Origin of the sequence: Streptomyces flaveolus (genome assembly GCF_000716535.1) — a bacterium.
In the GTDB taxonomy this organism is placed as follows: domain Bacteria; phylum Actinomycetota; class Actinomycetes; order Streptomycetales; family Streptomycetaceae; genus Streptomyces; species Streptomyces flaveolus_A.
In genome coordinates, this window is record NZ_JNWV01000069.1 from 1 (window position 1) to 43,231 (window position 43,231).

Sequence of the window (43,231 nt, forward strand, 5' to 3'; positions counted from 1 at the left end):
CCCTCGATCAGGCCGATGCGCCAGCGGTAGTTGTAGAGGACGATGGCGGCGTAGTCGGGGTTGTGGAAGGCCTGGGCGGTGCGGTCGAAGGTGGCGTCGTCGAACTTCCAGTTGGGGGAGACGACGGTCCACACGTAACGGCACAGCGCTATGCGGTCGTCGAGGTTCTCCATGGCCTTCTTGCCGCGGGGGGTGGCGAAGTACCACTGGTACCACCAGAGGTGTTCGACGGCCGGGGCGGCGGGCGCCAGCTGTGCCTTGACGTTGGTGATGAGGTAACCGCTGGTGGAGACCAGGGCCTTGACGCGCTCGGGCCACAGGGCGGCCAGCCGTGCAGCAGGATGACCACCGGGCCGTGCGCCGGGCCGGCCTCGGCGTAGCCGATGTCGAGGACGCCCGCCTTGACCTGCTTCAGCGCGGGGAAGGTGGTGTGCGTGCCGGGAGTGACGGGAGGCACGGTGGGAGCGGGCCCACCTCTCGTCTGGTGCGAGGCGGCAGTGGCGGACGCCTGGTTCCGCAGGCCGGACAGCGAGACCGCCGCCGCGCCGGTGCCCAGGCCGACAGCCTTGCTGAAAGTACGCCTCTTGATCATCTGAAATCCTCCGTGGTGCGTTTCTCCGGTGACCGGTCCGCGCCCGGGAACGCCCGGGAACTCGCGAAGGGAGTCCCCTGTGCCGGGCAGTGGTGCACAGGCCGCTCCTCCCGTGGCTGGGCCGGCGGTACACACGTTCGTCCGCGACAAAAACGGACACATCCGTCACTCGACGGTACGACGCGCACGGCGACACCGCCGTCCCGCGCGCCTCATGTACGACCGACCCCGGAAGCGAAACCGCAGGTGGCGGGCCGTACGGCGCCCCGCCCGCCCAAGCCGGATCCCCCTGTCGTCGGGACCGGCGGCGGCGAGACCCGCGATCCGGCGCACGTCCGCAGCACCGCCGGGGACATTGTCATGGGCCTGAATAAAAGAAGGAAGGATGAAGTAAGCAAATCGGACATAGATGACTATTGCTTGATATAAAGATCACGTGAAGGCGTGACCGGTCCAGGGGTGGGCGGTACGGCCGCGCCGGTTGTCTGAGATTGGAGCTTCTAAGGAGAGGCATGCGGCCCTTCAGAATCACGGCAACCCGACAGGCGCCGGTTCCCGTGTCGCGTCGGCCGACCCATCCGGAAGGCACCCAGGCACGCTGGTACGGCCCCCTGTCCGTCTGTGTGGATCTGGCCGGCGCGGCACTGCCGGTCACGGCGGCGATCGTAGAGGTCCACGAACCCCACCCCCTGCGCCTGGCGGCCGTCGCCGCCCTGGTGTGGCCGCTGATCAGGGTGGTCGGCAAGCGGTACACACCCTCCGCCTGGGGCGACGGCGGCGGTCTGGCAGCCGTTCTCAGGGACTGGCTGCTGCTGGTCGGCGCGCTGGCGACGCTGCGTGTGCTGTGCGGGCTGGAGAGCGTGCCGGCCGAAGCCTTCACGGCGCTGATCCCCGCGCTGGTCCTCACCGCGGCCTGCCACAAGGTGATCCACCGTCATCTGCTGGCCGCCCGCCGCAACGGCCGCGCGCTGCGCCACGTCGTGGTGGTCGGCGAGGGCGCGACGATCGACGCGGTGGTCGGTCAGCTGGCCCAGCGCACCGACCACGAGTACGTCATCGTGGGCTGCTGCCCGGTCGGGGAGGACGAGGTGCTCTCCGGTGTTCCCGTGTACGCGCGGCTGCCCCGAGAGGAGCCCGGCACCCCCGACGAGGACGCCGCCACGGTGCTCGGGGCGGCCGACGAACTCTCCGCCGACCTGGTCTTCGTGGCGCCGGACCGCCACCTGTCGGGCGAGCGGCTGCGCCGGCTGTCCTGGTCGATGCACGACCGGGGCTGCCCCATGGTCGTGCTGCCCGGCATCGTCGAGGTCGCCCGCCGGCGGGTCCGGCTCACCTCGGCGTCCGGACTCACCCTGCTGCACATCTCACCGCCGCTGCGCCGTGGCATGCCGGCCCTGCTGAAGACCGCCGTGGACCGCGTGGGGGCGCTGCTGCTGATCGTGCTGCTCTCCCCGCTGCTGTTCCTGCTGGCGCTGGCCGTGCGGCTCGGCTCACCCGGTCCCGCCTTCTACCGACAGATCCGGGTCGGGCAGTACAACAGGCCGTTCCCGATGTGGAAGTTCCGCACGATGGTGGTCGACGCGGACCGGCTGAAGGACGAGCTGGAGGCGGCGAACGAGAACGACGGCCACATGTTCAAGATGCGCCGCGATCCCCGGGTCACGCCCCTGGGGCGCGTGCTGCGCCGCTACTCGCTGGACGAGCTGCCCCAGCTGTTCAACGTCCTCCTCGGCCACATGTCCCTGGTCGGCCCGCGCCCCCCGGTGCCGGAGGAGGTCGTCAAGTACAACCCGGTGGAGATGCGCCGGCTGCACGTCAAGCCGGGCCTGACCGGGCTGTGGCAGGTGAGCGGGCGGTCGGACCTGTCCTGGCACGAGACGGTCTCGCTCGACCTGCGCTATGTCGACAACTGGTCCCCGTCCATGGACATGAACGTGATGGCCCGCACCGTACGCGCGGTGCTGAACGGCCAGGGCGCCTACTGAAGTTCCTCCATCCGGGCAAGCCTGCCGTCAACACGCGTCGATCGCGGCGGGTTCGCCTCCCGGGGCGTGAAGGATCACGCGAAGGATCACCGAGCTGAACGCCTCGGCCCTCGGGAAGGAACCCGGAAGGAACACCGTCATGGCGCAGACCGCAGCCGCTCCGCACCGGCCCGTCGTGGAGCGATCCCTGCGCGGCTTCACCGGGGCCGGGTACGACAAGGGGCGCCCCCTGCTCGTACAGGCCGCCTGGTTCGCCGTCCTCCACCTGGTCTTCGTCAAGTGGTGGTGCCCGGACCGCTGGCGCCCGGTGCTGCTGCGCGCCTTCGGCGCCCGGGTCGGACGGCGCGTGCTGATCCGGCACGGGGTGCGGGTGCACTGGCCGTGGAAGCTGGAGGTCGGCGACGACGTGTGGATCGGCGAGGAGGCCTGGATCCTCAACCTCGAACCCGTCACGATCGGCAGCGACTGCTGTGTCTCCCAGGGCGCGTTGCTGTGCACGGGCAGCCATCGCGCCCGTTCCGCCACGTTCGAGTTCGACAACGGCCCCATCCGGCTGGAGCCGGGAAGCTGGGTCGCGGCCCGTGCCGTCGTCCTGCGCGGTGTCACGGTCGGCCGGGGCGCCGTGGTGGGCGCCGGCGCCGTCGCCCACCGGGACCTCGCGCCCGGCGCGGTCCTGACGACGAAGGGACGTACGGCATGAGACTGCTCCACGTGGTCACGCTCATCAGCGACGACGGTGCCTTCGGCGGTCCGCCGAGCGTCGCGGTCGCCCAGGCGCGGGAGCTGGCCGCACGCGGTCACGACGTCGCGCTGATGTCGCTGTGGCGGGGCAGCGGCCGGGCACCGGAGCGCATCGGCACCGTCCGGCTGCGCTCCCGTCCGGCCCGTACACTGCTGCCGGGGCGGGGCTTCATCGGCCTGCTGCACCCCCTCCTCGTACGCGATCTGTGGCGGGCCATGGGCGGCACCGAGGTCGTGCACGTGCACGCGGGGCGCGACCTGGTATCCCTGTCCGCCCTCGCCGTCGCCGCCCTGCGCCGCGTGACCTGTGTGGCGCAGACGCACGGCATGGTGGAGCCGCGCACCGCGCTCCCCGTCCGGCTGTTCGACCTGCTGTACCTGCCGTTGCTGCGCCGGGCGCGCGCCTGCTGCGTGCTGACCGAGCAGGAACGCGGGCTGGTGGCGCGGGTGCTGGGGCCGGACGGCCCGCCGCTGCGGATCCTGCCCAACGGCATCGAGCCGGGCCCGCCCGAACCGGCGCCGCGGCAGCCGCGCGCACCGCACGTGCTGTTCCTGGCCCGGCTGCATCCCCGTAAGCGTCCCGAGGCCTTCGTGGAGATGGCCGCGCTGGTCCACAAGGAGATGCCCGAGGCCCGCTTCACGCTGTACGGCCCGGACGACGGATCGCTGCCCGCCGTGCGCCGGCTCATCGAGGAGGGGCCCGCGGGTGTGGTCCGCTACGGCGGTGCGCTCGACCCCGGCAAGGCGCGCGAGGCGTACCGGACGGCGGCCGTCCATGTACTGGCGAGCGTGAACGAGCCGTTCGGCATGACGGTCATCGAGGCGCTGGCCGCCGGCACGCCCGTGGTCTGCACCGACACCTGCGGCATCGCCGACGAGCTGGCCCGCCGCGGCGCCGCACTCGTCACCGACGGCAGTCCCGAGTCCATGGCGGCAGCGGTCCGCCGGCTGCTCGGCGACCCGGAGCTGTGCGCCCGGATGGCGGAAGCCGGCCGCCGCGTGGTCGAGGACGTCTACTCCATCGGCGCGGTGGCGGACCGGCTGGAGGAGATCTACCGGGGCAGCCGCCGGGACGAGCCCGTCGGCCCGGGCGGTACGGATGACGGCGTACGTCCACCCGACGGCCACCCCCGGCAGGAGCCGGCCGCGACGACCCCGACCGGCTGACCGCACGAGCCCGGCGGCGGATCATTCGGCGGGCATCCCGCGGGCGGCGGCCGCGTTCGACGTCCGTCGTGGTCACCCGGCCCTCCGAGCCCGCCGCCCGGTCGACGCCGAGGACCGAGCCACACGGCAGCGGTACGCCACCTGACTCCGAGCGGCTTCGGCACACGTTCCGGGGCTGTGCCGGTCCATGTTGTCAGTGACGGCGCTCACGGACAGGCCCCCCTGCACCGGTCCGCGAACTCGCCCGCGCCGCTCCCCACCGCACACCGAGATCGTGCCGATCCGCGAGGCCGTCAGGGCGCTTTCGTGTGCGACCCCTCCCGGCACAGGTCCGCGATCGTGTCGGTGTCGGTCTCCGGCGGGGTCGTGGCCGGTGGCGTGGGCCGGGCGGCCACCGGGAGGTGCCCGGTCACCGTCGGCGGCGGTTTCCGGCGGCGCCGCTCACGCCGCGGAGGATGTTCTCGAAGCGGGAGGCGCAGCCCTCCAGGGCGAACTCCCGTCCCCCGCACTCGACAAGCGCGCCCATCCACGAGACCGTCAGGGCGCGTTCGTGTGCGACCCCTCCCGGCACAGGCCCGCGATCGTGTCGGTGTCGGTCTCCGGCGGGGTCGTGGCCGGTGGCGTGGGCCGGGCGGTCACGCGGGGTGCCCGGTCACCGTCGGCGGCGGTTTCCGGCGGCGCCGCTCACGCCGCGGAGGATGTTCTCGAAGCGGGAGGCGCAGCCCTCCAGGGCGAACTCCCGGCTCCTCCGGCGGGAAGACCGCCGACCCCGCCTGCCGGAGCAGCCGCGCGGCGAGGTTGTCGGCGGGCATCAGGCCGAGCACCGGCCGCCCGGCGCACAGATAGGACAGCGTCTTGGACGGGACCGAGAACTGCCCTGCCTCCGGGTCCAGCAGGACGACGAGGACGTCGCCCGTGCCGAGCACCTCGGGCAGCCGTTCGTACGGCTGGAAGGGCAGCAGGGTCAGGGCGACGCCCCGCGCCGCGGCGGCGTCCCTGAGGACGGGTACGGCGGGGCCGTCGTTGACGACGACGAGACGTACCGGAGTTCCCTGCTCGCGCAGTCGCTCGGCCAGCCGCACCAGCAGCGCCGGGTTGTGTTTCAGCCCGAGCGTGCCGGAGTACAGCATCGTCCGCACGTCGTCGAGACCGTGCTCCGCCGACCAGCCGTTGGCCCGTGCCACCGGGACGATCTCGTCCAGCGGCGCCCAGTTGGGGATGACGGTGACCTTGTCGGCGGTGCCCCACTGCTCGTGGACCCGTACGAACGAGTCGGCGATCACCACGATCGCCGCGGCCTGCCGCGCCGACCACTTCTCGCCCGCCTCGAACACCTTGGCCGCGAGCCCCATCGACTTGGCGACGTCGGCGGCGGCGAAGCTCTTGAGCGCGACCGCGGTCACGTCCTGGTGCCACAGCACCCAGGGGATGCGCAGCCTCTTGAGGACGGCCGCGGTCACGGCCAGGACCGGGATCGGCAGGTTGGACAGCAGCGCCACGTCGGGTTTCTCGCGGCGGACCTGCCGGGCCAGTTCGAGACCCAGCCGGGTCTCCTGGCCGAGCCTGCGGAAGTAGTCCTCCTTGCGCAGCGTGACGCCGTCCCCGATGGTGGCGAAGCGCAGGCCCGCGGTGGGTGCGGCGAGGTCGCCCTTGCCGGAGACGTAGGCCGTGCACGTCGAGTGGACGACCTTGTGACCGCGGCGCGCCAGCTCCCGGCTGAGCTGGGCCTGGAACGGGTGGCCGCTGTAGTCGTGGACGAGGATCCTCATCGTCTCGTGTCCTCGCAACGCGTCGGGCGTCACTGGTGGGAGCGCTTGACCTGGTCGTAGACCCATGCGTAGGTCTGTTCCAGTCCGTCGGCCAGGGAGACCGACGGTTCCCAGCCGTGGATCTCGCGGATCAGGGTGTTGTCGGAGTTGCGGCCGCGCACGCCCTGGGGGGCGTCCAGCCGGTAGCTGCGCTCGCAGCGGATGCCCGCGATCTTCTCGACGATGTCGACGAGTTGGTTGATGGTCACCAGCTCCGAGGAGCCGAGGTTGACCGGTTCGCCGCTGTCTCCCTTCATGATCATCTGGGTGCCGTGCAGGCAGTCGTCGATGTACATGAAGGAACGCGTCTGCCGGCCGTCGCCCCAGATCTCGATCCGGTGGTCGCCGGAGAGCACCGCCTCGGCCACCTTCCGGCACACCGCGGCGGGGGCCTTCTCCCGGCCGCCGGCCCATGTGCCGTGCGGTCCGTAGACGTTGTGGTAGCGGGCGACGCGGGTGGTGAACCCGTAGTCCTCCGCGTAGTGGCGGCACATGCGCTCGGAGAAGAGCTTCTCCCAGCCGTAGCCGTCCTCGGGCTGCGCCGGGTAGGCGTCCTCCTCGCGGAGCGCGGTGACGTTCGGGTCGGTCTGCTTGCCGGCGGCGTAGACGCAGGCGGAGGAGGAGTAGAAGTAGCGCTCCACCCCGGCCTCGTGCGCGGCCTGCAGCATGTGGGTGCTGGTCAGGACGGACATCATGCAGGCGGCCTTGTTGTTCTCGATGAAGCCCATGCCGCCCATGTCGGCGGCCAGCATGTACACCTGCCGCGCGCCCCGGACGCCCGCGCGCGCGTTCTCCAGGAGCGACAGGTCGGCGATCACGTTCTCCGCGGCGTCGTGGACCTGGTACCACTCGTGCCGGGGCTTGATGTCGATGGAGCGGACGGTCAGCCCCTGGGCCAGGAGGGTGCCCACGAGATGGCCTCCGATGAATCCCCCGCCACCGGCAACGACGACGTCGACCTGCTTGCCCATGGGCAACTCCTTTGTCCGAAGATCGGATGGCCTGGTGCGATAAAGCAATGCACATTTGTCCCGATTTTCGGCAAATGGCACGCCGACCGGCCTCCCGGCGTCACCCGTTGACGGCGCTGTACGGACGGCCTCGCGCGAGCCTCGGATTCGCGCGCGCCTGTACGGCTTCATGAGGTACGGGCGCTATAACCCTGTTGATGAGCTTTCAGGCGAAATGCCCGACTGGTGAACACCTTCGGTGGCGAAAGGCTCCCGTCCGCAGTGTGGCCGCGGTCTCCCTCTGGGCCGTGGCCCTGCTGGTCCTGCTGCCGGGGCTGATCCTCCAGTCGGGCGGCGCGCACCTGTCGGTCGCGCTCGCCGTGCAGACCGTGGTGCTGGGACACACCGGTGTGGCCCTCATCCGTGTGCTCACCGCGACGACGGTGCGGCTCGTCGCCCTCGGCTTCTGGGTCTTCGCCTACATCTGGCTGGGCCTCGCGCCCCTGGCGCAGCTCGCCACCGACACCTACCCGTGGGCCTACCGGACCGGTCAGGGGACCGCCCTCACGGCCGTGGCCGTCGTCGAACTCGGGCTCCTCGCCCACAGTGCGGGAACCGCAGTCGCCGCGCGCCGGGAGCGCACCCGCGCGGCCGGGTCCGCCGCCCACTCGCCGGGCCCGGTGGAACGGCTGCTGTCCCGCCGCCTCGCGCCCTGGCGCCTGCTGTCGCTGTGCGCTCTCGCCCTCGCCCTTGCGGTGCTGCTCGTCCCCGGCCAACCGGGCGGCGTCGGCGCCTACTTCACGAGCCGCCAGGCGCTGCGCGAGGCGGGCGTCACCGACGGCTCGGACGGCGCGTTCCTGTCGGCCCTGCGCAGTTGGTCCCTGTCCGTGCCCGCGTTCTGGGCGCTGCTGGGCCTGCTGCACGTACCGCGCGCGCCCGGCGGCGACCGTCTGCTGCGCGGCATCCGCCGGCTGCTGCTGCCGCTGCTCCTCGCCCTGAACGTCGTCGTCAACAACCCGGTCAGCAAACCCCGGTTCTGGTTCGGCACGGTCGTGCTGACCCTGCTGTTCGCCGTCCCCCGGCTGAGCCGGCCCCGTGCCTTCCGCGTCATCGCGGCCACGCTCATGGCGACCGTGCTGCTGCTCTTCCCGTACAGCGACTACTTCCGCTACAGCGACCGGGAGCAGTTCACCGTCGTCTCCCTGTCCGCGCAGTTCACCACCAACGGCGACTACGACGCCTTCCAACAGGTGCAGACCGGCATCGACCTCGCGCGGGACCAGGGCTTCTCACCGCGGGACGTGCTGGGTCCCGTGCTGTTCCCGGTCCCGCGCTCGGTGTGGCCGGACAAGCCGGGGGACACCGGCATCACCCTGGCCCAGTACGCCGGCTACGACTTCCTCAACCTCTCCGCCCCGCTGTGGATCGAGAGTTACCTGTGGGCCGGCCCGCCCGCCGTGGCCGCCGTGTTCTTCCTGCTCGGCGCGGCCGGACGGCGCATGGACGACGTACGCCACCGGCTCCGCGACCGTGCGGGCATCCTCGCGACGTTCCTGGTCCCGGCCTTCGCCTTCTACCAGATCGTCTTCCTGCGCGGCAGCCTGCTGGGGATCGTCGGCCCACTGACGCTGCTGGTGACCGTTCCGCTGCTCGTCACCACCCCCTCCGCCCGCGCACCCCGGCTCGTCCTGTCGGCACCGCCGACCGCACCCACCCGCCCCGCACAGCTCCCCGGAACAGGAGGGCACCCGTGACCGGCCCCATCCATCTCTACGACCGGTACGACGAGCCGGACCAGCTACGCGACCAACTGCGCCGGCTCCTGCGCCACCGCGTCGTCATCGCCCTCGGGATCGTCCTGGGACTGCTCGGCGGCGCCGCCCTGGCCGTCTCCCGCGCCCACACCTACACCTCCACCAGTGAAGTCCTCGTACGCTCCACCGCCGACCCCTTCGGCACGGTCAGCGTGGCCGCCGACAACCAGGTCAGCATGGGCACCGAGCAGCAGATCGCCGCCAGCACCGCGGTCGCCGTCCGCGCGGCACGCCTCATGGGCCAGGCCGCCGGCAGGGCGGCCGCGCTGGAGGACGATCTGCGGATCACCAACCAGGCGAAGTCCCAGGTGCTGCGCTTCGAGTTCACCGCCCGCACCCCGGGTCGCGCGGCGCGTGGCGCCAACGCCTTCGCCGAGGCTTATCTGGCCGACCGCAAGGCCCGTAACGAAGCCGCCGTCCAGCGGGCCACCCGCAGCGTGCAGCAGCAGATCAAGACGGTGGAGGCGGCTCAGCGGAAGGACACGGAGGACGACACCGCCAAGGCCCTGCAGAGCCAGCTGGACACCCTGCACAAGCGCATCGTCGACATCAACTCCCGCGACATCGAGGGGGGTGACATCGTCCGCCGCGGTGAGGCGCCCCGCCGGCCCTCGGTGCCCGGCTGGCCGACCCTGCTCGCGCTCGGACTGGCCGGCGGACTGGCGCTCGGCATCCTGCTGGCCTGGCTGCGCTCCGCCCTCGACACCCGGGTCCGGTCGGCCGACGACGTCCGGGCCGCGCTGCGCACGCCGGTGCTCGGCCTGCTGCCCGGACGCGACGAGGACGACGACCTGCTGACGGTCGGCCGCCAGGGCGGTGACCGGGCCGAGACCCTCCGCGCCCTCGCCTACCGCCTGCGCCGGACCGGTCTGCCCGCCGGCGCGGGCCGGCTCCTCGTCGTGGCCCCCCGGCACGGCGCCGCCACCGAGGAGGTCTCGGTGAACCTGGCCGCGGCCCTCGCGGAGTGCGGCGACGAGGTGCTGTTGGTGGACGCCGACCCCGGCACGCCCGCCCTCACCGAGAGGCTGCCGCTGCTGCCGGACGACGCCCGCACCCCCGAGGACGCCTCCGCCCTGCCCGACGGGAGCCGTCTCGTCGACGCGGGGACCGCCGGGCGGTTCGCCTGCCGCGCCGGCGGCGGCACCGGCTCGCCCGGCCGGCCGGGCGGGTCCGCCGCCGTCCACCGGTTGCCGGCCGGGTCCGACTCCCGCACCACGGTCGTCGTCGCCCGGCCGCTCCTGGAACACGCCGACGCGCTGGCCCTCGCCCAGCGCGTCGACGGCATCCTGCTGGTCGCCGGCCTCGGCACCACCCGGCGGGACGACCTCAGGCGGGTGCACGAGCTGATCGAATGTTCCGGCGGAACCCTCCTCGGCGCCGTGCTCGACTCCGGCCGCCGGCGCGGACGTCTGCGTGCCGTCCTGCGCCGCCGCCCCGCACGCCGCCCGGAGGCGGAGACCGCCACACCGGTCGTGGAGCTTCCGGCACAGGACGACACGCTCTCGGTCTCCCGCGGATGACCGCCCCGGAAGCGACCGCCCCCGCCCCCGCCGCCCCGAACAGCGTCACCGCCGCCGCGCGGGGCGGGTGGTGGGGGGTGGCGGGTTCCGCGACGAACGCCGTCTTCGCCTTCGTCTTCGTCGGTCTGATCACCCGCGCCCTCGGGGCGCAGGGAGCGGGCGCGGTCTTCACGGGCGTGGCCCTGTTCACCATCCTCGGCAACACCTGCAAGCTCGGCGCCGACACCGGGCTCGTCCGTTTCGTCTCGCGCGACATCGCGGTGGGCGGCGGCCGCTCGGTGGGCGGTCTGCTGCGCGTGGCCCTCGTACCCGCGGTCGTGGCCAGTACGGCGGCTGCCCTGCCCCTGCTGCTGTGCCCCGCGCTGGCCACCATGCTCCTGCCGCATCTGCCGCCGGCCGACGCGGTCACCCTGGTCCGCCTCTTCGGGCTGTTCCTGCCCGTCGCCACCGTCGGACTGGTCCTGCTCGGCGCCAACCAGGGCCACGGCACCGTGGTGCCGTTCGTCGGCGTGGAGCAGATCGGCAAACCCGTGCTGCGCGTGCTGATCGCCGTACCGGTGGCGGTCTGCGCGCCCGGCCTGCTCCCCCTGGCCGCGGCGTGGCTGCTGCCCGCGCTGGCCGGCACCGCGGCCGCCTGGCTGGCCCTGCGCCGCTGCCGGGCCGTCCGCGGCACGGCGCACCCTGCCGTGCGCGCGGCCGTACCCTGGCGGGCCTTCTGGAGCTTCGCGGCACCTCGCGCGATCTCGTCCGTCTTCGACATCAGCGCGGTGTGGGTCGGCGTCATCCTGCTGTCCGCGCTGGCCACCGGAGCCGAGGCGGGCGTCTACACCGCCATCGGCCGCGTCGTCACCGCGGGCACCCTGCTGCAACTGGCCGTCCGGCTCGCCGTGGCACCCCAGATCAGCCGGCTGCTCGCCGTCGAGCAGGTCGCCGAGGCACGCCATCTGCACCGCGTGTCGACCTGCTGGATCGTGCTGTTCTCCTGGCCGCTGTTCGTCCTCGTCGCCGCCTTCCCGCGGACCGTGCTGTCGGTCTTCGGCCCGGAGTTCGTCCGCGGAGCGCCCGCCCTGGTCGTGCTGTGCCTGGCCTCGATGGTCAACGTCGCGGTCGGCAACGCCCAGACCGTGCTGCTGATGTCGGGCAGGAGTTCCTGGCATCTGGCCGTCACCGCGGCGGCGTTCACGGTGCAGCTGACGGTCGGCCTGCTCGCCGTGCCGCGGTGGGGCGTCGTCGGGGCCGCCGTGTCCTGGGGCGCGGCCATCGTCGTGGAGAACCTCTCGGCCGCCCTCCTCATCCGGTCGCGCCTCGGCTTCACGACCGTGGACCGCGGCTACACCACGGCCCTCGGCACCGGACTCGCCGTCTCGGTGGTGCTGACCGCCGTCCGTTCACTGCAAGGTGACACGACGTCAGGACTCGCCGCCGGGATGACCTTGGGAATGTGTGTATTTGGTACTACTTTGTGGTGGTATCGCAGGCCGCTGGGAGTGAGCGAGCTGGTCGGAGTTCTACGCCGTCGCGCTGCGTGAGCCCGGGCAGGGGCGTACGGCCGGGCTCAGCAGGCCTCGTGTCGTTCCCGGCGTGTCGCCCGAACCACTGCCATCCGGGGTGTCCATTGCGCCTGAGAAATCTCCCGTCGAGGGCGGCCACCAGTGCGGTCGCCGCCACGCTCCTGTGCTCCGCCGCCCTGCTCCATCCCGCTCCCGCCGCGGCCGCAGGCGCACCCAGGACGTCGTTCACCGCCGATCCGCTGACCACGTGGCAGACGAACGGCATCGTCTGGTCGCTGGCCTCCGCACACGGTGTCGTCTACGTCGGGGGGACCTTCGACTCGGTACGGCCGTCGGGCGCGGAACCCGGCGACCGGGAGGTCCCGCGCCACAACTTCGCCGCGTTCGACGCGGTGACGGGCGCCCTGCTGCCGTGCGCGCCGTCGTTCACCGGAGGCGCGGGAGCCGTCCGCGCCCTGAAGGCCTCCCCGGACGGCCGGGTGCTGTACGTGGGCGGCTCCTTCAGCCGTGCCGGGTCCACCGGTGTGGCCAGCGCCGTCGCCCTGGACACGGCCGACTGCTCCCTGCGCAGGGATTTCCGGCCGGCGGTGTCCGCGACCGTCCGGGCGATCGACGTCACGGACCGCACGGTCTATCTCGGCGGTGACTTCCGCCGGGTCGACGGCCGGACCAGGCAGCACATCGCCGCCTTCACCCCCGAGGGCGCCCTGCGGCCGTTCCGGGCCGACGTCGACGCCCCGGTGCGCGCGCTGTCGGTGGTGCCCTCGCGCAACAAGATCTACGCCGGCGGTGACTTCGAGCGGGTCAACGGCCGGTGGGCCCACTCCCTGGTCGCCCTGGACGCGAGCAGCGGAGCGACCGAGCACACCTTCCCGGACTGGCTGCCGCCCCGGTCGTCGGTGAAGTCGATCGCGCAGGACGGCACCCGCTTCTACGTGGGCGCCGAGGGCCACGGCGAGGGCATCTTCGACGGCCGTATCGCGGGCCGTCTCGACGACGACCGGATGGTGTGGAAGGACACCTGCCACGGCGCCACCCAGGCCGTCCTGCCCTACCAGGGCGTCCTGTACAGCGCCTCGCACGCACACGACTGCACCGAGACACCGGGCGGGTTCCCCGAGCGGCAGGACCGGCAGCACCTGCTGGCCCAGTCGCCCCGGGACAGCAGGATCCTGCACTGGTTCCCCGACACCGACGAAGGGACGGGGGAACAGGTGGGACCCCGTGCGCTGACGGTCGCGCGCGGAGTCCTCTGGGTGGGCGGCGAGTTCACCCGGGTCAACGGCAGGCCCCAGCAGAGCCTCACCCGCTTCGGGGCCGGCCCCGACACCGGGGCACCGGCGGTTCCCGCCCTCTCGCTCTCCGCCAAGCGCCCCGGACAGGTCACCCTGCGCTGGAAGGCCTCGTGGGACCGGGACGACGCGTCGCTCACCTACCGGCTCTACCGGGACGGCCGGCTGATCTCCCGGCAGACACGGTCGTCCACCTACTGGAACCGCCCGTGGATGAGCCACACCGACTCCGTGGAGGCCGGCACCCGTCACCAGTACCGGATCGAGGTGACGGACGGGACGAACACCTCGCCGAAGTCCCCCGCGCTGCGCGTGGCCGTACCCGCGAAGGCGGCGGGTGAGCGATGGAACTGACCCGCATCGGATTCGCACCCGGCGTCTACGACCTGTTCCACATCGGCCACCTCAACATCCTGCGCCAGGCACGCCGGCACTGTGACCGCCTCATCGTCGGAGTCGCCACGGACGACCTGGTCAAGCGGCTCAAGGGCAGACCGCCGGTCGTCCCGCTCGCCGAGCGCCTGGAGATCGTCAGCAACCTGCGCTGCGTCGACGTGGCCGTCGTCGAGTCGGAGGAGGACAAGCTGGAGACGTGGAAGCGGATCGGTTTCCACGTCATCTTCAAGGGCGACGACTGGCGGGGAACGCCCAAGTGGGAAGCGCTGGAACGGCGTTTCGCACAGGTCGGTGTCGAGGTCGTCTACTTTCCCTACACCATGCACACCTCCAGCACGCTGCTGCGCGGTTCCCTGGAGCTGCTCGCCCAGCCCAAGTCGCCGGAGATGCCCTCAGCGCAGCTCGCGGAACCACTTGACCAGGAAGGCCGCCATGAACAGCAGGTGGGCCATCAGCAGTGCGCAGTAAACGGAAAGGAAGACGTGCTGACTGCCCAGGAATAGGAAGCTGAGGCAGGTCACTCCGTAGTCCACCGGCAGGAGCAGCAAGGACCGCAGTGCCGGTGCGGGTTGTGCCGGCACCGGGGCCGCCGTCTGCCGCTTCAGCTGCTCCGTCAGGATTCCGGCGAAGAAGATCACCACGGCCGCCAGCTCGAACAGCATCGGGGCCAGCAGGAAGGCCGGGTCGGGCAGTGAGAAGAACCGGTAGAAGGACACCAGCACGACCAGGTGCACGGTGACCAGTTTGACGCAGTCCAGCACATGGTCCAGCCACTCGCCTGACGGACTTCCCGAGCGCTGCGTGCGGGCGAGCTGTCCGTCCGCGGCGTCGAGGGCGAACCCTACGGCCAGGGCCGCGCAGACGCCGACCGACAGTCCCGGGCCGGGCCGCACCAGGGCGACGGCCGCAAGGGCGGGAAAGGTGAACAGGGCACCGAGCACCGTGAGCTGATTGGGGGTCGCACCGACGCGGTAGGCCAGCGCCGCCAGGACGCGGCCGGCCGGACGGTTCACGAAGAGGGTGTAGACCGACACCCCTTTCGCGGGCTTCTGTGCCGCCGACATGTGCCTGAGCACCTCGATGAACCCGGTCATTTGGCTCCTTATCGGTTGAAAGAAGGGGATTATGACAGAACGGGATGGATCCATGTCCCGTGTCAGCCGTCGGCGACTTCTGCGGGGCGGCGCTTCGGTGCTGGCCGCGACGGCCCTGTCCACCCGTGGCGCGTCCGCCGTCCAGCAGCCCTCCGCCGATCCGGACGCCGTGGTCAACGTGGCCGATCTGGGCGCGGTGGGCGATGGACGGACCGACGACAGCGAAGCCTTCGAGATCGCCTACACGTTCGCCGCCGCGCGTGTCTCCGGGGGAGTCGGCCGTGTGGTGATCGAGATCCCCGCCGGCGATTTCCTCATCACGCGCCCGCAAGCGCTGCTGAACGGTGTCGCTCCCCCGCGACCCGCGAGCGGCCTGCGGTTCTCCGGTGCGGGCAGGCGCATGACCAGTCTCGTCTTCCGTCCCGGCACCGGCCCGGGCTCCTTCCTCTGCCGGAACCGGGACGTGTGGTCGAACCTCTCCTTCGAACGCATGCAGTTCCGCTCGGCCACGCCGGGTGCCTCCTTCTTCGACTCCTACTCGACCGGGCAGGCGCAGGACTACCGGTTCTCCGAGTGCGAGTGGATGGGGGAATGGGAATACGGGCTCGTCCTGAGCGGCACGGACACCAACTCGGAGATGCGGTGGGAGGCGTGCCGGGTCGGTGGGCGCTACCGCCGGGCCTTCCTGTACTCGGGGCTGACGCGGAGCGGTCAGCAGGAACCGAACGACCAGGACCAGTTCCTCAACTACTGGTTCACCGACATGAAGGTCGAATACGAGTGGGGCAACTTCCTGGAGTTCCCCTACGGCGGCTCCATCGCGTGCCGGGGCGGCTCGTACATCATCACGGGCCGACGTCCGCAGAGCACTCCGGAATACGGCACCACCAGCACGTTCTTCCGCTTTCCCGTGGCCCAGCACCACGACTCCGTGCAGCGGTTCCACGCCCAGGACATCCGTTTCGAGGTGCGCGACCCCGACGTGGTCGTCATCGACTGCGTGTGGAACGGCGGCACGGTCCACTTCAGCGACTGCGACGACACCGGCCTCGCCTACAAGGACTTCTCCGCCGAAGTCCGCCCGCACCGCTACAACGTCGGCCCGCGCGGGCCGCTGATCCGCTACGACTCCTGCCAGTTGGTGGGCCGCCACGAGTACCGGCCGGCCTCCGCACCGGACCCCCTCCCGGTCCTCGCCCGCTACGACATGTGTCTGCTCCGCAGTCATACCGAACGTGACTTCGCGGTCGCGGGCGGCACGGACCAGGTCCCGTTCGTCCAGTTCGTCGACTGCATCGACGCCGGCGGCACGAGCGACTCGCCCGCGCCGGCGTCCCCCTCCATCCCGTCCACCCCGCCCCCGTGCCTGGCGCCGAGCCCGAGCCCCGCGTCGGCACCCGAGCCGAGTCCCGCCACGACCCCCTCGCCGCGGCCGGCGACGTCCCCGGAGCCCAGCCCCGCGACGACTCCCGGTACCCCGGACACCCCGGCGCCGCGCGACGCCGCTCAGGCGGACTGCTCCTCCCCGCAACAGAAGCCGCCCTGACCCGGCGTACTCCGTCCGCCTCCATCGGCCGAGGACAGGTCACCCGTGGGAGGGACATCCCGGCGCCGGTGAACCGGCGGCGGACGATTCCGCGCGCAAGCTCACTGACATCCGCAGTCCGACGCCGGAAGTCCGCCCGTCAGCAAGACGGACCGATCCCGGCGGCCATTGCTTCAGGGGGCACCTGACAGTCCCGAAAGAATCATTGCCGCGCTCCGGCCCACACCCTTCACCGGGTTCACCAGGGTGCGGGACGGCAGTGAGCGCCCCCGCGTATCGCACTCCGCCGCGTCATTCCGTGGAATCACGCGGTGGCGCCACGACAGGAAAGGCATCAGGATGTCACGCTTGGCGCATTCGGCGCTGCACCGGGTCCGTCCGGGCATGGCCGCGCTCACCGCTGTCACCGCCGTCACGACACTAGGCCTGTCGGGGCCGCACGCGACGGCCGCGGAACCGCCGGCTGTTCCCCGCGCGGGTGGCGCACCGTCAGGGATCAGCAAACTCACGGGCGAGCTGACGACCCCCTGGGGGATCTCGTTCCTCCGGGGCCGCAACGCGGCGCTGGTGACGGAACGCGACACCGCCGCGGTCTGGAAGGTCGCTCTGAACGGCGCCAAGAAGAAGGTCGGCACGGTGCCGAACGCGGTGTGGAGCGAGCAGACGCAGGACAAGGGCGGTCTGCTGGGTGTCGCCGCGTCACCGACCTGGAACGGGACGACCGACAAGGACGTGTTCTTCATGGAGACCACGGCCAAGGACAACCGTGTGGTCAGGATGAAGTTCGACGGCACCAGGCTGAGCAACTACACCCCCATCCTGACCGGAATCGTCCGGGACACCCAGCACAACGGCGGACAGATCGCCTTCGGGCCCGACGGATATCTGTACGTCGCCACCGGCGACGCCCAGAAGGGCCAATTGGCCCAGGACAGGAAGTCGCTCAACGGAAAGATCCTGCGGATCACCAAGAAGGGTGCCGCGGCTCCCGGAAACCCGTTCGGAACGCGCGTCTACAGCTATGGTCACCGCAATCCCCAGGGACTGGCCTGGGACCGCGCCGGACGGCTGTGGTCGACCGAGATCGGCGCGGAGGCCTGGGACGAACTCAACCTCGTCAAGCCGGGCCGGAATTACGGCTGGCCCACCTGCGAGGGCGCCTGCCGCGCCGGGGGGATGACCAACCCGAAGATGGTCTGGAAGCCCGACGAGGGCGGCGTGCCCGCCCAGATCGCGGTCGTGAACAACGTGATCTACGCCTCGACGCTGAGCGGCCACCGGCTGTGGCGGATTCCGATCGACTCCACCGGCCAGGACGTCGGACGGGCGACGGCCTACTACAACGGCGCGTACGGCCGGTTGCGGGCACTGGTGAAGGTCCCCGGCGCGGACCAGCTCTGGCTGGGCACGAGCGACCGCGGCACCGACAAGGACCTCATCCTCAAGGTGACCATCAGGTAGCGGCGGTCGACCGAGAACTCCCTCCCGCCCGGGAGGGGAACACCCCGTTGCAGAAAGGAAGGTACGCACCATGACCGAAGCCGTCGAGCAGGTCGAGCAGCCCGCCCGCACGACCGAGGAGATCGACCGGACCGCCTGGCAGACCCCCGGATACGTGGTCGTCGACACCGCGCTGGAGGTCACCGCCTACTCCCTCAGCGTCCGCTAACCGCCGTCATGCTGCTGCAGGTGCTCGGTACCGCGGCCGGCGGCGGCATCCCCCAGTGGAACTGCGCGTGCCCCGGGTGTTCCGGGGCACGCGCCCACCCCGGGCGGCGCCGCCGACACGCCTCGCTGGCCGTCCGTGCCGACGAGGGCCGCTGGTACCTCGTCAACGCCACCCCCGACATCGGCGACCAGATCGAGGCCCACCCGGTCCTCCACCCCGGTCCCGGCCCCCGGCAGACGCCGATCGCCGGAGTCGTGCTCACCGACGCCGAACTCGACCACACCCTGGGGATCGGGCGGCTGCGCGAGGCGGACCGCCTCGAGGTCCTCGCCACCACCCCGGTCCGCGAGGCGGTCGACGTCCGGCTGCGCCTGGGCGCGGTCCTCACCCCGTACACCGCCCTGACCTGGCGGGAGCTGCGGTGCCGGGGGACACAGCCGCTGCACGCCGGCACGGACGTCCCGGCCGGATGCGGCGTACGGATCAGCGCCGTGCCCGTCTCCGGCAAGCGCCCGCGCTACGCCGCCGACGCCCCCGGTGACGACGCCTGGGTCGTCGCGCTGCGCCTGTACGACCCGGCCACCGGCGGGACCGCCCTGTACGCCCCTGCCGTGGCCGCCTGGTCCGAGGCGCTGCACCAGGCCGCCGCCGAGGCCGACTGCGTCATCGTCGACGGCACCTTCTGGGACGACGAGGAGCCCCGCCGCACCGGCATCTCCCCCCGTACCGCGACGGGCATGGGGCACCTGCCCATCGACGGACCGGGCGGCACCGCCGGCATCCTCGCCACGCTGTCCGCCCGCTGCCTCTACACCCACCTCAACAACACGAATCCCCTCGTCGACCCCGCCGCGCCGCAGCACAAGCGGCTCGCCCGGCTGGGCCTCGAGGTGGCCGAAGACGGAATGGTGATCGAGCTGTGACCACGACACTCGCCCCGCCGGCGAGGCCCTGGAGCCGCGCCGAGTTCGAGGACCGCCTGCGCGCGGTGGGCCAGGACCGCTATCACGACCGCCATCCCTTCAACGTCCGCATGCACCAGGGCGACCTCGGCCCGGACGAGGTGCGCTGCTGGATCACCAACCGCTTCCACTACCAGCGCCACATCCCGGTCAAGGACGCGCTGATCATCGCGAAGCTGGACTCGTCGAGGCTGCGGCGCATGTGGCTGCGGCGGATCGAGGACCACGACGGACGCGGCGAGGGCGAGGGCGGCATCGAGCGCTGGCTGCGGCTCGGCGAGGCGGCCGGCGTGGACCGCGAGACCCTGTTGTCGGGCGGGACCGTGCTGCCGGGCGTCCGGCTCGCCGTGGAGGGCTACGTCAACTTCTGCCGCCTGCGCTCCACCCTGGAGGCCGTCGCCGCCTCGCTCACCGAGCTGACCGCCCCCGATCTCATGCGCCTGCGCATCGAGGCGTTCGAGCGTCACTACCCCTGGATCGCGTCGGACGGGCTCGCCTACTTCCGCGCCCGCGTCGACCAGGGCCGGCGCGACAGTGCCGAGGCGCTGGACCTCGTGCTGGAGTGGGCCCGCACCCGCGAGGAGCAGGAGAAGGCCGTGGCCGCGCTCTCCTTCAAGTGCGACGTGCTGTGGTCCCTGCTCGACGCCGTCCAGCAGTACGCGGCAGGGTGCGGGCACACCGGGCAGGACGAGGGAGCGCAGGACCGGGACGGCGCATGGGAGCGGGTGTGATGCCGAAGACCGCGGAACAGTGGTGCCCGGCGCTCGCCCCGGCGCTGATGCTGCGGCACGACGCCGTGCGCGGCAGGGACCTGCTGGTCCTGCCGGAACGCGTGGTCGTTCTCGAAGGGCACGGCGGCATGGTCGTCGGCCTGTGCGACGGCACTCGCACCGTGTCCGGAATCGTCGGCGAGCTGGCCGAGCGCTTTCCCGGCGCGCCGGTGGCCGGCACCGTCCCGGCCTTCCTCGACAGCCTGCGGCAGGAGGGCTGGCTGACGTGACCACCCTCGTGAACCCCGGGCCCGTCGTGGCGCCCGCACCCCCGTGGGCCCTGCTCGCCGAGCTCACCCACGCCTGCCCGCTGCACTGCCCGTACTGCTCGAACCCGCTGGAACTGGCCCGTCGTTCCAGCGAGTTGAGCACCGACGAGTGGGCGGACGTACTGCGTCAGGCCGGTGAACTGGGCGTCGTGCACACCCATCTGTCCGGCGGCGAGCCGTTGCTGCGCCCGGATCTGGAGCGGATCGTCGCCGCCGCCGAGGCCGCCGGGATCTACACGCAGCTGGTCACGAGCGGCACCGGGCTGGACGAGGCACGGCTTGCCGCCCTCACCGCGGCCGGGCTGCGCAGTGTCCAGCTCTCCGTCCAGCACGCCGACCCGGGGGCCAACGACCGTATCGCCGGACGCCCCTCCTCCTTCGCCGCGAAGGAACGGGCCGCGGCGCTCGTGCGCCGGGCCGGGCTCCCGCTCGGCCTGAACGTCGTACTGCACCGCGACAACCTCGACGCCGTCGACGCCGTCATCGAGCTGGGCCTGGCCTGGGGTGCGGACCGCATCGAGCTGGCCAACGCGCAGTTCTACGGCTGGGGCCTGCTCAACCGGACCGCGCTGCTGCCCACCCGCGACCAGTTGGCCCGCGCCCGGGAGACGGTGGAGCGCCGCCGGGAGCAACTCGCCGGGCGGATCGACCTGGTGTGGGTCGTCCCCGACTACTTCGACGGCGTGGCCAAACCCTGCATGGGCGGCTGGGGAGCGGTCTCGCTCACCGTGGCGCCGGACGGGACCGTGCTGCCCTGCCCGGCGGCCGCCTCCCTGCCGGGCCTGAACGCGCCGAACGTCCGCGACCACCGGCTCGCCTGGATCTGGGAACGGTCCCCCGCCTTCGACCGCTTCCGCGGCACCGACTGGATGACGGGCCCCTGCCGGGGCTGCCCCCGCCAGGAGGAGGACTTCGGCGGCTGCCGCTGCCAGGCGTTCGCCCTCACCGGCGACGCCGCCCGCACCGATCCGGCGTGCGCGCTCTCCCCCGACCACCACCTCGTCCGCGAACCGGCCGACGGCGACCGGCCCGAGGCGCCGCCGTACGTCTACCGCCGGCCCGGAGCCGTACCGGCACCGGCACCGGCCCCTGCACCCACCGTCGTCACCACTGAGGGCCTGAAGGGCGGGAACTGACCGGCAGACCGTGCATTTCCGTGATCGCCCTTCGCACCCCGCCGAGCGGAGCTAGTGTTCGCACAGCGAGTGACTCACGAGGAGCGAAGACATGGTCGGTCGTCCGAGCACGCGTTGACAGCTGAGGCCGTGAGCGGCCTGTCATCGCGTGCTGCCCTTCATGCGCGGCACAGCGAGCCTCCCCTTCCCGCTGCCTGAAACGGCGCGTCAGTCGTGCACCGGTCGGCGGGTCTCGTCTTCGGTCATCCGAGGGGTGCCTGTGCCGTCGTCCTCCTGCGCTGTATCCGGTTCGGACCGGCCTGTTCCGTCGAGCCTGTGGCGGGACGGTGACTTCCGCCGGCTCTGGGTGGGCCAGACCGCCTCCCAACTGGGCGAACACGCGAGCCTGGTGGTGCTGCCGCTCTTCGCCGTCCTGACGCTGGACGCCGGTGCCGGCCAGTTGGGCGCCCTGCGCGCGGTGGGGCAGGCGCCGATCCTGCTGCTGTCGCTCCTCGCCGGCGCGTGGGTGGACAGGTGGCGGACCCGTACGGTGATGGTGCTGACGGACGCCGGTCGGGCCCTGGCACTGGGCGCCGCCGCCGTGGCCGGACTCCTCGGCGGGCTCGGCCTGCCGGCGCTGCTCGTGGTGGCCTTCGCCGTCGGGGCCCTGTCCGTGTTCTTCGACATGGCTTACCAGACCTCCCTGGTACGCCTGGTGCGGCGCGATCAGTTGGTGCGCGGCAACAGCGCCCTCGAGGGCAGTCGGTCCGCTGCGCAGATCGGCGGTCCGGCCCTCGGCGGTGCGTTGGTGTCGGTGCTGTCGGCGCCGGTCGCCGCCGCCTCCAGCGCGGTGTTCTTCGCGCTGTCGTTCCTGTCGATCCGACGGATCGGTCGCCGCGAATGCCTCCCGGAACGCCCGGCACGTCCTCCTCGGGTCTGGCGGCGGATCCATGAGGGCCTCCGCTTCGTCGCCGGTGACACCTCGCTGCGGGCCGTGTGCCTGGCATCGGCCGCCTTCCAGTTCTTCTTCGCGGCCGTGATGACCGTCTATCTGCTGTTCCTGCCACGGGACCTGCACCTGTCGGGCACCGCCGTCGGGCTGGCCCTCGCGGCGACGGGGCCGGGCGCGCTCCTGGGCTCACTGCTGGCCGCCCGCCTGCCGAGCCGTTTCGGACACGGCGCCGTCCTCGTGTCCGCGGCAGCGCTCGGCGACGGCGTGTTCCTCCTCGTGCCCGCGCTGCACGGCCCCTCCGCGGTGACGGTCCCCGCGCTCCTCACGGTCAACTTCGTCTTCGGGACCTTCGGCCAGCTGGTGAACGTCACAGTCATGGCCGTCCGGCAGACCGTCGCTCCGGGCCGGATGCAAGGCCGCGTGGCCGCGACGATCAACTTCGCCGGCATGGGAACCGCCCCGCTCGGCTCGCTGCTCGGCGGGTTCCTCGCGGAAGAGTGGGGGACGCGCACGAGCCTCCTGGTGACAGCCGCCGGCATGCTGCTGTCGCCGGCGGTGATGGCCATGTCCCCGCTCGCCCGCCTGGGACGGACGCTTCCCGGCCCGTCGGGGAGTCCGGTCCCGTCCTCGTGACGGCCTCCCTCACCGCGAGCGGCCGGCACAGGTCGGGAGGCTCGGGGTCACAGCCCCCACAGTCCCTTTCCGAGGGTGCAGGCTCCTCCCGCCAGGGCGAGCAGGAGGACGAGCAGACGTGCCCGGTCCTCCGGTACGCGCCCGGCGAGTCGCCTGCCGATCAGGGCGCCCGCGGTCATCGCGCCGGCGGCGAGGCCCCAGACCGGGGCGCTGAGTGCCGGTGTCCCGTTGGATGCCACCGAGACGGCGTTGACGAGGACTCCGTAGAACTGTGCGTTGGGCACGAACTCCGCGACGGACCACTCCGCGTTGACGGCGTACAGGGACACGGGCGGACCGCCCACGCCCGCCGCCGAGTTCATGAAACCGCCGACGGCACCGGCGGTGACCGCACCCGCGCCACCGCGCAGGGCGGCGACGCGCGTGCCACGCATCACGAGCAGGACGGCCACGGTCACCAGCGCGCCCATGGCGGCCATCAGCAGGGGTTCGGGCAGCCACCGTGCCACCCAGGTCCCGGCCGGCACGGTGCACACGGCCGCGAGGCACAACGGCACCATCGTGTTCAGCCGCACGCTGCGCCATCCGACGGCGAGCCCGGCGACACTGATGGCTCCGGCGGCACAGTTGGCGAGCACAACGCCTTCGGCCGGACCGAGGAGCAGCACCAGCGCGGGAACGGCGACGAGCGCGAAGCCCATCCCGGTGAGCCACTGCACGCAGGCACCCAGCAGCACGATCCCGCCCAGCAGCACGTGCTGCGCCCACGCACCCGTCACCGGCGGCCTCCTCTCGGACGTACGGACGGCCAGGGAGCGCCAGGCTACGCAGGGCCGGGGATCGGGAACAGACACGTGACCACCTGGCGCCAGGCGATGCGGTGCGCGAGACTGCGAGTCCGAGGCCGTGCGTGAAGGGGTTGTGATGCAGGTAGCCGTGGTCACCTTCGACGGGTTCAACGAGCTCGACAGTTTCATCGCTTCCGCGCTGATCAACCGGTGCCGCGAGGACGGCCTGGAAGCCTTCATCACGACGCCGACGCCGGTGGTCACGTCGATGAGCGGCGTCGAGGTGACGGGGCAGCGCCCCATGGAGTTCGTCACCGAGGCCGAGGTCGTGCTGATCGGCAGTGGCGTGCGGACGCGGGACGTGGTCGCCGACGATCACCTGGTCTCCCGGCTGCGGCTCGACCCGTCGCGCCAGCTGATCGGCGCGCAGTGCTCGGGCGCGCTGGTGCTCGCCCGGCTGGGGTTGCTGGAGGGCATGCCGGCGTGCACGGACAGGAAGAGCCGGCCGTTCGTCGAGGCCCGAGGCGTCACCGTGCTGGACGTGCCGTTCCACGCCGAGGGCAACATCGCCACGGCGGGTGGTTGCCTGGCGTCCCAGTACCTCGCCACCTGGGTGATCACCCGGACGCTCGGGGACGAGGCCGCACGGGACGTCCTCGACTACGTGGCTCCCGTCGGCGAGAACCGGGAGACCGTCGATCGCGCGCTGCGTGCCGTCCACGCGGACGCGGCCGCGCTGCGCTGACGCGGAGGCGCTGCACTGACGCGGCTGCGCTGCACCGACTTCTAAACCATCCGGTTGTTTTCCTCACGACGGTGCGCTAGCTTTCAACCAACCGGATGGATTCATCAGCTTCGAGGAACAGTCATGCGCACGTGGTTCATCACAGGAGCGTCGTCGGGCATCGGCCGCGAGGTCACCGCGCAGCTCCTCCGCCGCGGTGACAGGGTCGCCGCCGTGGCCCGCCGTACCGATCGCCTGGACGACCTGGCCAAGGAGTACGGCGACCGGCTCTGGACGGCCCCGCTCGACGTCACGGACACCGAGGCGCTGCGCGCCGTGGTCGACCGGGTCTTCGCGGAGCTCGGCCGGGTGGACGTCGTCTTCTCCAACGCCGGCTCCGGCGCCGTCGGCGCCGCCGAGGAGCTGGAGGACTCGGCGATCGAGCAGCAGATCGCCCTCAACATGACGGCCCCGATCCAGCTCGCCCGCGCCGTCTTCCCCCACCTGCGCGCCCAGGGCGGCGGCCGGTTCATCCAGACCTCCACCATGGGCGGCCAGATCACCACACCGGGCGCCGGTATGTACCACGCCTCCAAGTGGGGCGTGGAGGGCTTCATGGAGTCGGTGGCACCCGAGGTCGCGCCGTTCGGCATCGGCGTCACGCTGATCGAACCCGGTGCCGTACGCACCGACTTCGGCGCCGTCCTCTCCATCGCCCCCGCGATCGACGCCTACGCCGCCACCCCCGTGGGCCAGGTCCGCCGGTACATCGAGGCGACCGGCGGGAACCTGACGGCCGACGCGACCGGAGACCCGGAGAAGGTGGCCGCCGCCATCATCGCCTCGGCGAGCACCAGCCCCGCTCCCCTGCGGCTAGCACTCGGCAGCGACGCCTACGGAGCCGTCAGGGGCGCACTCCAGCGCCGGCTCGCCGCACTCGAAGAGACGAAGTCCATCGCCTTCTCGACCGACTTCGACCAGTAGCCCACCACGTCCCTCCCCCACATCCTCCGCAGAGTCAAGGAAACCCCACCGTGAGCCTCACCGACTTCCGTACGCTCGGACGCACCGGCCTCCGCGTCAGCCCCCTGGCCCTGGGCACGATGACCTTCGGCGACCCCTCCTGGGGCGCCGACGAGCGGACCTCGCTCGACATCCTCGCGCGCTACGTCGACGCGGGCGGCAACTTCATCGACACCGCCAACCGCTACACGGAGGGGCGTTCCGAGCAGGTCATCGGCACCTACCTGCGCAAGAACCCCGCGCGACGCGACCGGCTGGTCATCGCGACCAAGGTCGCCCTGTCCATGGACCCCACCGACCCGAACAACGGCGGCACCAGCCGCAAGGCCATCCGCACGCACATCGACGCCTCGCTGGAACGGCTCGGCACCGACTACATCGACCTGTACTGGCAGCACAACTGGGACCAGCACACCCCGCTGGAGGAGACCATGTCCACGCTGGACGATCTCGTCCGCGAGGGCAAGGTCCGCTACGTCGGCCTCTCCGACACCCCGGCGTGGGCGGTGGCCCGCATGGCGACCCTCGCCGAGTGGCGCGGCTGGACGCCGGTGGCCGCCCTGCAACTGGAGTACTCGCTGCTGGAGCGCACCTCGGAGGGCGAGTTGTTCGGCGCCGCGCGGGAACTGGGCCTCGGCGTCATGCCCTGGAGCCCGCTCGCCAACGGCGTGCTGACCGGCAAGTACACGCGTGACGACCACACCCCGGAGGGCTCCGGCCGCGGCATGTTCGTCGGCCGGCACCTCAACGAGCGGACCTTCGCCCTGATCGACGTACTCGGGCGCATCGCCGAGGAGTCGGGCACCACCGTCGCGGCGGTCTCACTGGCGTGGGTACGTCAGCAGCCCCTGACCACGGCCACGGTCATCGGTGCCCGTACGGTCGCCCAGCTCGATGCCAACCTGGCCTCCCTGGACGTCACCCTCTCCGCCGAACACCTCGCCGAGCTCGACGGCCTCACCGCCCCGTCCCTCGGCTTCCCCCTGCCCTTCCTCAAGACCCTCGGCGTGCCCGCGCAGCAGGGAACGACGGTCATCAACGGCATCAAGGCGGGCGGCTGACGCCCCGCCCGCCGCTGCCCGCGCGCTGTGCTCAGTTCACGGGCCTCATGGGCGCCGAGGCCCGAGGTCGGGGCACCACGCGGGCGCGCCGGGCCCGTCACCACGGGGGAAGCAACGGGCCCGGCCGGCACTACGGTCCCACATCTTCGGCAGCGGCACGCCCCCATGGGCGAAGTCGCCGATGGGGGACAGAAGGCCGTGCCGGCGTACCCCGCCTCGAAACGGACCGTACAACCCTGTGGGCTGGTTGTGAGTCTTCTCAGCGATCACATGGTGATCGGAGCCACGAGGAGACCATCATCAACGCCATACGCAAGACCCTGACCGCCACCGCCGTCGTCGGCGCCGTCCTCGCGGGCTCCGCCGCCTGCGGAACGGTGGAGCAGCTGTCCGCCGGCAAGAAGCTCGACCGGGCCTTCGAGAAGCTGGGCAAGAAGAACAGGCTCTCCTTCGAGCTCGACGTGGACACCGACGTCGCGACCCTGAAGGCGCTGGACGCCAAGTCCGACCCCGCGCCCGGTGAGGAGATCCCGGACGAGGCCGCCAAGCTGATCAGCGGTGCGAAGATCACCGTGACCGTGGAGTCGAAGAAGCCGCTCGCCGAGTCCGGCGAGAAGGACCTCGTCGGCACGGCCATGAAGCTCAGCACCCCCGACGGCGACCTCGCCGAGTACCGGGTGATCGGCGACTACACCTACATCCGTGCCGACATCGACGCCATGGGCAAGATGTCGGGCAGCCCCGTACCGTCCGCCGACGACCTGCCGCCGGAGGCCGGGGCGTTCAAGGCCGTCCTCGAGGGCAAGTGGGTCAAGTTCAGCACCAAGGAGATGGACAAGGCCGCCGCCGAGGGCCAGGAGGCCGAGGGTGGTCCCGCGCCCGCGCCGTCCCTCGACGCCAAGACGCAGAAGAAGCTGGTGAAGGCGCTCCGCGAGGTCGTCGCCCGTGAGGTGCGCTTCAAGACGGCCGGCGGCGGGGACGGCACCGAGCACGTCACCGCGACGGCGCCCTTCCGGACGCTGATCACCGAGCTGTTCGGCGAGCTGCGGCCGCTGACGAAGGACCTGCCGCCCGGCATGGAACTGCCGACGGACAAGGACCTGAAGGACGCGCCCAACGCCAAGGTGACGGCGGACTTCACCCTCAAGAACGGCGAGCTGTCCCAGGTGGACGTGGACCTCAGCCGTCCGACTCCTCCGAGGGGATGAAGGCGCCGGGCACGTCGTTCGGGGCGTAGATCTTCTTCTCGCCGGGGTACGGGCGCGTCCAGTTGAAGGTCTCGTACCAGGTGACGTGGTTCATCTGGGCCGGGTTGGCGTAGTCGGGGATGGCGTGGGGGCCGGTCAGGTGCTGCTTGGACTTCCAGGCGTCCCAGGCGGCGGCGAGGGACTTCTTGTCCGCCGGCACCTTCGCGGACGGCACGGCCGCGGCCTTGGCGTCCTGTGCGGCGGGGGTGTCCACGCCGCAGGACGGCGGCGTCTTCACGCCGTCCGTCAGTGAGGTGCGGTTGGGCAGGGCGGTGAACGGCGTGTAGTCAGGGCGCTTGGTGAACGCGCCCCGCATGGGGGTCGCCGCGCTGTCCTTCTGGTTCATCGGGTGGATCCCGAGGATCTGCTCGATGGTGCGGATCATCGTGATCTGCGAGTAGTAGTGGCTGTCGACGGTGCCGCGCTGAGCCCAGGGGCTGATGATCTGGACCGGGGCGCGGTGGCCGTCGACGTGGTCCAGGCCGGCCTGGGAGTCGTCCTCGACGACGAAGATCGCCGAGTCCTTCCAGTACTTGCTGTGCGAGATCTTGTCGATGATCTTGCCGGTGGCGAGGTCGTTGTCGGCGACCTGGGCGGCCGGGCTCGCCGGGCCACCGGTGTGGTCGCTCGACAGCCAGAACATGTTCAGGTTCGCCGGGCCGTTCTTCTCGAAGTCCTGCTTCCAGATCTCGTACCGGTACATGTCCGGGACGCTGGTGTCGAACTTCGGGAATCCGGGCACCGAGACGCTGTTGAGCGACGGGATCGGCGAGGAGGAGTTCAGCGGGTACGCGGTGGCCTGGCCGGTCGCGTCCATGTTCTTGGCGTCGCAGTACAGGTTCTGCCAGCTCGCCCCGGACGGCTTGGTCAGGAACTGCTGGAACTCGCCGAAGTTGCGCACGGACTTGCCGACCGCCTGCGCGCCCGACCACAGGAAGCCGGTCTTCTGGTGGCCGAGGGCGTCGTCCTCGGTGTCGTAGCTGCGCTTGTACTCACCGGCCGAGGACTCGGTGTACTCGGGGTTGTCGGCCTGCATGAGCCAGTTGTGGCCCTCGGCGGAGTTGGTGCCGATGTCGTACGTGTTGTCGTACAGCCCGAACTGCTCGGCCAGCGCGTGCTGGTTCGGGGTGACGTTCTCGCCGAACTGCGCCAGGGACGGGTCGCCGTTGCCCTTGGCGATGTCACCGAACAACTGGTCGTAGGTGCGGTTCTCCTTGACGATCAGGAAGACGTGCTTGATCGTCGACGGGTCGCCGATCCGCGTCGGAACCGGCTGCGGCTTGGTGTGGCTGTTGCCCTTGGCCAGCCGGACGGAGTCGCCGGTCCAGCCGTTCTGCTGGAAGACCTTTTCGGTCTGGGAGCGGATGACACGGTCGCTGGGCAGGGTGAACTGCGTCAGGCTGGAGGTCGTGTCGTGGGTGCCGTGACCGGCGCCGGCGGGGCGGCGCGCGTCGATGCCGCGGGTGTTGGAGACGACGACCTTCTTGCCCACGGTGGTGATCTCGGCGGGGAAGTAGTCCGTCGGCAGGAGGCCGACGTAGCTGACCGGCTCCTGCGGGGAGGTGTAGCGGTAGACGGCGACGGCGTTGGCGCGGCCGAGCGTCACCAGCAGGTGGCCGTCGTCGGTGAGGGTCACGGCGTCGGGCTCGTAACCGACCGAGGCCTCCGGCCACGGCTGGGTGGCGATGGTCTGTACGACCTTGTCCTTGGCGGTGTTGATGACCGACACGTTGTTGTCGGCGGTGTTGGTGACGAACACCGCTCCGCGCTGGGCGTACACGGCCGTCGGGTGCAGGCCGACGTCGATGGTGCCGACGGCGGCGGACGGGTCGGCCAGGTTGATGACGCTGACCGTGCCGGTGGTGGTGGCGCCGGTCTTCGGGTCGGCCGGCACCTGGGTGCCGTAGGAGTTGAGCGTGGAGTCGCCGGCCTTCGCGGGCCGTCCGCCCTCGTTGCTGACGTAGAGCTTGTCGCCGACCCGGGCCATGCCGCGCGGGGCGTTGCCCACCGTCCAGTTCTGCTTGACGGTTCCGGTCGCCGCGTCGATCGCGACCACCCGGTTCTGGCCGTTGACCGCGGCGTACACGGTGGAGCCGTCGGCCGAGAACACGGCCGCGGCGACCAGGGCCTGCTTGCTGCCGTCGGCCGGGATCTTGACGGTCACCGGGTTGGCGAGGGTGCCGTCCGCGTTCACGGTGAACTTGGTGTAGCCGTCGAGCTGGCCCAGCCACAGCTGCTTGCCGTCGGGCGAGTACGTCGGGCCTTCCTGGCCGACGGCGTTGCTGCTGATGCGCAGGTCGTCGGCGGCGTTGGTGCCCACGCGCTGCTTGATCTGGCCGGTGGCGAGGTCCACGATGACCAGCGAGGCGTCGCCGTCGGTGACCGAGGCGGCGAGGTGGCTGCCGTCCGGGCTGACCGTCGACGACATGATCTTGCCGTCGTTGATGACGAGGCGGTCACCGTACGGGGCGATGTACTGGTCGGCGGAGACGACCTGGCCCTTGTCGGTGACCTGGCCGACCTGCTCGGTGCCGAACTGGCGGGTCTCGGCGACGGCGGTGCCGGTGGCCAGGGCGGCCGTGGTGATGCATGCCGTGACCAGTGCGGCCCGGCGGCTGACACGTCTGCCCAGCAGGTCGTAGTACTTCTTCTCGGCCTGCCGGCGGCGGCGTGTTATCTGCATGTGTCATTCCTTGGGGAATCGGAGGAGTTGGGGGGTGGCCGGAGAGGAAGGGTTCAGGGGGTCGCGGAGTCCGGGGAGGCGGAGAGCAGGTCGACGTTGCCGTCGAACTGCCACAGCGGGTTCGGTGCGTCTCCGGTCGGGGTCCGCACCACGAAGTAGCCGTTCACTTCCTTCGGTCCGTCACCGTCGGCGACGAACCGCCCGTCCGCCGTGATGTCGAGCTGGTAGACGGCCGATCCGGTGGCCGCGACGCCGGGCAGGTGCCAGGAGACGACGCACCGCCAGTCGTTGCCGGGGCCCTGGGCGCCGTCCTGGACACCGGCCTTGGTGCACGCCGCCGAGGTCTTGAGCTGCGCCTCGGTGACGGCGGGCCGGTGGAGCTGTTCGGTCTGCAGGCGGTACAGGTGGGCGAACTCCGTGGCGAGCGAGCGCTGCACCTTGGCCTGCTCGATCCCGGAGCCGGTGGCCGTGGTCGTCGCCGCCACGATGGCGACGGTCACGCCGAGCAGCCCCGCGAGCGGCAGGGCGGCGGTGGTGACGGCGCGGCGCGCCGCGCCGTCGTCGGTGGGGTTGGTGAAGTCGCGCCGCAGGAAGAGGACGTAGGCCAGCACCGTCGCCGTCACGGCCCACAGGAGACTGACAACGATGCCAATGAGGAGCGGGGTGCGCTGGGCCGGGCTCGTGAACAGGCCGTTCCAGGTGAGGAAGGCGTCGCCGGGCAGGGCGAGGCGTACGGCGACGGGGAGCGGCAGCATCTGGGCGAGCTGCATCGCCAGCGCGACGAGCGCGGGCAGCAGCAGGCCCATCGGGGAGCGTCCCAGGACGACCGACCCGAGCAGCCCGATCCCGGCGAGGGCCAGGGTCGGGGCGAGCACGGCGGACCAGGCGGACAGGACCGTTCCTGCGGCGTCCCCCGGTGTGAGCAGGTGGCCGTCGAGGCCGACCAGCGGCTGGTCGCCGACGGCCACCAGTCCGCCGGCCGTGCTGGAGACGGCCAGGCCGGCCACGAGCAGCAGGATGACGGTGAGGCCGGCCAGTGCCTTCGCAGCGAAGATCCGCCGGGGCGAGCGGACGGCGACGAGGAGGTGGCGCCAGGTGCCGAGCCGGTCCTCGGAGGCGAACACGTCACCGGCGACTACGGAGGTGAGCAGCGGGAGCGCCCAGGTGCCGGCGAAACCGAGCGTCACCAGCGGGCCGGCCCAGCCGGTGGCGTGCATCCAGCGGCCGAAGAGGGTGTCCGTCGGCAGTGTGCTCTGCCCGCTCACCCCGGCCACGAAGAGCGCCGGCGCGATCCAGCAGGCGAGGAGCAGCAGGCGGATCCGCCATTGGGAAAGGAGCTTGACGACCTCGAAGCGGTAGCTTCGGGCAACTGTGACACGGCCTGATGCGGTGGTGTGCGCGAGGGGTACGGCGGTGGGGGTCGGGGGCGTGGTCGCGGTGGGGCTTGCGGTTGCGGTCATCGACCGGTCTCCTGCTGCTGGGCGTCGGACTTCTGCGGGGCGTCGGCGTCGTCCCGCTGCCGGGCGTCGGACTCCTGCGGCACGTCGGCGTCGTCCCGCTGCCGGGCGTCGCTCTTCCGCTGCTCGGTCAGGGCCAGGAACGCCGCCTCCAACGGGGAGACGACCGGGGCGAGTTCGCGCAGGGCGATGCCCTCGTGGACGAGCCGCACCACCAGGTCGTCGAGGTCGGGCACCTGCGCGCGCACCACGAGCGCCTCTCCGCCCTGGCGTCCCGCGGTGTCGTCGGCCGGCCGGATTCCCGGCGCTTCGGCGGCCAGCCGGCGTGCGCGCTCCGGGTCGGACGTGACCAGCCGGTAGTCCAGTTCACGGCTCTCGGCGGCCAGTTTGCCCAGCGGCCCGGAGAAGACGATCCGTCCGGTGGCGAGGATGGTGACCTCGGAGCACAGGGCCTCCAGGTCGTCCATCCGGTGGCTGGAGAGCACGACGCTCGTGCCCTCCCGCGCGAGCCGGGTGAGGACGCCGTGGACGTGCTTCTTCCCGGCCGGGTCCAGGCCGTTGGAGGGCTCGTCCAGGACGAGCAGCCGCGGCCTGGTGAGCAGGGCCGCGGCGAGGCCGAGGCGCTGGCGCATGCCCAGGGAGAAGCCGCGGGTGCGTTCGTCGGCGACGTCCGTGAGTCCCACCTGGTCGAGCGCGTCGTCGATCCCCGCCGACCGCGTGTCGTCACCGCGCAGGGCGGCGAGCGCGGCGAGGTTCTGCCGGGCGGTGAGCGAGGGGTACAGCCCGGGCCCGTCCACGAACCCGGAGACACCGCCGGGGGCCTGGAACTCCCGGCCCACCGGCGTGCCCAGGATCTCCAGGCTGCCGCTGTCGGCCACGGCCAGACCGAGAAGGAGGCCGAGCAGCGTCGTCTTGCCGGCGCCGTTGGGCCCGACCAGGCCGTGGATCTGGCCCTGTGCCACATCCAGATCCACGCCGTCGAGCGCGACGACATCACCGAAACACTTGGTGATGCCGCGCGCCCGGATCGCGAGCTGTGAGTCCATGAGCCCCTTCTTTCGGAAAAGCCTCATGGACCCTAGGAAGCACACACGACACGGACAGCAAGCACCGGTTGAACGCTCAGGGAACGGAGCACCAAACGCGAGTAATCGGTGCCCGGAGTGTCGGTCCTCGTCGCATTCGGGCGGTCTGACAGGGCATCAGCACCAAGATGACGCCGGCGGAACCGGCCTCGGCCCTTCACGAAACAGCGGCCGTGCGAAGTGGGGGCGCAGTGTGCGGTCCTACGGCTGGGGGGCCACCCGCGCGCCGCCGGAGAACGAGGCCTCGTGCCGGTCGAACGTGCTCAAGCGGGCGCGGGTCGGGATTGTGGCGCACAAGGAGCGTGACCGCTGCGGGACTTGACCGTATCGCTACGGCGATCGTACGGACATCGTTGCCATAATGCTGACGCCGGTGCGTTGTCCGTCTGACGGAAGGCCACACATGGAGCGGCGCTCAGGAGTGTCCCGGCGCGGTGTTCTCAGGGCGGGGCTCGGTGCGGCAGCGGTCTCGTTGCCGGTCCAGGCGGGCGCGGCGGCCGCGTCCCCGGCCGGTCCTACGGGAGCCGTGGCCGCCGCCGGCAGGACTCTTCGGTTCACCGGTGGCACCAACGCCTCCGTGGCCGTCTCGCCGGACGGCGGGCGTCTGGTCGTCGAGGTGCAGGGCGTGTTGTGGTCGCTGCCCCGCGCGGGCGGACCGGCGACGGCGCTGACCGAGGCCGGGCTGGAACCGGCCCGGGTGGCCTGGTCGCCGGACGGTTCCCGGCTCGCCGTCTGCGCCTATCAGGGCGGTGGGTTCCACGTGTGGACGATGGCGCCGGACGGTTCCGGTCCGCGCCGGCTGACGTCCGGGCCGTGGGACGACCGGGGCGTGAGCTGGTCGCCCGACGGCAGCCGGATCGCGTTCGCGTCCGAGCGGGGCGGGGACGCCGTACGGGGCAGCTCGTACTCCATCTGGACGGTGGACGTGCGCTCCGGTGAGCTGACGCGGCTCACCCGTGACGCCGGGGTGGAGGACTACGACCCGGCCTGGCACCCCGACGGCCGCACGGTGGTCTTCGTCCGGGCCGGCGCCGACGGCGGGCGTACCCTCGCCTCCGTTCCCGCCGGGGGCGGGAGCGTCACGGTGGTGCGTACCGTCGACGCGGGGACGCTGGTGGGACCCGCGGTCTGTGCGGACGGCCGGGTGGCCTGTGTCCGGGTGGACGACGCCGCTCAGGGCACGCACGCGGCGCGGTCCACGCTGCTGGTGGACGGCGAGCCGGTGACGGACGGCGAGGACGTCTCCCCGCTGCCGCCCTCCTGGACGGCGGACGGTGAGCTGTTCTACGTCGCGGACGGGCAGGTGCGGGTACGGCGGCCGGGTACGGCACGCGGCGGCGCGCAGACGGTTCCGTTCGTGGCCGAACTGCCGGTGCCGCGGCCGGGCGGGTCCCACAAGCGGTACGACTTCGACTCGGTGGCCCGGCGCCCGGTCCGGGGTGTGCACCTGCCGGTGCTCTCCCCCGACGGCGCGTCCGTGGCGTTCGTCGCGCTCGACGCACTGTGGGTGATGCCGGTGCGCGGCGGCCGCCCGCGCAGGCTGGTGCAGGCGCCGCCGTCCGTCTACGTGCAGATGCCGTCGTGGGCTCCGGACGGGCGGAGCGTCCTGTACTGCCGGGAGAGCGGGCCGGGCGGCGACGGGCTGATCGGTGTGCGCCGGTTCCGGCTCGACGGCGGCCGGGAGGAGGTGCTGGCGACGGGGGGACGCCTCAATCCGGTGCTCTCCCCCGACGGCGCCAGGCTCGCCTGCCAGGACTCCACCGGCAATCTGCTCGTCCGCGACCTCGCCACCGGTGAGGAGCGGACCCTCGCCGCACCGCTCGGCGCCAACGGGCTTCCGGGACGGCCGAGTTGGTCGCCCGACGGGCGGTACCTCGCGTTCAGTGACCGCAACCGGCTCAACCGCCGCTTCCGCGAGGGTTACAACGTCATCCGTGTCGTGGACACCCGGACCGGGCAGTGGGCCGCGTATCTGCCGGCCGCGCACGCCTCGCTGTCCGACCGTGGCAACAGCGGCCCCGTGTGGTCGCCGGACGGCACGGCCATGGCGTTCGTCATGGAGTCCGCGCTGTGGGTGATGCCGGTGCACCCGGACGGCTCCCCCGCCGGCGACCCGCGGCGCCTGACCGACGAGGCCGCCGACCACCCTTCCTGGTCGGGGGACTCCCGCACCCTGATGTACGAGGCGAGCGGGCGGCTCAGGCTCGTGGCCCGCGACGGTTCCGGCCGGCGTGACGTCCCGGTGCCGCTCACCTACCGGCGGCGGCTGCCGTCCCGGTCCGACACCGTCCGGGTGCACGCCGGACGGCTGTGGGACGGGACGGGCGAGTCGCCCCGGGACGACGTGGACCTCGTCGTCCGCGGCCACCGCATCGCCGCCGTGGAACCCCACCGGGCACGGGCCCGCAGGGGCGAACGCGTCATCGACGCCTCCGCCTCCACCGTCATCCCGGGCCTGTGGGACTCCCACACCCACCCCTGGCAGTACACCTACGGCAGCCGGCAGGGCAGCCTGATGCTCGCCTACGGCATCACCACGAACGTCTCCCTCGGCGGCTTCGCCCACGAGGCCGTCCGCATCCGGGAGTCGGTGGCGGCCGGCCGCATGGCAGCACCCCGTCTGTTCGCCACCGGGGAGCTGATCGACGGCAGCCGGGTCGCCTACAGCATGGCGCGTGCGCACCGGACGCGGGAGGGTCTGGAGCGGACCCTGCGCCGCGCGGCCGCGCTCGACGTCGACTTCGTCAAGACCTACGTCCGTGCGCCCGCCTCGGTCATGCGGGAAGCCGCCCGCACGGCCCACCGGGACCTCGGCGTCCTGGCCGGCAGCCACTTCCTGTCCCCCGGAGCGGCCGTCGGCCAGGACCTCACCACCCACCTCCAGGCCACCCAGCGCACCGAGTACGGGCACGCCCTCACCCCCACCGGCCACTCCTACCAGGACGTCCACGAGACGTACCGGGGCGGCGACTTCGCGCTCATCGCCACCCCGTTCACCGCGCTCGCCCAGCTCGGCGCCGATCCCTCGCTCGCCGACGACACCCGCGTCACCCGGCTCGCCGCGCCGTGGGACGCCGCGCTGGTGCGGAGCCTGGCGCGGACACCGCCCAGCGACGCGGCCACGCGCGCCCTGGAGCGGGAGACGGCCGTCTACCGGCGGGTCCTCGGCGACGGCGGGGTGCTCGCCCTCGGCACGGACGCGCCGCTGGCCCCCCTCGGTCTCCACCTCCACCTCGCCCTGCGGGCCCTGCACCGCTTCGGCGGCCTGTCCGTCGCACAGGCGCTGCGTACGGCGACGGTCGTCCCGGCCCGGCTCTTCGGGGTCGCGGACGATCTGGGCACCCTGGAGCCGGGGAAGCTCGCCGACCTCACGGTGATCGACGGCGACCCGTTCCACGACGTCGACGACCTCGTCCGTACCTCCTGGGTCATGCGGGACGGCAGGGTGCACCGCCGCGAGGACCTGGTGAACGCGTTCCCGGCCGGCCCGCCGGCACCGTCCGGCCCGGCGCACGCCGACTGGCTCGCGGTCAGCCGGCAGTTGCGCCGGGAGCCGTGCTGTTCGGAACACATCACCGGGCCGTAGACGAGCTCGGGCATCCGAACGTTCCCGCGTTCCGGGGCGACCGCGCGTGGCCGGCGTTCGCTGTGTCATCTCCGTTCGAGCCGGGCCACGTGCCGCAGGGAGATCGCGATGCCGTTCTCCTGGCACCAGGCCGTGGCGATGCCGAGCGGGATACCGTGATCGCCGCGTAGCTGGAGCAGGACGCGGGCTCTCTCGGCGGGATGGTGACGACGTGCCATCGCACGTTCCAGGAGCATCGGCGCCCTGGAGAGCACGCGTGCGAAGCGTTCGCGTTCCTCTCGTACCGTGTCGAGCAGGTGGTGGGACAGGGGCGTGAACCCCAGCTTGGTGCGCACGGTTCTGTCCGCCGCCTCGACCAGGGTGTCGAGCCGCGTCAGGGACACACCGGTCAGGGCCAGCTCGGTGCCCGCGTGCCTCAGCAGACGGCGCACGACATGGGCCCTGCCCCGGGGGCCCGGCGCGAAGCCCGAACCGATCAGCAGAGCGGCGGTGAAGGAGCGGTCGACGAGCACACGGACGCGCTGGGCCTGTGCCGTCCGTGTTCCCTGGGCCGGAAGTACTTCCTGGACGCTCTCCACCAGCCGCGTGAAGCGGCGTACGGCGAACGGTTCACGGGTGTCGTCCACGACACTGAGGAGTTCGCTTTCGAGCACGGCGACTTCCAGCACCGAGCGCACCTGGGACGGCGCGCTGAACCGCAAGCGGGCGAGGACGAGGTAACGACCGCATCGGCAGCCTGGGCCGCACGTGCTGCTGCAAGGGGGCCCGACCGGGAACTCGATGCTGAGGCGCGGGCCGCCGGCCAGCGGTGCCCGCTTCCTCGTCGCACGACGCACGTCGGACCCGATCTGACGGGGTGCCACTCCGAGACGCCCGAGGGCCTGGTGCAGGGGGTCCGCGTCGGAGGGACTCGCCGACACGACGAAGGCCAGGCCACGCGCGTCCACCCCGGCGCCGGCGAGGGCCTTCGCCACCTCCTCGATGGGGACGTGGAACGGACGGGGACCTGCCCAGACGGCGCTCAGCACACGCTGCGCCGAGGGAGGTATGCCGACCGGCACGGCATGTATGTGACGCGCTCCGATCGACCAGCGCACGGTGTGGACGCCGCCGCGCGAGTGTGAGAGGGAGGCGAGGAGCGGATCGGCCCACGAGGGTGCGAGGTGGCTGGGGAACAGTTCGGTCCGGCCGGGCTGTGCGAGGGCCGGCGGTGGCTGCCAGCGGTAGCCCTGGGCGGCCAAGGCGGCTGACACCTGCTGAATGTCAATCGACGCTTGGTTCACGTCCTGCACCCCGGATCTGATTAGTGACTCGAAAGTGACAGTCAATATAGCAAGCAAAGAACAGACCCAAGAGCCCCTCCAGCCCATTTCCTGACATATAGGCATCGGAAGGACAGTCAATCGCTCATCATTGAGACAAGAAGGACTTTTTCCCTAGCTCGTTCAACTCTTGACTGCCTCTGTCATTACCTGTCACGCTCTTCGCAGTCGAGCCGCACGGCTCAAAGGCCCCTACTGATCGATGGAGAGTTCCTCCCGTGCGCACTCTTGCTGCCCTTTTCCTGGTCGCCGCCGCCCTGCTGTCGGTGGGCTCTCCGCTGACGAGAGCGCTCCCCCACGACGTCACGGGCACCCAGGTGACGCTCGCGGACGGCACGCCCGACGACGACGACCTCCCGCTGTGCTGCTGAGGTGATCGCGCTGCCGGGCAAAGTGGAAGCGTCCCGCGAGTTCCTCGCGGGACGCTTCGCACATCAGTGCCTCGGCTCGGCGGCAGAGGGCCACACCACAAGGATGAACGGTGAGCGCCTGGCAAGGGCACGCGATCTTGACAGTGCGAGACTTGCTGAGTCAACGCGGCGTGCGCGTCGGAGTTTCGTCAGCGCATGTCGAGCTATGCCCCGTTTACCGCCCGAGAAGACCGGACGGCTTGCGGCTTGTCAGATCGAGTCAAGAATTTGTCAATATTTGTTGACCGGTCATCCATTCTCTCCCTAAGGTCGGGCTCCATGAGTGGCTCCATGACCTTCGACCGGCCCGCCACCCTCCTGCGCGATCCCCCCTTCCGCCGTTACTGGGCCGCACAGACGGTGTCCCGGCTCGGAGACCAGGTCTCCAACCTCGCCGTTCCGCTCATCGCCGTCACCGTCATCCACGCCGACACCGCGCAGATGGGCTACCTGTCCGCCGCGGCGTGGATTCCGTATCTCCTGTTCGGGCTGCACGCGGGTCTGTGGGCGGACCGGCGACGGCACCGCCGCCGGGCCATGATCGCGGCTGACGTGGGGAGATTCGCCGTCCTGATGACCATCCCCGTCGCCCATGCCTTCGGCACGCTCACCTTCTGGCATCTCTACGCCGCGGCCTTCGCCACGGGCGCGCTGTCGGTCGTCTTCGAGGTCTGCAACCCCCCGGTGTTCAAAGCGCTGGTCGAGCCGGCCCAGTACGTCGCCGGCAACTCCCTGGTGAGCGGGAACAGGGCCATGGCGAAAGTGGCCGGCCCCACGGTCGGCGGCTTCCTGGTGCAGCTGTTCACAGCCCCGGTCGCCCTGGCCGCGGACGCGCTGTCCTACCTCGCTTCCGCGCTGCTGCTGTCCCGTATCGCCCCGGAGGAGGCACCACCGGCACCACGGGAGGGTGCCGCCATGCGCGCGGCGGTGCGGTACATCGCACGGTCGCCGGCCATCCGGGCCGCGCTGGCCGCCACGGCGAGCGTGAACTTCTTCTGCTTCGGTGTCACCACGCTCTTCGTCCTCTACGCGACCGAGACCCTTCACCTCGGTCCCGACCTGCTCGGTCTGATTCTCGGTGCGGGGGCCGTCGGCGCCGTGGTGGGAGCCGTGTGCGCGACACCGCTGACGCGACGCGTCGGGGTGGGCCCTGCCTTCCTCCTCGGTTGCGTCATGATGCCCGCCTCCATGCTCCTGATTCCCGCCGCCGACGGGCCCACTCATGTGGTGGCGGCGATGCTCGTCGCGGCCGAGTTCGGCTCCGGGATCGGTGTCATGTGGATCGACATCACGGTGGCCACCGTGCTGACCTCGTTGGTTCCCGACGCCTCGCGCTCGATGGTGTTCGGGGTCTACCAGACCGCCAACCTCGGTACCCGGCCCTTCGCGGCACTGGCCGCGGGAACCGCCGCCGGCTGGCTCGACACACGTACGACCCTGTGGATCGCGGTCACCGGCGCCCTCACCTCGTTCCTCTGGGTGTTGCCCTCTCCCTTGCGCCGGCGCGACCTGCCGAGGGCGGCGCACGAAGCCCCCGTCACTGCGACAGGCACCTGACATTGCCGCCAGGGTGCCGCTCACAGTGCCGATTTCGCGGTCCCGTCGCGGTTAGCGTGATCCGGCAATCGCTGATCGCCATCGCAACCCGGGCGTCCGCCCCACCCCGACCCGCGTCCGCCGCCGCAGGAAGACCGGGAAAGACAGGTGCCGCCGCACCCGGATGCAGAAGCCGGCTGCGGCACGAGGCCCCTGCCCCGGTCTCCTGTCGTCTGTCATCGCCCTCATGGAGACTTCCGTGACATCAGCAGATTTCGGCTCCTTCTCCGACAAGTTCGCCACGCAAGTCATCGAGACCCCCCACGCACCGGCGGTGGAACTCGGCGACCGCCACCTCACCTACGCCGACCTGGACCGCCGGGCCGGCGAACTGGCCGCCAGGCTGCGCGCGTCGGGAGTACGGCCGGAGGCGACGGTCGGCGTGTTCATGGAGCCGTCCCTCGACCTCGTGGTCGCCGTGCTGGCGATCGTCCGGGCGGGCGCCGCCTGGCTGCCGCTGGATCCGTCGTACCCGCGCGACCGTCTCGCCTACATGGTCCGCGACTCCGGCTCGGTGCTGATCATCGCCGAGACGACGGCACCCGACTGGCTGCGCGACCTCGACGTTCCCCTGGTGGACCCGGCCTCCGACGGCCCGGCGGACCCGGTGTCCCCGCCACGGCCGGGCCCTGAGTCACCGGCGTACGTCATCTACACCTCCGGCTCCACCGGCCGGCCCAAGGGCGTGACGCTCACCCAGCGCGGTCTCGCCAACCTCGCCGAAGCGCAGATCAGCGTCTTCGGGGTACGTCCGGGAAAGCGCGTCCTCCAGTTCGCCTCGCCCAGCTTCGACGCGTCCGTCTTCGAACTCACGATGGCACTGTGCTCCGGGGCCACCCTGGTGCTGCCTCCGCGCCGGGACGTGCTGTACGGCCCCGGCCTCGGGGACTTCCTCGCACAGGCCCGGATCACCCACATCACACTGCCGCCGAGCGTGCTCGGCATGGTGCCCCCGGCGCCCCTGCCGGACCTGGAGACCATCGTCTGCGCCGGTGAGGCCCTGCCGCAGCAGCTCGTGGACCGGTGGGCTCCGGGACGCACCATGTTCAACGCCTACGGCCCGACCGAGGCCACGGTCTGGGCCTCGGTCTCCCCGGTCTTCCCGGGCGGAGGCAAGCCCGTCATCGGCGGCGCGATCGACGGTGTCCGTCTGTACGTGCTCGACGAGTCGCTGCGCCCGGTACCGGCCGGCGAGCCCGGCGAACTGGTCATCGGCGGTGAGGGCGTGGCGCGCGGCTACATCGGGCGGCCCGGTCTGACGGCGGAGCGCTTCGTACCCGACCCCGGGGCGCCGGGCGAGCGCGCCTACCGCACCGGCGACCTGGTCCGGCTGTCGCCGGAGGGGGAGCTGGACTTCCTCGGCCGCATCGACCAGCAGGTCAAGCTCAACGGCTTCCGTATCGAACTCGACGAAGTCGCCGGCGTGCTGCGGGAACACCCGGGGGTGCAGGACGCCGCGGTCGTCGTGGGGCGTGTCGGCGACGAGGACCGGCTGCTCGCCTACGCCGTGGCTCCGGACGTACGACCCCTGGAACTGCGGGAGTTCGCCGGTGGCCGGCTGCCGCACTACATGGTCCCGTCCGTCGTCCTCATCGACCGCCTGCCGCTGACTCCCAACGGCAAGCTGGACCGTGCCGCGCTCCCGGCTCCCGACCGCGCGTCGCTGGGACTGGGCACGGGCGGCTCGGACACCCGGACCGAGACGGAGCGCCGTCTCGCCGAGATCGCCGCGGATCTCCTCGGCATCGACGGTGTCGGCGCGGACGACGACTTCTTCCACCTGGGCGGCCACTCGCTGCTCGCCGGAAGGCTCGCGGCCCGTGTCCGCGCCGAGTTCGGCGTCGAACTGCCGATCTCCAGCATCTACGAGGAGCGCACGGTGGCCGGCATGGCGGCGGCGCTGGACCGGCGCGGCGACACCGCACCGCCCTTGCCGCCGGTGGTTCCGGTGCCGCGCGACCGGCCGCTGCCGCTGTCCTTCCCGCAGGAACGCATCTGGTTCCTCGAACAGCTCTCCCCGGGCAACCTGGCCTACAACGCCCAGGCCACCATCCGGCTGCGCGGCCCGCTCGACGCGACGGCACTGCGCGACACCCTCACCGAGATCGTGCGCCGGCACGAGATCTTCCGCACCGCCTTCATGACGGTCGACGGCGTGCCGGTGCAGGAACCGCGCCCGCCCATGCCGGTGCACATGCCGGTCGTCGACCTGGAGGACGTGCTGCCCGAGGAGCGGGAGGCCCGTACCGAGGAAGTGGTGCGGGAGACCATCCGCAAGCCCTTCGAGCTGACCGACCCCCCACTGGCGCGCTGGCTGCTGATCAGGCATGCCGCGGACGACCACACACTGGTCCAGGTGGAGCACCACTTCGTCCACGACGGCTGGTCGTTCGGCATCCTCCTGGACGAGATCCGCGCGATCTACCCGGAGCTGGCCGCGGGCCGTCCGTCCCCGCTGCCCGAACCGGCGGTGCAGTACGCCGACTTCGCGTCGTGGCAGCGTTCGTGGATGCGTGACGAGGTCCTCGACCGGCATCTCGCCTACTGGAAGCGGCATCTGGAGGGCGCACCGCACGTACTGGACCTGCCCACCGACCGGCCCCGGCCGCGCGTCCCCTCCTTCCGCGGGTCGGCCCTGCGGGTCGATCTGCCGGTCGAGCTGAGCCGCGCGCTGCGCGAGTCCAGCCGGCAGTCCGGAGTGACCCTCTTCGCCTCGATGCTGTCCGGCTTCGCCTCCCTGCTGAGCCGCTACTCGGGCCAGAACGACCTGGTCATCGGCACCGGTGCCGCCAACCGCCGCATCGCGGAGACGGAGCGCATGCTCGGCATGGTGGTGAACACGCTGCCCCTGCGCATCGACACCTCCGGCTCACCGAGCTTCGACCGTCTCCGGCACCGCGTGCACGACATCCTGGTCGACACCTCGGACTGGCAGGACGTACCGCTGGACCGGCTGGTCGAGGCGGTGGCGCCGCCGCGGGTGCCCTCGATCAACCCGCTGTTCCAGGTGATGTTCAGCTTCCACAACGCGTTGGTGCCCGACCTGGAGTTCGGCGGGCTGGAGGGCACCATCCTGGAGCGGCACAACGGCTCCGCCAAGATGGACCTGAACATCGTCGTCGTGCCGCGGGCCCAGCAGCGCACCGGTCGTGAGGACCACCCTGACCACGATCGCATCACGCTCATCTGGGAGTACTCCACCGCGCTCTTCGACGAGGCCACGATGCGGCGGATGGTCTCCCACTACATCTCGCTGCTGGAGTCCGCGCTGGCCGATCCGGATCTTCCGACGGACCGGATCAAGCTGCTGACCGACGGCGACGCCGAGGAGCACGGGTGGTTGCTGGCATCGGGTGTGGGTGAGGCGGTGGACTACGGCGGTGGTCTGCTGCCCGACCTGATCGACGCGACCGCGGCCCGGTACCCCGACACACCGGCCGTGCTCGACTCCGACAGCGAACTC

The 43,231-nt window shown here is 71.6% G+C and carries 32 protein-coding genes and 1 pseudogene; 24 read left to right on the forward strand and 9 right to left on the reverse strand.

The annotated features are described in order from the left end of the window. Positions 1-592 (reverse strand): annotated as a pseudogene (locus tag OO52_RS53675) (hypothetical protein); the annotation flags it as partial. A gap of 623 nt (positions 593-1,215) precedes the next feature. Here OO52_RS53675 and OO52_RS43355 point away from each other — a divergent pair. From OO52_RS43355 to OO52_RS43365, 3 genes are all read left to right on the forward strand, one after another. Beyond that, positions 1,216-2,577: a sugar transferase gene (locus OO52_RS43355; protein WP_030658358.1), complete on the forward strand. Its 1,362-nt coding sequence runs from the start codon at positions 1,216-1,218 to the stop codon at positions 2,575-2,577. 139 nt (positions 2,578-2,716) lie between these two features. Beyond that, entirely contained in the window at positions 2,717-3,277 is a 561-nt protein-coding gene (locus tag OO52_RS43360) for a DapH/DapD/GlmU-related protein (protein WP_030658360.1), read from the forward strand. Further along, entirely contained in the window at positions 3,274-4,485 is a 1,212-nt protein-coding gene (locus OO52_RS43365; protein ID WP_030658363.1) for a glycosyltransferase, read from the forward strand. Before OO52_RS43360 ends, OO52_RS43365 begins: the two co-directional genes overlap by 4 nt. A gap of 635 nt (positions 4,486-5,120) precedes the next feature. On the opposite strand, the gene OO52_RS43370 is transcribed toward OO52_RS43365, so the two are convergent. Next, positions 5,121-6,254, reverse strand: a complete 1,134-nt coding sequence (locus OO52_RS43370) for a glycosyltransferase family 4 protein (protein ID WP_245240329.1) — start codon at positions 6,252-6,254, stop codon at positions 5,121-5,123. A 29-nt stretch (positions 6,255-6,283) separates the two neighbouring features. After that, positions 6,284-7,264: an NAD-dependent epimerase/dehydratase family protein gene (locus OO52_RS43375; protein WP_030658366.1), complete on the reverse strand. Its 981-nt coding sequence runs from the start codon at positions 7,262-7,264 to the stop codon at positions 6,284-6,286. 263 nt (positions 7,265-7,527) lie between these two features. On the opposite strand from OO52_RS43375, the gene OO52_RS43380 reads away from it, so the two are divergent. The 5 genes from OO52_RS43380 (at position 7,528) to OO52_RS43400 (ending at position 14,279) form a co-directional block, all read left to right on the forward strand. Continuing rightward, positions 7,528-8,997: a hypothetical protein gene (locus OO52_RS43380; protein WP_030658369.1), complete on the forward strand. Its 1,470-nt coding sequence runs from the start codon at positions 7,528-7,530 to the stop codon at positions 8,995-8,997. Beyond that, positions 8,994-10,577: a hypothetical protein gene (locus OO52_RS43385; RefSeq protein ID WP_030658371.1), complete on the forward strand. Its 1,584-nt coding sequence runs from the start codon at positions 8,994-8,996 to the stop codon at positions 10,575-10,577. Before OO52_RS43380 ends, OO52_RS43385 begins: the two co-directional genes overlap by 4 nt. After that, complete coding sequence (locus OO52_RS43390) at positions 10,574-12,106, forward strand: lipopolysaccharide biosynthesis protein (RefSeq protein WP_030658374.1); 1,533 nt, start codon at positions 10,574-10,576, stop codon at positions 12,104-12,106. Before OO52_RS43385 ends, OO52_RS43390 begins: the two co-directional genes overlap by 4 nt. Positions 12,107-12,192: 86 nt before the next feature. After that, positions 12,193-13,734, forward strand: coding sequence for a hypothetical protein (locus tag OO52_RS43395; RefSeq protein WP_030658376.1), 1,542 nt, complete (start codon positions 12,193-12,195; stop codon positions 13,732-13,734). Next, positions 13,725-14,279, forward strand: coding sequence for an adenylyltransferase/cytidyltransferase family protein (locus tag OO52_RS43400; RefSeq protein ID WP_030658378.1), 555 nt, complete (start codon positions 13,725-13,727; stop codon positions 14,277-14,279). Before OO52_RS43395 ends, OO52_RS43400 begins: the two co-directional genes overlap by 10 nt. Here the strand turns inward: OO52_RS43400 and OO52_RS43405 are convergent. Next, the gene (locus OO52_RS43405) at positions 14,169-14,870 is read right to left on the reverse strand and encodes a CDP-alcohol phosphatidyltransferase family protein (protein ID WP_030658380.1); all 702 of its coding nucleotides are present in this window, start codon (positions 14,868-14,870) and stop codon (positions 14,169-14,171) included. The genes OO52_RS43400 and OO52_RS43405 overlap by 111 nt on opposite strands. A 52-nt stretch (positions 14,871-14,922) precedes the next feature. Here OO52_RS43405 and OO52_RS43410 point away from each other — a divergent pair, with 52 nt between their 5' ends. The 8 genes from OO52_RS43410 to OO52_RS43445 all read left to right on the forward strand — a co-directional run bounded on the left by OO52_RS43410 (position 14,923) and on the right by OO52_RS43445 (position 22,786). Further along, positions 14,923-16,416: a glycosyl hydrolase family 28-related protein gene (locus OO52_RS43410; RefSeq protein WP_030658382.1), complete on the forward strand. Its 1,494-nt coding sequence runs from the start codon at positions 14,923-14,925 to the stop codon at positions 16,414-16,416. Between the two features lie 348 nt (positions 16,417-16,764). Next, positions 16,765-17,877 carry a PQQ-dependent sugar dehydrogenase gene (locus OO52_RS43415; protein ID WP_231408389.1) on the forward strand — a complete coding sequence of 371 codons (1,113 nt, stop codon included), beginning with the start codon at positions 16,765-16,767 and terminating at the stop codon, positions 17,875-17,877. Positions 17,878-17,947: 70 nt separating this feature from the next. Continuing rightward, entirely contained in the window at positions 17,948-18,085 is a 138-nt protein-coding gene (gene pqqA, locus OO52_RS43420) for a pyrroloquinoline quinone precursor peptide PqqA (RefSeq protein ID WP_014669248.1), read from the forward strand. A gap of 8 nt (positions 18,086-18,093) precedes the next feature. After that, positions 18,094-19,008 carry a pyrroloquinoline quinone biosynthesis protein PqqB gene (gene pqqB / locus OO52_RS43425; RefSeq protein ID WP_030658386.1) on the forward strand — a complete coding sequence of 305 codons (915 nt, stop codon included), beginning with the start codon at positions 18,094-18,096 and terminating at the stop codon, positions 19,006-19,008. Continuing rightward, a complete protein-coding gene (gene pqqC / locus OO52_RS43430) occupies positions 19,005-19,778 on the forward strand; it encodes a pyrroloquinoline-quinone synthase PqqC (RefSeq protein ID WP_030658388.1) in 774 nt (257 codons plus the stop codon). Before pqqB ends, pqqC begins: the two co-directional genes overlap by 4 nt. After that, entirely contained in the window at positions 19,778-20,047 is a 270-nt protein-coding gene (gene pqqD / locus OO52_RS43435; protein ID WP_231408390.1) for a pyrroloquinoline quinone biosynthesis peptide chaperone PqqD, read from the forward strand. The genes pqqC and pqqD overlap by 1 nt, the downstream gene beginning before the upstream one ends. Beyond that, the gene (gene pqqE, locus OO52_RS43440; RefSeq protein ID WP_030658391.1) at positions 20,044-21,222 is read left to right on the forward strand and encodes a pyrroloquinoline quinone biosynthesis protein PqqE; all 1,179 of its coding nucleotides are present in this window, start codon (positions 20,044-20,046) and stop codon (positions 21,220-21,222) included. Before pqqD ends, pqqE begins: the two co-directional genes overlap by 4 nt. A 313-nt stretch (positions 21,223-21,535) precedes the next feature. After that, positions 21,536-22,786, forward strand: coding sequence for an MFS transporter (locus OO52_RS43445; protein WP_234339996.1), 1,251 nt, complete (start codon positions 21,536-21,538; stop codon positions 22,784-22,786). Positions 22,787-22,833: 47 nt separating this feature from the next. Here the strand turns inward: OO52_RS43445 and OO52_RS43450 are convergent, their stop codons facing one another. Next, entirely contained in the window at positions 22,834-23,565 is a 732-nt protein-coding gene (locus tag OO52_RS43450; RefSeq protein ID WP_030658396.1) for a sulfite exporter TauE/SafE family protein, read from the reverse strand. Positions 23,566-23,710: 145 nt separating this feature from the next. Between OO52_RS43450 and OO52_RS43455 the strand changes: the two genes are divergently transcribed. The 4 genes from OO52_RS43455 (at position 23,711) to OO52_RS43470 (ending at position 27,590) form a co-directional block, all read left to right on the forward strand. After that, complete coding sequence (locus tag OO52_RS43455) at positions 23,711-24,319, forward strand: DJ-1/PfpI family protein (protein ID WP_030658398.1); 609 nt, start codon at positions 23,711-23,713, stop codon at positions 24,317-24,319. Between the two features lie 123 nt (positions 24,320-24,442). Continuing rightward, positions 24,443-25,282 (forward strand): SDR family oxidoreductase, encoded by an 840-nt coding sequence (locus OO52_RS43460; protein WP_030658400.1) that lies wholly within the window; start codon positions 24,443-24,445, stop codon positions 25,280-25,282. A 50-nt stretch (positions 25,283-25,332) separates the two neighbouring features. Further along, on the forward strand, positions 25,333-26,382 hold the full coding sequence (locus OO52_RS43465) for an aldo/keto reductase (protein ID WP_030658402.1): 1,050 nt from the start codon (positions 25,333-25,335) through the stop codon (positions 26,380-26,382). A 377-nt stretch (positions 26,383-26,759) separates the two neighbouring features. Then, complete coding sequence (locus OO52_RS43470) at positions 26,760-27,590, forward strand: hypothetical protein (RefSeq protein ID WP_245240330.1); 831 nt, start codon at positions 26,760-26,762, stop codon at positions 27,588-27,590. On the opposite strand, the gene OO52_RS43475 is transcribed toward OO52_RS43470, so the two are convergent. The 3 genes from OO52_RS43475 to OO52_RS43485 are packed head-to-tail and all read right to left on the reverse strand — an operon-like array spanning position 27,562 to position 32,815. Next, positions 27,562-30,312: a bifunctional YncE family protein/alkaline phosphatase family protein gene (locus tag OO52_RS43475; RefSeq protein WP_030658405.1), complete on the reverse strand. Its 2,751-nt coding sequence runs from the start codon at positions 30,310-30,312 to the stop codon at positions 27,562-27,564. The two genes, OO52_RS43470 and OO52_RS43475, sit on opposite strands and share 29 nt — an antisense overlap. A gap of 53 nt (positions 30,313-30,365) precedes the next feature. Continuing rightward, positions 30,366-31,772: an ABC transporter permease gene (locus tag OO52_RS43480; protein ID WP_030658407.1), complete on the reverse strand. Its 1,407-nt coding sequence runs from the start codon at positions 31,770-31,772 to the stop codon at positions 30,366-30,368. Then, positions 31,769-32,815, reverse strand: coding sequence for an ABC transporter ATP-binding protein (locus OO52_RS43485; RefSeq protein ID WP_234339993.1), 1,047 nt, complete (start codon positions 32,813-32,815; stop codon positions 31,769-31,771). The genes OO52_RS43480 and OO52_RS43485 overlap by 4 nt, the downstream gene beginning before the upstream one ends. Positions 32,816-33,215: 400 nt before the next feature. Here OO52_RS43485 and OO52_RS43490 point away from each other — a divergent pair, with 400 nt between their 5' ends. After that, complete coding sequence (locus OO52_RS43490; protein WP_051819089.1) at positions 33,216-36,440, forward strand: amidohydrolase family protein; 3,225 nt, start codon at positions 33,216-33,218, stop codon at positions 36,438-36,440. 65 nt (positions 36,441-36,505) lie between these two features. Here the strand turns inward: OO52_RS43490 and OO52_RS43495 are convergent, their stop codons facing one another. Further along, on the reverse strand, positions 36,506-37,693 hold the full coding sequence (locus OO52_RS43495; protein WP_234339994.1) for an alanine--tRNA ligase-related protein: 1,188 nt from the start codon (positions 37,691-37,693) through the stop codon (positions 36,506-36,508). Positions 37,694-37,980: 287 nt separating this feature from the next. Here OO52_RS43495 and OO52_RS51900 point away from each other — a divergent pair, with 287 nt between their 5' ends. The 3 genes from OO52_RS51900 to OO52_RS43505 all read left to right on the forward strand — a co-directional run. Beyond that, on the forward strand, positions 37,981-38,133 hold the full coding sequence (locus tag OO52_RS51900; protein ID WP_167347961.1) for a hypothetical protein: 153 nt from the start codon (positions 37,981-37,983) through the stop codon (positions 38,131-38,133). Between the two features lie 318 nt (positions 38,134-38,451). Continuing rightward, on the forward strand, positions 38,452-39,729 hold the full coding sequence (locus tag OO52_RS43500) for an MFS transporter (protein ID WP_234339995.1): 1,278 nt from the start codon (positions 38,452-38,454) through the stop codon (positions 39,727-39,729). A gap of 238 nt (positions 39,730-39,967) precedes the next feature. After that, positions 39,968-43,231: non-ribosomal peptide synthetase (locus OO52_RS43505; RefSeq protein WP_037631045.1), on the forward strand; the 3,264-nt coding region annotated here is incomplete at its 3' end.

Coding starts and splice junctions, on each gene's coding strand:
- OO52_RS43400 (WP_030658378.1), top strand. CDS start 13,725: ATGGAACTGACCCGCATCGGATTCGCACCCGGCGTCTACGACCTGTTC.
- OO52_RS43480 (WP_030658407.1), bottom strand. CDS start 31,772: ATGACCGCAACCGCAAGCCCCACCGCGACCACGCCCCCGACCCCCACC.
- OO52_RS43360 (WP_030658360.1), top strand. CDS start 2,717: ATGGCGCAGACCGCAGCCGCTCCGCACCGGCCCGTCGTGGAGCGATCC.
- OO52_RS43405 (WP_030658380.1), bottom strand. CDS start 14,870: ATGACCGGGTTCATCGAGGTGCTCAGGCACATGTCGGCGGCACAGAAG.
- OO52_RS43365 (WP_030658363.1), top strand. CDS start 3,274: ATGAGACTGCTCCACGTGGTCACGCTCATCAGCGACGACGGTGCCTTC.
- pqqB (WP_030658386.1), top strand. CDS start 18,094: ATGCTGCTGCAGGTGCTCGGTACCGCGGCCGGCGGCGGCATCCCCCAG.
- OO52_RS43455 (WP_030658398.1), top strand. CDS start 23,711: ATGCAGGTAGCCGTGGTCACCTTCGACGGGTTCAACGAGCTCGACAGT.
- pqqA (WP_014669248.1), top strand. CDS start 17,948: ATGACCGAAGCCGTCGAGCAGGTCGAGCAGCCCGCCCGCACGACCGAG.
- OO52_RS43390 (WP_030658374.1), top strand. CDS start 10,574: ATGACCGCCCCGGAAGCGACCGCCCCCGCCCCCGCCGCCCCGAACAGC.
- OO52_RS43460 (WP_030658400.1), top strand. CDS start 24,443: ATGCGCACGTGGTTCATCACAGGAGCGTCGTCGGGCATCGGCCGCGAG.
- OO52_RS43410 (WP_030658382.1), top strand. CDS start 14,923: ATGTCCCGTGTCAGCCGTCGGCGACTTCTGCGGGGCGGCGCTTCGGTG.
- OO52_RS43500 (WP_234339995.1), top strand. CDS start 38,452: ATGAGTGGCTCCATGACCTTCGACCGGCCCGCCACCCTCCTGCGCGAT.
- OO52_RS43485 (WP_234339993.1), bottom strand. CDS start 32,815: ATGGACTCACAGCTCGCGATCCGGGCGCGCGGCATCACCAAGTGTTTC.
- OO52_RS43370 (WP_245240329.1), bottom strand. CDS start 6,254: ATGAGGATCCTCGTCCACGACTACAGCGGCCACCCGTTCCAGGCCCAG.
- OO52_RS43475 (WP_030658405.1), bottom strand. CDS start 30,312: ATGCAGATAACACGCCGCCGCCGGCAGGCCGAGAAGAAGTACTACGAC.
- OO52_RS43490 (WP_051819089.1), top strand. CDS start 33,216: ATGCTGACGCCGGTGCGTTGTCCGTCTGACGGAAGGCCACACATGGAG.
- OO52_RS43375 (WP_030658366.1), bottom strand. CDS start 7,264: ATGGGCAAGCAGGTCGACGTCGTCGTTGCCGGTGGCGGGGGATTCATC.
- pqqD (WP_231408390.1), top strand. CDS start 19,778: ATGCCGAAGACCGCGGAACAGTGGTGCCCGGCGCTCGCCCCGGCGCTG.